The 56,718-nt window shown below is 64.3% G+C and carries 48 protein-coding genes, 1 tRNA gene and 1 pseudogene (2 of these 50 cut by a window edge); 20 read left to right on the forward strand and 30 right to left on the reverse strand.

The annotated features are described in order from the left end of the window. On the forward strand, positions 1-306 hold the final stretch of the coding sequence (locus tag AC07WS_RS20170; RefSeq protein WP_494730805.1) for a beta propeller repeat protein. The gene continues 585 nt to the left of window position 1, outside the view; 306 of the gene's 891 nt are visible here — the last part of the coding sequence; its start codon lies off the left edge, out of view; it ends in the stop codon at positions 304-306. 12 nt (positions 307-318) lie between these two features. Here AC07WS_RS20170 and AC07WS_RS20175 read toward each other — a convergent pair whose 3' ends face one another. Beyond that, positions 319-1,782, reverse strand: a complete 1,464-nt coding sequence (locus AC07WS_RS20175; RefSeq protein WP_494730806.1) for an aminotransferase-like domain-containing protein — start codon at positions 1,780-1,782, stop codon at positions 319-321. A gap of 9 nt (positions 1,783-1,791) precedes the next feature. Further along, positions 1,792-2,376 (reverse strand): LysE family translocator, encoded by a 585-nt coding sequence (locus AC07WS_RS20180; RefSeq protein ID WP_494730807.1) that lies wholly within the window; start codon positions 2,374-2,376, stop codon positions 1,792-1,794. Between the two features lie 175 nt (positions 2,377-2,551). On the opposite strand from AC07WS_RS20180, the gene AC07WS_RS20185 reads away from it, so the two are divergent. Further along, positions 2,552-3,688, forward strand: coding sequence for an HAF repeat-containing protein (locus AC07WS_RS20185; protein WP_494730808.1), 1,137 nt, complete (start codon positions 2,552-2,554; stop codon positions 3,686-3,688). Here AC07WS_RS20185 and AC07WS_RS20190 read toward each other — a convergent pair. Both AC07WS_RS20190 and AC07WS_RS20195 read right to left on the reverse strand, forming a co-directional pair. Next, positions 3,669-4,472 (reverse strand): alpha/beta fold hydrolase, encoded by an 804-nt coding sequence (locus tag AC07WS_RS20190; protein WP_494730809.1) that lies wholly within the window; start codon positions 4,470-4,472, stop codon positions 3,669-3,671. The two genes, AC07WS_RS20185 and AC07WS_RS20190, sit on opposite strands and share 20 nt — an antisense overlap. Position 4,473: 1 nt before the next feature. Next, positions 4,474-5,784, reverse strand: coding sequence for an O-acetylhomoserine aminocarboxypropyltransferase (locus AC07WS_RS20195; RefSeq protein ID WP_494730810.1), 1,311 nt, complete (start codon positions 5,782-5,784; stop codon positions 4,474-4,476). 196 nt (positions 5,785-5,980) lie between these two features. Between AC07WS_RS20195 and AC07WS_RS20200 the strand changes: the two genes are divergently transcribed. Next, the gene (locus AC07WS_RS20200; protein ID WP_494730811.1) at positions 5,981-6,436 is read left to right on the forward strand and encodes a CBS domain-containing protein; all 456 of its coding nucleotides are present in this window, start codon (positions 5,981-5,983) and stop codon (positions 6,434-6,436) included. A gap of 85 nt (positions 6,437-6,521) precedes the next feature. On the opposite strand, the gene AC07WS_RS20205 is transcribed toward AC07WS_RS20200, so the two are convergent. Then, entirely contained in the window at positions 6,522-8,783 is a 2,262-nt protein-coding gene (locus AC07WS_RS20205; RefSeq protein WP_494730812.1) for a putative bifunctional diguanylate cyclase/phosphodiesterase, read from the reverse strand. Between the two features lie 252 nt (positions 8,784-9,035). On the opposite strand from AC07WS_RS20205, the gene aroC reads away from it, so the two are divergent. After that, entirely contained in the window at positions 9,036-10,154 is a 1,119-nt protein-coding gene (aroC, locus tag AC07WS_RS20210; RefSeq protein WP_494730813.1) for a chorismate synthase, read from the forward strand. A gap of 3 nt (positions 10,155-10,157) precedes the next feature. Continuing rightward, positions 10,158-11,309, forward strand: coding sequence for an MFS transporter (locus AC07WS_RS20215; RefSeq protein ID WP_494730814.1), 1,152 nt, complete (start codon positions 10,158-10,160; stop codon positions 11,307-11,309). On the opposite strand, the gene AC07WS_RS20220 is transcribed toward AC07WS_RS20215, so the two are convergent. From AC07WS_RS20220 to AC07WS_RS20235, 4 genes are all read right to left on the reverse strand, one after another. Beyond that, a complete protein-coding gene (locus AC07WS_RS20220) occupies positions 11,306-12,802 on the reverse strand; it encodes an HDOD domain-containing protein (protein WP_494730815.1) in 1,497 nt (498 codons plus the stop codon). The two genes, AC07WS_RS20215 and AC07WS_RS20220, sit on opposite strands and share 4 nt — an antisense overlap. Continuing rightward, positions 12,799-14,472: a putative bifunctional diguanylate cyclase/phosphodiesterase gene (locus AC07WS_RS20225; RefSeq protein WP_494730816.1), complete on the reverse strand. Its 1,674-nt coding sequence runs from the start codon at positions 14,470-14,472 to the stop codon at positions 12,799-12,801. Before AC07WS_RS20225 ends, AC07WS_RS20220 begins: the two co-directional genes overlap by 4 nt. Positions 14,473-14,730: 258 nt before the next feature. Next, entirely contained in the window at positions 14,731-15,960 is a 1,230-nt protein-coding gene (locus AC07WS_RS20230; RefSeq protein ID WP_494730817.1) for an enoyl-CoA hydratase-related protein, read from the reverse strand. A gap of 11 nt (positions 15,961-15,971) precedes the next feature. After that, positions 15,972-17,174 carry an acetyl-CoA C-acetyltransferase gene (locus tag AC07WS_RS20235; RefSeq protein WP_494730818.1) on the reverse strand — a complete coding sequence of 401 codons (1,203 nt, stop codon included), beginning with the start codon at positions 17,172-17,174 and terminating at the stop codon, positions 15,972-15,974. Between the two features lie 111 nt (positions 17,175-17,285). Between AC07WS_RS20235 and AC07WS_RS20240 the strand changes: the two genes are divergently transcribed. The 6 genes from AC07WS_RS20240 to AC07WS_RS20265 all read left to right on the forward strand — a co-directional run bounded on the left by AC07WS_RS20240 (position 17,286) and on the right by AC07WS_RS20265 (position 22,257). Beyond that, positions 17,286-18,446, forward strand: coding sequence for an acyl-CoA dehydrogenase family protein (locus AC07WS_RS20240; RefSeq protein WP_494730819.1), 1,161 nt, complete (start codon positions 17,286-17,288; stop codon positions 18,444-18,446). Then, positions 18,443-20,119, forward strand: a complete 1,677-nt coding sequence (locus AC07WS_RS20245) for an isovaleryl-CoA dehydrogenase (RefSeq protein ID WP_494730820.1) — start codon at positions 18,443-18,445, stop codon at positions 20,117-20,119. Before AC07WS_RS20240 ends, AC07WS_RS20245 begins: the two co-directional genes overlap by 4 nt. A gap of 15 nt (positions 20,120-20,134) precedes the next feature. Then, complete coding sequence (locus AC07WS_RS20250; RefSeq protein WP_494730821.1) at positions 20,135-20,716, forward strand: TetR/AcrR family transcriptional regulator; 582 nt, start codon at positions 20,135-20,137, stop codon at positions 20,714-20,716. A 39-nt stretch (positions 20,717-20,755) separates the two neighbouring features. Beyond that, on the forward strand, positions 20,756-21,406 hold the full coding sequence (gene upp, locus AC07WS_RS20255; RefSeq protein ID WP_494730822.1) for a uracil phosphoribosyltransferase: 651 nt from the start codon (positions 20,756-20,758) through the stop codon (positions 21,404-21,406). A gap of 5 nt (positions 21,407-21,411) precedes the next feature. Further along, positions 21,412-21,768, forward strand: coding sequence for an Hpt domain-containing protein (locus AC07WS_RS20260; protein ID WP_494730823.1), 357 nt, complete (start codon positions 21,412-21,414; stop codon positions 21,766-21,768). Positions 21,769-22,053: 285 nt separating this feature from the next. Next, the gene (locus tag AC07WS_RS20265) at positions 22,054-22,257 is read left to right on the forward strand and encodes a cold-shock protein (protein ID WP_008448165.1); all 204 of its coding nucleotides are present in this window, start codon (positions 22,054-22,056) and stop codon (positions 22,255-22,257) included. A gap of 85 nt (positions 22,258-22,342) precedes the next feature. Here AC07WS_RS20265 and AC07WS_RS20270 read toward each other — a convergent pair whose 3' ends face one another. Beyond that, on the reverse strand, positions 22,343-23,254 hold the full coding sequence (locus tag AC07WS_RS20270; protein ID WP_494730824.1) for a LysR family transcriptional regulator: 912 nt from the start codon (positions 23,252-23,254) through the stop codon (positions 22,343-22,345). Positions 23,255-23,455: 201 nt separating this feature from the next. Here AC07WS_RS20270 and aceB point away from each other — a divergent pair, with 201 nt between their 5' ends. Beyond that, on the forward strand, positions 23,456-25,054 hold the full coding sequence (gene aceB, locus AC07WS_RS20275) for a malate synthase A (protein ID WP_494730825.1): 1,599 nt from the start codon (positions 23,456-23,458) through the stop codon (positions 25,052-25,054). 33 nt (positions 25,055-25,087) lie between these two features. Here the strand turns inward: aceB and gloB are convergent, their stop codons facing one another. Next, a complete protein-coding gene (gloB, locus tag AC07WS_RS20280; protein ID WP_494730826.1) occupies positions 25,088-25,894 on the reverse strand; it encodes a hydroxyacylglutathione hydrolase in 807 nt (268 codons plus the stop codon). A gap of 21 nt (positions 25,895-25,915) precedes the next feature. On the opposite strand from gloB, the gene AC07WS_RS20285 reads away from it, so the two are divergent. The 4 genes from AC07WS_RS20285 to AC07WS_RS20300 all read left to right on the forward strand — a co-directional run bounded on the left by AC07WS_RS20285 (position 25,916) and on the right by AC07WS_RS20300 (position 28,037). Then, entirely contained in the window at positions 25,916-26,695 is a 780-nt protein-coding gene (locus tag AC07WS_RS20285) for a class I SAM-dependent methyltransferase (RefSeq protein ID WP_494730827.1), read from the forward strand. Beyond that, positions 26,688-27,128 carry a ribonuclease HI gene (gene rnhA, locus AC07WS_RS20290; protein WP_494730828.1) on the forward strand — a complete coding sequence of 147 codons (441 nt, stop codon included), beginning with the start codon at positions 26,688-26,690 and terminating at the stop codon, positions 27,126-27,128. Before AC07WS_RS20285 ends, rnhA begins: the two co-directional genes overlap by 8 nt. 47 nt (positions 27,129-27,175) lie before the next feature. Then, on the forward strand, positions 27,176-27,892 hold the full coding sequence (gene dnaQ, locus AC07WS_RS20295; RefSeq protein WP_494730829.1) for a DNA polymerase III subunit epsilon: 717 nt from the start codon (positions 27,176-27,178) through the stop codon (positions 27,890-27,892). Positions 27,893-27,962: 70 nt separating this feature from the next. Then, positions 27,963-28,037 (forward strand) — tRNA-Val (locus AC07WS_RS20300). A gap of 16 nt (positions 28,038-28,053) precedes the next feature. On the opposite strand, the gene AC07WS_RS20305 is transcribed toward AC07WS_RS20300, so the two are convergent. Further along, entirely contained in the window at positions 28,054-28,422 is a 369-nt protein-coding gene (locus AC07WS_RS20305; RefSeq protein ID WP_494730830.1) for an ORF6N domain-containing protein, read from the reverse strand. A gap of 104 nt (positions 28,423-28,526) precedes the next feature. Here AC07WS_RS20305 and AC07WS_RS20310 point away from each other — a divergent pair. Then, positions 28,527-28,751, forward strand: a pseudogene (locus AC07WS_RS20310) (IS3 family transposase); the annotation flags it as partial. Between the two features lie 80 nt (positions 28,752-28,831). Here the strand turns inward: AC07WS_RS20310 and AC07WS_RS20315 are convergent. From AC07WS_RS20315 to AC07WS_RS20385, 15 genes are all read right to left on the reverse strand, one after another. Beyond that, positions 28,832-29,536: a DJ-1/PfpI family protein gene (locus AC07WS_RS20315; RefSeq protein WP_494730831.1), complete on the reverse strand. Its 705-nt coding sequence runs from the start codon at positions 29,534-29,536 to the stop codon at positions 28,832-28,834. 66 nt (positions 29,537-29,602) lie between these two features. After that, complete coding sequence (locus AC07WS_RS20320) at positions 29,603-29,992, reverse strand: TlpA family protein disulfide reductase (protein ID WP_494730832.1); 390 nt, start codon at positions 29,990-29,992, stop codon at positions 29,603-29,605. A 90-nt stretch (positions 29,993-30,082) separates the two neighbouring features. Continuing rightward, on the reverse strand, positions 30,083-31,291 hold the full coding sequence (locus AC07WS_RS20325) for a sialidase family protein (RefSeq protein ID WP_494730833.1): 1,209 nt from the start codon (positions 31,289-31,291) through the stop codon (positions 30,083-30,085). A gap of 22 nt (positions 31,292-31,313) precedes the next feature. Further along, positions 31,314-33,626 carry a TonB-dependent receptor gene (locus tag AC07WS_RS20330; RefSeq protein ID WP_494730834.1) on the reverse strand — a complete coding sequence of 771 codons (2,313 nt, stop codon included), beginning with the start codon at positions 33,624-33,626 and terminating at the stop codon, positions 31,314-31,316. 100 nt (positions 33,627-33,726) lie between these two features. Continuing rightward, positions 33,727-34,104 (reverse strand): DUF2946 family protein, encoded by a 378-nt coding sequence (locus AC07WS_RS20335; RefSeq protein WP_494730835.1) that lies wholly within the window; start codon positions 34,102-34,104, stop codon positions 33,727-33,729. 122 nt (positions 34,105-34,226) lie between these two features. Further along, a complete protein-coding gene (locus AC07WS_RS20340) occupies positions 34,227-42,533 on the reverse strand; it encodes a discoidin domain-containing protein (RefSeq protein WP_494730836.1) in 8,307 nt (2,768 codons plus the stop codon). A 15-nt stretch (positions 42,534-42,548) separates the two neighbouring features. Beyond that, positions 42,549-42,881, reverse strand: a complete 333-nt coding sequence (locus tag AC07WS_RS20345) for a DUF2818 family protein (RefSeq protein WP_494730837.1) — start codon at positions 42,879-42,881, stop codon at positions 42,549-42,551. Between the two features lie 10 nt (positions 42,882-42,891). Next, positions 42,892-44,040, reverse strand: a complete 1,149-nt coding sequence (gene ccsB / locus AC07WS_RS20350) for a c-type cytochrome biogenesis protein CcsB (RefSeq protein ID WP_494730838.1) — start codon at positions 44,038-44,040, stop codon at positions 42,892-42,894. Between the two features lie 5 nt (positions 44,041-44,045). After that, positions 44,046-45,974, reverse strand: a complete 1,929-nt coding sequence (locus AC07WS_RS20355; protein ID WP_494730839.1) for a cytochrome c biogenesis protein ResB — start codon at positions 45,972-45,974, stop codon at positions 44,046-44,048. Further along, positions 45,971-49,081 (reverse strand): efflux RND transporter permease subunit, encoded by a 3,111-nt coding sequence (locus AC07WS_RS20360; protein ID WP_494730840.1) that lies wholly within the window; start codon positions 49,079-49,081, stop codon positions 45,971-45,973. The genes AC07WS_RS20355 and AC07WS_RS20360 overlap by 4 nt, the downstream gene beginning before the upstream one ends. Then, the gene (locus AC07WS_RS20365; RefSeq protein ID WP_494730841.1) at positions 49,078-50,427 is read right to left on the reverse strand and encodes an efflux RND transporter periplasmic adaptor subunit; all 1,350 of its coding nucleotides are present in this window, start codon (positions 50,425-50,427) and stop codon (positions 49,078-49,080) included. Before AC07WS_RS20365 ends, AC07WS_RS20360 begins: the two co-directional genes overlap by 4 nt. A 61-nt stretch (positions 50,428-50,488) precedes the next feature. Then, complete coding sequence (locus tag AC07WS_RS20370; RefSeq protein WP_494730842.1) at positions 50,489-51,412, reverse strand: multicopper oxidase domain-containing protein; 924 nt, start codon at positions 51,410-51,412, stop codon at positions 50,489-50,491. A gap of 84 nt (positions 51,413-51,496) precedes the next feature. Further along, complete coding sequence (locus AC07WS_RS20375) at positions 51,497-51,874, reverse strand: c-type cytochrome (RefSeq protein WP_494692477.1); 378 nt, start codon at positions 51,872-51,874, stop codon at positions 51,497-51,499. Then, positions 51,874-52,566, reverse strand: coding sequence for a c-type cytochrome (locus AC07WS_RS20380; RefSeq protein ID WP_494730843.1), 693 nt, complete (start codon positions 52,564-52,566; stop codon positions 51,874-51,876). Before AC07WS_RS20380 ends, AC07WS_RS20375 begins: the two co-directional genes overlap by 1 nt. Before the next feature lie 15 nt (positions 52,567-52,581). Then, positions 52,582-53,631: a multicopper oxidase domain-containing protein gene (locus AC07WS_RS20385; RefSeq protein WP_494692475.1), complete on the reverse strand. Its 1,050-nt coding sequence runs from the start codon at positions 53,629-53,631 to the stop codon at positions 52,582-52,584. Positions 53,632-53,912: 281 nt separating this feature from the next. On the opposite strand from AC07WS_RS20385, the gene AC07WS_RS20390 reads away from it, so the two are divergent. Further along, positions 53,913-54,377, forward strand: a complete 465-nt coding sequence (locus AC07WS_RS20390) for an RrF2 family transcriptional regulator (RefSeq protein ID WP_494730844.1) — start codon at positions 53,913-53,915, stop codon at positions 54,375-54,377. Between the two features lies 1 nt (position 54,378). Here the strand turns inward: AC07WS_RS20390 and AC07WS_RS20395 are convergent, their stop codons facing one another. After that, positions 54,379-54,684: a TehB family protein gene (locus AC07WS_RS20395; protein ID WP_494730845.1), complete on the reverse strand. Its 306-nt coding sequence runs from the start codon at positions 54,682-54,684 to the stop codon at positions 54,379-54,381. 155 nt (positions 54,685-54,839) lie between these two features. On the opposite strand from AC07WS_RS20395, the gene AC07WS_RS20400 reads away from it, so the two are divergent. Both AC07WS_RS20400 and AC07WS_RS20405 read left to right on the forward strand, forming a co-directional pair. Further along, a complete protein-coding gene (locus tag AC07WS_RS20400; RefSeq protein ID WP_494730846.1) occupies positions 54,840-55,457 on the forward strand; it encodes an EAL domain-containing protein in 618 nt (205 codons plus the stop codon). Positions 55,458-55,484: 27 nt separating this feature from the next. After that, entirely contained in the window at positions 55,485-55,742 is a 258-nt protein-coding gene (locus AC07WS_RS20405; RefSeq protein WP_494730847.1) for a hypothetical protein, read from the forward strand. 78 nt (positions 55,743-55,820) lie between these two features. Here the strand turns inward: AC07WS_RS20405 and AC07WS_RS20410 are convergent, their stop codons facing one another. Beyond that, entirely contained in the window at positions 55,821-56,198 is a 378-nt protein-coding gene (locus AC07WS_RS20410) for a group III truncated hemoglobin (protein ID WP_494730848.1), read from the reverse strand. After that, positions 56,140-56,718 carry the 3' portion of a hypothetical protein gene (locus AC07WS_RS20415; RefSeq protein ID WP_494730849.1) on the reverse strand. The gene runs 69 nt beyond the window's last position, so the window shows 579 of its 648 coding nt (coding positions 70-648); the start codon falls outside the window, past its right edge; the stop codon is at positions 56,140-56,142. Before AC07WS_RS20415 ends, AC07WS_RS20410 begins: the two co-directional genes overlap by 59 nt.

Genomic DNA, 56,718 nt, shown 5'->3' on the forward strand with positions numbered 1-56,718 from the left:
TCCGGCCGGGGCGGCTGGTGGATCACCGGTTCGATCGAGCAGACGCTGATGCGTTCAAGCGATGGCCGCCGCTGGCGCAAGGTGCATCTGCCGGCTGGCTTGTCGTCGCTGGTCAGCAGTTACGTCGCCAATGACCGCGAGCTCTGGCTGGCGGCCGTGCTGCCGGAACGCGACGGGCCGAGTCCATACCTGCTCGTGTATTCGGGCGACGGCGGCAAGCGCTGGCGCAATCTGCTGGCCGATGACCCGCTGCTGGCCAAGCTGCCGGCCGCTTGGCTGGAAGGGCAGAAACGGCGTGCGCCCTGACCCGCTCTGGCGTCAGGAGCCCACTGGCTTCGCCGCGCCGCTGGCACGCGCCAGGCTTGAACGCGCCCCGGCCACTGCCTGCATGCGCTCCTGCAGGTAGCTGCTCAGGCGCGGATGCTGGCTGAAGGCGACGTTGAAGCGGATATGCTGGTCGGGTATGTCGTTGGCCGAGAAGGCCGCGCCGCGCATCAGCAGGATGTTGTTGCGGTAGGCGTCCTGCACCAGCAGGTCGACGTCCAGCCCTTCTGGCATCGTGCCCCACAAGAAAATGCCGGCGTCGCCGGGCTGCTCGAACAGCACGCCGGCCTCGCTCAACTGCCGCGTGCTGGCGTTGCGGGCCGCCATGATCTTGCGCTGCATGCGCTCCAGGTGCTTGCGCAGATTGCCGGCCCGGAGCACTTCCAGCAGCACGTATTCGTTCAAGGCCGGCAGCGTCATGATGGAATGGATCTTGGTCCGCATCAGCACCTTGAGCAGGGCGGGGGCGGCCGCCAGATAGCCCATCCGCAAGGCGGGACTGAGCGACTTGCAAAAGCTGGAGTAGTAGATCACCCCATCCAGGCCGGCCAGCGCGGCCAGGCGCGTGGCGTGGCCTTGCTGGAACTGGCCGTGCACGTCGTCCTCGGCGATCAGGAAGCCATGCTGCTGCGCCAGCATCAGGACCTTGTGCAGATTGGCGGCGCTGCTGCTCCAGCCGGTGGGGTTGTGCAGGGCAGTCTGCACGAACAGCAGGCGCGGACGGTGCTCGCGGCAGGCCGCTTCCAGTTCGTCCAGATCGAGGCCGTCGGGGCGGCGTTTGATCGGCACCAGGCGGATGCCGTCCTGGCGCAGCCTGCCGAACATCAGGAAATAGCCGGGATCTTCGACCAGCACGGTGTCGCCGGGTTGCAGAAAGCTGCGGCAAATCAGGTCGATCGCGTGGGTGGCGCCAAAGGTCGTCAGAATGTGGCCGGCGTCGAAAGCGGCGCCGATGCCGCGCAACTGCAGCGCGATGTGTTCGCGCAGTTCCGGCAGGCCTTGTGGCGGGCAGCGCGAAGCCATGCCTGCCGCGCTGCGCGCCAGGGCCCGTTGTACGGCGCTGGCGGGGACGGCGTCCTGCAGCCAGGTCGGCGGCAATGCGCCGCTGCTGGCCAGCAGAATGCCCGCGCGCTGATCGTTGGCTTGTTGCGCCAGCCAGACCGGCTCCTGCTCCTCGCCCGCTTCCAGCGCGACTTCGTCGGGCACCACGCTGGTGGCGTCTTTCGGCGAACTGACAAAGAAGCCTGCCGTGCCGTGCGAATCGATGACGCCCGCCGCGACCAGCCGGTCATACGCCACCACGACGGTATTCGTACTCACTTCCAACTGCGTGGCCAGCTGGCGTATCGACAGCAGCTTGGCGCCGCCGGGCAGGGCGCGGCTCTCGACCATGTGGCGCAGCTGCGCCTCTATCTGTTTGGACAGGGCGATGGGAGAGGAGCGGTCGATGGGGAACATGGCGAGAGTCTAGCGTAAAAACAGCGCGGCCAGTACGAGCAGGATGGCGGCCATGGTCCAATTGAACACCCGCTGCTTTTGCGGATCGAGCAGGAAGCGGCGTATCGCCATGCCAAACAAGGCCCACATGGCGTTGCAAGGCATGCCCACCAGCGTGCCGATCGCCGCCACCAGCAGCGCATTGCCGAGCGTATTCGACCCGCCAGGCATGAAGACCGAGGCCACGGTGACGGCCTTCACCCAGCTCTTGGGGTTAAGCGCTTGAAATATCGTCGCCTGGGTAAACGTCACGGCCTTGGGCGCCTGCGCGCCGCTCATCGAAGCGCCGCTGAGTTTCCAGGCCAGGAACACCAGATAGACCGAGCCGGCAATTCGCAGCACTTGCTGCGCCAGCGGGTAGGCCACGAAGACGCTGCCCAGCCCCAGGCACATCAGCATGGTTTGCACGAACATGCCCGTCTGTATTCCCAGGATGGCGGGCAGCGCGCCGCGGCCGCCGAAATTGGCGCCGGTGGTGGCGAGCATGACGTTGTTCGGTCCCGGCGTGGCCGACATCACAAGGCAGTAGGTCATCAGGGGCAGCAGTTCGGTCATGGCAGGCGGCTCATAGCGTGGAGGTGGCGCCAGTCTAGGAGCGCGGCGCGCAGCGGACAAGGCACAGGACCGTGGGGACTGACTCATGCTGTATCAGTCGGGCGATGGTTACAGTTGCCGTTGGTCGGAAGGTCGTTATAGAATCGGCATTCATAAAAAACAACCAGGGGACGTCATGCTGAGAATGCCGATTGCGGTGGTCTTGTTGGGATTTGCCGGTGTGGCGTCGTCTGCGCAGCAGCTGCACCCGCCCGGCCTGGGCGAACGCGGCAACGAGGCCAGCATCGCGGTCGACATCAACCCGGCGGGCCAGGTGGCCGGCATCATCGAGGAGGAGAGCGGCCGCCAGCGCGCCGTGCTCTGGAATAAGCGGCTGATCGAGCTCGGCACCCTGGGCGGCAGCGACAGCTTCACCAAGGGCATCAACATCGGCGGCGACGTGGTCGGCTCGGCCCAGGACAGCGACGGCCACTGGCGCGCCTTCGTCTACCGCGCTGGCCTGTCGATGCGCGATCTCGGCACGCTGGGCGGCGGCAGCAGCTACGGCATGGGCATCAGCCGCTCGGGCCAGGCGGTCGGCTTTGCCGATACCAGCGACGGCTACTTCCACGCCTTTACCACCGGCCCCACCGGCGACGGCCCGCTGGTCGACCTGGGCACGCTGGGCGGCAACATCAGCTACGCGGCCGGCGTCAACACCGACGGCGTGATTGTCGGCACGGCGGCGCTGCCGGACGGTTATCGGCGCGCCTTCATCTACCGGCCCGGCGTCGGCATGAAGGATCTGGGCACGCTGGGCGGACGCTCCAGCGGCGCCACCGCCGTCAACGATTCCGGCGTGGTGGTCGGTTCGTCGGAGATGCCGGATCGGCGCTGGCACGCCTTTGTCCACGATGGCAAGCAGATGGTCGACCTGGGCGCGATGATTGGCTACGGCAACAGCTTCGCCACCGCCGTCAACGCCGCCGGCCACGTGGTCGGCAGCATCCGCATCGGCGACGAGCGCCGTTCCTTCGTTTACCGCGACGGCAAGATGACGGTGCATCCGGGCGGGTTCGGACTGTACCTGGTCAACAGCATCAACGCCGAGGAGCTGGTGATCGGCGCCAAATACGTCGGCAAGAAGTTTGAGGCGTCGACCATGCATTCGGCCCAGCGCGCGGTGGTCACGCACGGCGACACCGATCTGGTGATGCTGATCGTGGCGGTGCTGGCCACCACCACGGGCATCGTGATCTACCGCCGCCGCTATCGCGGCATCGTGCTGCAAGGCGCGAACCGCATCATCCGCTTCAAGTTCCCGCAAAACTGAACAGGGCGTCCAGCACCGCGTCCGGCTGCTCGGCCATCAGCGAGTGGCCGCTGTCCACCGTCACCACCTTGCCGTGACTGATGGTGGAGGTCAGCAGCTTGGTCGATTTGGGCGGCGTCATCATGTCGCGCGCGCCGAACAGGAACAGGGTGGGGCAGCGCACCGCCTGCGCCGCCGCTTCGCCGTTGGCGTAGGCGTTACAGGCCGAGAAGTCGGTGTGGAACACGTGTTCGGGGTTGATCTGCGAGATGCGCTGCATCAGCCGGCGTGCGCCGCCCATCGTATTGAAGCCAGGTCCGGGGCAGGACGGCTTCTGCGCGATCGACGAGTGCGACCAGATGTTGACCATGTCGATGGCGCTTTGCTCGTCGCTGCGCGAGGTCTCCAGCAGCGCGTCCGACACCTTCATCGGGTAGGTCGAACCTATCATGCCCAGGTGCGTGACGCGTTCCGGCGCCTTGTGCGACGCTTCCAGCGCGATCAAGGAACCCATGCTGTGGCCGAACAGCGCGGCCTTCCGCACGCCGGCGGCGTCCAGCACTTGCAGCAGCCAGTCCGCCAGTTCCGGCACGCTGGCCTTGGCCGCGCCCTTGCTGCGGCCGTGGCCCGGCAGGTCCACCGCCAGCACGTTGTAGCCGTGGTGGGCGAAATAGCGGGTCTGCAGCACCCACACGGAATGGTCGTTCTGCGCGCCGTGGATGAAGACTACGGTCGGCAGGGCGGCGTCGAACGGCTTGCCGCCGGTGTAGCAGTAGGCGTCCACGCCTTGTACGGTCAGCAGCATCTCATGCTCCTTTCTGCGACAGCTTCAGGCCGCGCGCCAGGTCTTCGATCAAGTCGTCCACGTCCTCCAGGCCAACCGACAGCCGCATCGTTCCCTCGGTGATGCCGGACGCCGCCAGCTGATCGGCCGGCACGCGGAAGTGCGTGGTGGAGGCGGGATGGATCGCCAGCGATTTGGCGTCGCCGACGTTGGCCAGGTGCGAGAACACCTTCAGGCTGTCGACGAAGCGGCGGCCGGCGGCGCGGTCGCCCTTCAGGTTGAACGAGAACACGGCGCCGCAGCCCTTGGGCAGCAGGCGCTTGGCCAGTTCGTAGTCCGGGTGCGACGGCAGCTCCGGATAGGACACCGATTCCACCGCGGGATTCGACAGCAGGAACTCGACCACCTTGCGGGTGTTGGCCACGTGCCGGTCCATGCGCAGCGCCAGCGTTTCCACGCCTTGCAGCACGGCGAAGGCGTTGTGGGGACTCATGACGGCGCCGAAGTCGCGCAGGCCTTCGCGCCGCGCGCGCAGCGCGAACGCCGCCACCGTCGACTCCTCCGTGAACACCATGCCGTGGAAGCCGTCATACGGTTCGCACAGCTCGGCGAAGCGGCCGGTCTTGTCGTAGGCGGCTTGCCAGTCGAAGGTGCCGCCGTCCACCAGCAGGCCGCCGATGGCCGTGCCGTGCCCGCACAGGAACTTGGTCGCCGAGTGGAACACCAGGTCGGCGCCATGCTCGAAGGGCTTGAGCAGGTAGGGCGTAGTGAAGGTGGAGTCCATCATCAGCGGCAGGTGCTGCGCGTGCGCGATGGCGGCTACGGATTCGATATCGAGCACGTCCAGGCCCGGATTGCCCAGCGTCTCGGCGAACAGCACCTTGGTGTTCGGGCGGATCGCGGCGCGCCAGGCGTCGAGGTCGCGCGGGTCGACGAAGGTGGTCTCGATGCCGAAGCGCTTGAGCGTATAGGCCAGCATGTTGTGCGAGCCGCCGTACAGCGCGCGCGAGGCGACGATGTGCGAGCCGGCGCCGGCGATGGTGGCCAGGCCCAGATGCATCGCGGCCTGGCCGCTGGCGGTTGCGATGCCGGCCACGCCGCCTTCCAGCGCGGCGATGCGTTCCTCCAGCACCGCGTTGGTGGGGTTGGAGATGCGCGAGTACACATGGCCGGCGCGCTCCATGTTGAACAGCGAGGCGGCCTGGTCGGAGTCCTTGAACGCGAAGGATGAGGTGAAATAGACCGGCGTGGCGCGCGCGCCGGTGGCCGGGTCGGGGGCCGCGCCGGCGTGCAGCGCGAGGGTGTCAAAGCCGGGATATCTGGGTCCGCTCATAAGGTCTCGTTGGAGTTGTAGGAATGCTGGGCATCCTACCCTGAATCGCGGCTGGGCAACAGCACTGTAAAAATGTTGAGAATTGCTTATCCAGAGCGCTGGATTTTTTGCCGGGCATACGCTACATTCGCTATAAGGCTACAATAATCAGAACCCCCATTCACATAGCCTATATCAGCGGACAGGACGGCCCAAAATGAAAGTCTCCGAAATTCTTCAGGTTAAAGGCAGCATTCTTTACACGATCTCGCCTGATCAGCCTTTGGCGGACGCCGCCAACACCATGGCGGAAAAAGACATCGGTTCGCTGGTGGTCATGGAATTCGGCGAGTTGGCCGGCATGCTGACCTTCCGCGAGGTGCTGCGCGCCCTGCACGAAAACGCCGGCACGGTGGGCACGGGCACGGTGCGCAAGCATATGGACGACCATCCGATCACCGTCACGCCGGATACCGAGGTCAATGAGGTGCGCCGCATCATGCTGGAGAAGCACGCGCGCTACCTGCCGGTGATGAACGCCAAAACCATCCTGGGCGTGATTTCGTTCTACGACGTGGCGCGCGCGGTGCTGGAAGCGCAGAGCTTCGAGAACAAGATGCTGAAGGCTTACATCCGCGACTGGCCGGCGGAGACGGCGGACCAGTCCGATTAAGCCCGGCGCCCGGCGCCAAAAACAAAAACCGCCATGTGGCATTGCGACGATCTTGAGCGTCGCAACCGCACATGGCGGTTTTTGTTTATGCCGCGCCTTCCAGCGTGTCGTTGCTGAGCCAACCGTTGAGCGCTGTCGCCGTCATCGGCCGCGCGAACAGGAAGCCCTGCGCCAGCGGACAGCCCAGCGCCTGCAGGATCTGCGCCTGGCGCTCGTCCTCCACGCCTTCCGCGATCACGGCCAGGCCCAGGTTGCGGCCCAGCTGGATCACCATCTCGGCGATGCTGCTGCCGCGCGCGGAGCCGGTGATCTCGGTGACGAAGGCGCGGTCTATCTTCAGGCGGTCGATCTGCAGCCGCTGCAGGTAGGACAGCGACGAGAAGCCGGTGCCGAAGTCGTCGATCGCGATGCTCACGCCGGTCTGCTTGATCTGGCCCAGCATCTTGATCAGCATGTCCGGCTCTTCCATCGCCATCGACTCGGTGATTTCCAGCTCGACGAACTCCGGCGGCGCGCCCGTGTCCTCCAGCGCCTTGCGCAGCATCTCCAGGAAGTGCGGATGGCGGAACTGCACCTGCGAGACGTTAATCGACATCATGAAGTTGTCGTGGCCGGCCTTGCGCAGGTCCACCAGCTCGCGGCAGGCGGTGCGCATCACCCATTCGCCCAGGTCGATGATCAGGCCCGAATACTCGGCGATGGGGATGAAGCGATCCGGCGAGATGAACTTGCCGTCCGGCGTCTGCCAGCGCAGCAGCGCCTCGGCGCCCATCGGCCGGCGCGTGGCCAGGTCGATCTGCGGCTGGTACACCACGAACAGCTGGTTCTGGCCGAAGGCGGTGCGCAGCGCGTGCATCATGCGCACCCGCTCGCGGATCTCCACGCCCATCGAGCGCGAGAAGTAGAAATGGCCGGCGCGCTGCTGCGACTTGGCGCGCTTGAGGGCGATGTCGGCGTCCTTGAGGGCGTCGGCGCCGCTGCCTTCGTGCTCGCCCAGGCGCACCAGGCCCAGCGTGGCCGACAGCTGCACGTCCTGGCCGTCGATGCTGAACGGGTTGCTGAACAGCGCCAGGATGTTGGCCGGGTTGACCTGCGACGAATCGCCCAGCACGCAGAAGATGTCGCCGCCGATGCGCGCCACGGTCAGCTGGTCGCCCAGCTGGGTTTGCAGGCGGCCGGCGACCGCCACCAGCAGCATGTCGCCGAACTGGTGGCCCAGCGCGTCGTTGGTCTCGGCGAAGTGATCCAGGTCAACCAGCGACAGGGTGGCGTCGTCGCGCGCGGGGCCGGCCAGCGTGGCGTCGAGGATCTCGACCAGGCGGGTGCGGTTGGGCAGCTTGGACAGCTGGTCGTAGAAGGCCGCGTTGTGCAGGTGCGTGACCAGTTCGACGTTGTCGAGGCCGACCGCCACGTTGGAGCAGAACACTTCCAGCAGGCGCTCGTCGATCTCGGTCGGCGCGCTGCGCACGTCCAGGTAGGCGACGAAATCGCGGCTGGCCTTGCCGGCGAAGTACAGCGTGATGAAATCCGGGCCGTAGATGTTGCGGCGCTGGCCCAGCGTCAGCTCCATGGCGTCGTAGATGGGCTTGTGCTGCTGGTCGCACAGCGTGGCGTTGTCCAGGTGGCGGTAGCTGCCGATGGTGGCCATCACCATCAACTGGTGGCAGCCGTCTTCCGGGCACTCCTGCACGCACAGCAGGCCGTTGCCGTCCTGGCCGAGCAGGTCGGCGATCTGGGCCAGCACGCCGGAGGCGAAGTTCTGCACGCCGTGCAGCGACATCAGCTGGGTGCTGGCGTGGACGATCTGGTTCAGGCCGCGCCGGCTGTCGTTGATCTTGCGGATCTGCTCGTAGGAGCGGATCGCCGCCGTCACGGTGGTGAACAGCTTGATGCGGGTCAGCTCGGACTTGGTCTTGTAGTCGTTGATGTCGAAATCGCGGATGGCGTCGATCTCGGGCGCGTAGCCGGGCTGGCCGGTGCGCAGGATGATGCGCACGTCGGCCAGGTTCAGCGTCTCGCGGATGTAGCGCACCAGGTGCAGGCCGGCGTCGTCCTGCTCCATCACCACGTCCAGCAGGATGACGGCGATTTCCGATTCGTGTTTCAGCAGTTCGCGCGCCTGGCCGGCCGAATACGCATGCACGAATTCGAGCGGGCGCTGCTGCATGTCGAGGTTGCCCAGCGCGAAGGTGGTGGTCGAGTGGACATCTTCGTCGTCGTCGATGATCATGACCCGCCATACGTTGCGGGCGCCGGGTACTGCGAGCGTCGCCGGATGCTCTTCTAAGAATACCAGATCGTCGTGATCGTCCTTGGATTGCTCAAGGGGTGTGATCGGTGGGGGCATGTGTAACATCTCCAGGATTTCTCGGTGTTCTTGTGGTCAAGTATATAGCGAATTGTTAAAACGAACGCGGATTTCCCGCGGTTTACACAGAACGTTGCATACTGGTGTGCAAGATTGCCCAGCTTTCATCGAAAGAATGATATTTTACCAATAGAAACTTGCTATTGGGAAATTATTGCGCCGGCCGGGCGGCAATCGCCGCCGGCTGGTAGAATTGGGTACTTTCCACCTTTTTCCAAAGATTCTCTTCCTATGTCCGGCAATACATTTGGCAAATTGTTTTCAGTAACTACCTTTGGTGAGTCGCACGGTCCCGCGATTGGTTGTGTGATCGATGGCTGCCCACCAGGTTTGCCTTTGTCGGAAGCGGACATCCAGCCGGAGCTGGACCGCCGCAAGCCGGGCACGTCGCGCCATGTGACGCAGCGCAAGGAACCTGACACGGTGGAAATCCTGTCCGGGGTCTACCAGGGCGTGACCACCGGCACGCCGATCGCGCTGCTGATCCGCAACGAAGACCAGCGCAGCAAGGATTACGGCAATATTGCCGAGAGTTTCCGTCCAGGCCATGCAGATTACACCTATTGGCACAAATACGGCGTCCGCGATCCGCGCGGCGGCGGCCGCTCGTCGGCGCGCCTGACGGCGCCGGTGGTGGGCGCGGCCGCCATCGCCAAGAAATGGCTGAATCAGCAGTACGGCACCGAGTTCAAGGGCTGCATGAGCCAGCTCGGCGACATCGCCGTGCCGTTCCAGGACTGGTCGCACGTGCACGACAACCCGTTCTTCGCCGCCAGCGGCGACGCCGCCCTGATCGCCCGCATGGAGGAGGCGATGGACGAGCTGCGCAAGGCCGGCGATTCGATCGGCGCGCGCATCGACGTGATCGCCCGCAACATCCCGGTCGGCCTGGGCCAGCCCATCTACGACAAGCTCGACGCCGACATCGCCTACGCGATGATGGGCATCAACGCCGTCAAGGGCGTGGAGATCGGCGCCGGCTTCAAGTCGGTGGAGCAGAAGGGTTCGGTGCACGGCGATTCGCTCACGCCCGAAGGCTTCATCGGCAACAATGCCGGCGGCGTGCTGGGCGGCATCTCGACCGGCCAGGATATCACGGTGTCGATCGCCATCAAGCCGACCTCGTCGATCCGCACGCCGCGCCAGTCGATCGACAAGGACGGCAAGCCGGTGATGGTGGAAACCTTCGGCCGCCACGACCCGTGCGTCGGCATCCGCGCCACGCCGATCGCCGAGGCGATGCTGGCGCTGGTGCTGATGGACCACGCGCTGATGCACCGCGCGCAGTGCGGCGACGTCCGCGTCGACACGCCGAACATCGCGCCGCCAGTGTCGCCAGTCTCGCGCTAAGCGGTGCCGGTACAAGCCTTCAGCTTCGCCTTATTCCTGTTCTGCTACTACGCGCACGCGGGAACCTGGTCCACCTACGCCACGCTGTTCTTCGCCGACAAGGGCATGACGGTGGCGCAGATCGGCGTGCTGATGTCGATGATCCAAGTGCTGCGCATCGTCGGCCCCAACGTCTGGGGCTACGTGGCCGACCACTACGACCGCCGCGTGTTCGTGCTGCGCATGGCCGGCTTCGCCGCGCTGGCGGGCTTCAGCGGCTTCTTCTTCGGCAGCACCTTCGTCCACTTCATGCTGGCGATGATCGTGCTGAACCTGTTCACCAGCGGCCAGGCGCCGATCTGCGAGGCGCTGATGCTGTCCGAGATGCGCGGCGACCTGACCTACTACGGCCGCATCCGCATGTGGGGTTCGATCGGCTTCATCGCCTCGGTCACGCTGGCCGCGTACGCGCTGGAGCACTACGGCATCGCCGCGCTGCCGTGGGTGGCCGCGGTGCTGCTGGTGCTGACCATAGCCGCCGCCTTCCGCCTGCAGGACGTGCCGCGCCGCGTGCACAAGGTGGCGCCGCCGCCGTTGCTGTCGCTGCTGCGCCGGCGCGAGGTGATCGCCTTCTTCGCCTCGACCGCGCTGATGGTGGCGGCCCACACCTCGCTGTACACCTTTTATTCGCTTTACCTGGAGCGCAACGGCTACAGCAAGACCGTGATCGGCGCCATGTGGTCGCTGGGCGTGACGGCCGAGGTGCTGCTGTTCTACTTCCAGGCGCCGCTGTTCCAGCGCTGGGGCGCGCGCAACATGATGCTGGTGACGCTGGCTGTGGCGCTGGTGCGCTTCCTGATGATAGGCTTCGGCCCGCACGTGCTGTGGCTGCTGATCGTGGCGCAGGTGATGCACGCGGCCACCTTCGCGCTGCATCATTCGTCGTCCGTGATGACCTTGCAGCGCTGGTTCTCCGGGCCGCTGCAGGCGCGCGGGCAGGCGCTGTACATGAGCATCTCGTACGGCATCGGCGGCTCGCTGGGCGGGTTGTTCCTGGCGCAGTGGTGGGAGAGGGCGGGGCCGCAGTCGGTGTACTACGTGGCGGCGGCGCTGGTGTCGTGCTCGATGCTGGCGGCAGTGCTGTCCTACCGCTGGCAGCAGCGCGACACCTATTAGCTGCGGGAGCCGACCGCTTCCAGCTTGTGGCGGCGTTCGACCGCCCGCACCACCAGCGCCCGCATGTCGTTGAGCAGGCCGAACTCGGTCTGGCTCAGCTGGATGGGCGGGAAGGAATCGTCCCAGTCGCCGTACAGGAAGCCGGCCGGCTGGCCGTTGGCCGACAGCGGCAGGATCACGAAGCTGCGCGCCTCCGGCAGGGAACTCTTCCACCACAGCGGCAGCTTGGCGGCGAACTTGGCGTCGCGGGCGTTCTCGATGAAGATCACGCGGTCGCTGTTGAGCGCGGCGTGGAACACATTGGGCTCGTAGGCGTCGTCGAAGGTCAGCGCCGGCAGCAGTTCCTTGGTGCCTTCGCCAAAGCTGATCTTGGCCGCGTAGTGGTTTTCCTTGCGGTTGCGCACAAAGGCCACCGCGCGCGAGAAGTCCAGTCCCTTGTACACCGTTTCCAGCGCGATCTGCACCATCTGGCCGGGGTTGGCCGTCTCCAGCATGTCGCGCATGTCGGCCAGGCCGCTGAGCAGGATCTTGTTGCCGGCGGCGCGCTGGCGCGTCTTGGCCAGCGCCTTGGCGCGGCGCTCGGCGGGGCGCGACAGCGGCGCGATGGTCAGGTCGTTGGCCGCCACCACCTTGGCCTGCTCGATGGCGTGCATCAGGTTGTCCGGCTCCACCCCCAGCATGGCGGAATACGCCTGCGTCAATTCCTTGACCACGACGGCGCCGGCCGCGTCGTCATGCCACAGCGATTCCGCGCACAGCGCCGACATCGTCGACAGGCCGGCGATCCAGTCCGAGGAGCTCACTTCGGCGCCCGGCGCCGGCGGTTCCACCTTGCGCATGCCGTTGACCAGCGTGCCCGGCAGGCCCCAGTGCAGGGCGGCGGCATGGCCGATTTCCTCCATCGTCAGCCCCAGCATCTCGGGCGCCATATCATCGATGCCGCGGCCGGCGTGGTCGGCGGCGAGCTGCAGCTCGTGCCAGCGCTCCGGCATGTAGAAGGTCATCATCATGCGGCCCAGCGTGTGCAGCATCGAGCACACCACGGCCTCCTCGCCGTGGCGGCTTTCGGCCGTGTAGGCGATCTGCTGCGCCACGATTCCGGCCAGCACGGCTTTTTCCATTTCGATGTGGGCGACGGTGGCGTCGGGCGAGCCGGCCGCCAGTTCCTCGATCAGCTTCAGGCCCAGCGCCAGGTGGCCGATGGCCTCCGTGCCCAGCACCAGCACCGCCTTCGACACTGTGTTCACATGCTGGCCGAAGGCCGAGTACATGCCGCTGTTGGCCAGCCGCAGCACTTTTTGCGTGAGCACCGGATCGGACAGCACGGTGCGGGTCATATTGAATTCCTGCTCGTCCTCGCCGCGCATCGCGCCCAGGATGGCGGTGATGGCCTTGGCGAAGCCCGGCATGTCGCCGCGCCGGCGCGTGCAGTCCCACAGTGCGGCCAGCGTGGCGTCGCCCAGCGGGGTGCTGGCGGTGAAGCGCGCCGTCATTGCGCCACCTGGCGCAGTTCGGGCGGCACCACCTTGACGTGGATGCTTTCCTTGAGCGCGGCCAGCGCCACGTTGGCCGCCATCGGCTTGCCGGTCAGGTAGCCCTGGATGTACTGGCAGCCGCGCTGTTCCAGGTATTCCATCTGGCCTTCGGTCTCGACGCCCTCGGCCACCACGGACAGGTCCAGGTGCTTGGCCAGGTCGAGCACGGCGTTGCAGATGGCGCCGTCCTTCTGCGAACCGGGCAGGTCGCGGATGAAGGTGCGGTCGATCTTCAGCACGGAGATGGGGAAGCGCTTCAGGTAGGCCAGCGAGGAATACCCCGTGCCGAAATCGTCGATGGCGATGCGGGCCTTGCGCTCCGCCATTTTGGACAGGATGGACTCGGCATGCACCGGGTCTATCATCAATGTGCCTTCTGTGATTTCTAAAACCAATTGCTCACCAAGTAGGCCGGAGAAGGCGATCGCATCGTCCAGCACGTCCAGAAATTTATCATTGCGGAATTGCCGCGGGCTGATATTAACAGAGATGTACAGGCTGCGCTTTGCCACTTCCTCGAACTGTTTCAGCTGCACGCAGGCCGCCTTCAGGGCCCAGGCGCCCAGCAAGTTGATCAGTCCGTTGGTCTCGGCGATCGGGATGAAGCGGGCCGGCGGCACCATGCCCAGGGTCGGATGCTTCCAGCGCATCAGTGTCTCGAAGCCCTGGATCTCGCGCGTGCGGGCGTCGACGATGGGCTGGTAGTAGAGCAGGAACTCGCCCTCGCGCACCGCCTGGAACATCGCCGCTTCCAGCGAGATGTCGTGCTCCGGCGGGCCGGACTGGGACTGGCTGTAGACCACGCAGCGGGCCTTGCCGGTCTCCTTGGCGCGCGACATGGCGGCGTCGGCCAGCGCGACCAGCCGCACCTCGTCCTCGGCGTGCTGCGGATAGACCGCCACGCCGACCGAGGCGCCGACGTAGATCGTGTGGTTGTCGATTTCAAACGGCGACTGCAGGGTGGCGATCAGGCGGCCGGTGACCAGCTTGATCTGGGCCTCGGTGGCGGTGCCGGGCAGCACGGCGACAAACTCGTCGCCGCCGACGCGGGCCAGGGTGTCGCTGTCGCGCAGCGTCTTGCGCAGGCGGGCGGCGGCGGTGCGCAGCACGGCGTCGCCGATCGGATGGCCGAGGCCGTCGTTGACTTTCTTGAATCCATCCAGGCCGATGGTGGCGACCGAGAAGCCCTGGCCGGAGCGGCGCGCGTTGGCGATCACCATGCGCATGCGATCGGACAGCAGCAGGCGGTTCGGCAGTTCGGTCAGGGCGTCGTGGGTGGCCATGTGGCGCAGGCGCTCTTCGGTAGCGCGCTGCACCGTCATGTCGCGGCCGACCACCAGCATTTCGTTCAGGCCGTGCTGGTTGGCGTAGCAGGAAATCCTCAGTTCGTGCCAGATCTCGGCGTCCGGCGTCTTGATGCGCACTTCCAGCTGGCGCGACACGTTGCTGCCGCCCACTTCGGCCAGCACGGCGGTCAGCGGCGCCTGGTCGTCCAGCGACACCAGCCTGGGCAGCGTGTCGCCGGCCAGCGGCGCGTGGCTGGAGATCAGGGCTACCGCGCGCTTGCTGGCAAACAGTATCTGCCCCAGCTGATTGAGGCGGAAAACAACATCGCCCGCCTCTTCCATGAGGTTATCCAATTCATGACGCGGGGATGGGGCTGGGATACTGGAAAACATCGCGAGGATCTAATCTTTCATTTTATGCATGTAACGTGGCTGCGCGAAACTTGCAAAACCAGAACGCAATGTATCACTGATGAGAGTGGATTTACATGAAAAATGACAACATCGAAGCGACTTTTACAGTTTTCTCTTGAGTTGGACCAATAAATTGAAGTTTACATAGGGAAAGCACGGCTGTTTTGGACAGCCGTGCCGGCGGGTTCAGGCGTGTTGGGCAAAATACATGGCGCCGCCGGTGTGGGCGGGAAAACCGAACAGCTGCACGGAAATCAGATCGGCTTCGGCGCTGCCGACAGCGCCGCTTTCCACGTGCCGGCGCGCGGCGGCCGACAGCGCGTGCAGCAGGCGGTCGCGGATGTCGGCCAGCTGGAGCGCCGGCGCTTCGCTGTCGCTGGCGGCCTGACTGGCGGCGGTGTCGGGCAGCGGCGGCAGGCCGGCCGCGCGCGCGGCGTTGCGCAGCAGCGCTTCCGGCACGGAGCCGGCGCGCAGGGCGCGGATTTCTCCGGCGTAGCATAGACGCAGTGCGGCAGCCAGTTCCAGCGCCGCCAGCGACCCCAGGTCGGCGCGAATTTGATTTAAGTGCATTAAGTTGTGGGCCACGGAACTGATCGCCGTCTGGCAGAAATAGCGGCTTTCGATCAGCAGCGCGCTGTCGAAATCGACTTGCAGGCCCTCGACCATGGCGCACAGGATGGCCTCCGGCGCCGGCAGGTGGCCGCCGGTGCGTTCGCGCAGGATGGCCGGCGTCACCTGCAGCAGCGTCTGCACGGGCGCGGAGGTGAGCGCGCCGCCCGGCAGGCGATAGCCCTTGACGTCCCACGGCTGCACGGCCGGCGCGTCGGCGGCCATGGTGGTGCGCACCAGTTCTGCCATTTGTTCTTCGCTGTAGGCCACGGCGTGCAGCAGGCCGGCGTGCAGGGCCTGGTCGGCCGTCAGCGTCGCGCCGTCCAGCAGCAGCGGCATGGCGCCCTGCAGGCCTGCCAGGCGCACGGTGCGGACGATCTCGCCGCCGGCCGGCGCCACGCCCAGCTGCACCTGCGGCAGGCTGAAGGTCGCGTCGTCCAGGCTGACGCGCCGGTGGCAGGCCAGCGCCAGGCCCAGCGCGTGGCCGCCGACCGCGCCGGCCAAGGTGGCGATGACCGGAATGCCCAGGCATTCCAGGCGGCGCAGCAGGCGGTTGTAGGCGGCCAGCATGTGCATGCAGTCGCCGGCCTGGGCCGTTGTCAGCGCCATCAGGTGCTCCAGTTCGTGGTCCGAGTCGGCGGCCTCGGCGTCGAAGCCGATGATGACGCCGTGCAGGCCGGCGCGCCCCGTTTCCAGCTTGTCGAGCAGGGCGCCCAGCTCGCGCTGGAACAGCCGGCTCAGCGGGTTGATGGCGCGCGCGGCCACCATGACGGTGACGGCGCCGCCGGTTTGATGGGTAGTGATCATGCTCATTCCGTTCACACGCGTTCGATGATGGTGGCGATGCCCATGCCGCCGCCCACGCACAGGGTTATCAGGCCGCGCTTGAGGTCGCGGGCTTCCAGTTCGTCCAGCAGGGTGCCGAGCAGCATGCAGCCGGTCGCGCCCAGCGGGTGGCCGAGCGCGATGGCGCCGCCGTTGACGTTGACCTTTTCTTCCGGCACGCCCATCTCGGTCATGAAGCGCATCACCACGGAGGCGAAGGCTTCGTTCACTTCGAACAGGTCGATGTCGGCGATGTCCAGGCCGGCCTTCATCAGCGCCTTGCGGGCGGCGGGCGCCGGGCCGGTCAGCATGATGGTCGGATCGGTGCCGGTGACGGCGGTGGCCAGCACGCGGGCGCGCGGCTTCAGGCCCAGCCGGTTGCCGGCGGCCTTGCTGCCGATCAGCGCGAGCGCGGCGCCGTCGACGATGCCGGAGGAGTTGCCGGCCGTGTGGATGTGCTCGACCCGGTCCAGCTGCGGATATTTGCGCAGGGCCACGCTGTCGAAGCCCATCCGGCCGGCCGCCTCGAACGAGGGCTTCAGGCCGCCCAGGGTTTCGATCGTGGTGTTGGGCTTGATGAATTCGTCCTCGGCCAGGATCAGCACGCCGTTCTGGTCGAGCACCGGCACCACCGAGCGGAAACGGCCGGCGGCGCGCGCGGCGGCGGCCTTTTGCTGCGAGCGCATGGCGTAGGCGTCGACCTGTTCGCGGGTGTAGCCGTCCAGCATGGCGATCAGGTCGGCGCCTATGCCTTGCGGCAGGAAGTCGGTGTGCAGGCTGGTCTCCGGGTCCAGCGCCCAGGCGCCGCCGTCCGAGCCCATAGGCACGCGCGACATCGACTCGACGCCACCGGCCACCACCAGGTCTTCCCAGCCGGAGCGCACTTTTTGCGCCGCCAGGTTGACGGCCTCCAGCCCCGAGGCGCAGAAGCGGTTCAGCTGGACGCCGGCCACTTTCCAGTCCCAGCCGGCGGCCAGCGCGGCGATCTTGGCGATGTCCGCGCCCTGGTCGCCGACCGGCGTGACGCAGCCGAGCACGACATCGTCGATCAGCGCGGTGTCGAGCTTGTGGCGCGTCTGCAGTTCGCGCATCAGCCCGGACAGCAGCGAGATTGGTTTGACGGTGTGCAAACTGCCGTCCTTCTTGCCTTTGCCGCGCGGGGTGCGGATGGCCTCGTACACATAGGCTTCGGTCATGGAATCTCCTTGTCTGAACGGCCATCATAGAGCGCAAACGACAACAAAGCAACTGCTTGCTTCGTGAAGGTATTTGCGCTAGTCTGGCCGGACAACAACAGGGGACAGGCCATGTTTGACAGCCACGAACATCAGGAATTACAGCGCACACTGAGGCGCTTCATCGAGAGCGAAATCAATCCGCATGTCGATGAGTGGGAGGAGGCCGGCATATTTCCCGCGCACGCCCTGTTCCGGAAAATGGGTGAGCTCGGTTTGCTGGGGCTGACCAAGCCGGTGGAATACGGCGGCCTGGGCCTCGACTATTCGTATTCGATGGCGATGGCCGAGACGCTGGGCCACGTCGACTGCGGCGCGATTCCGATGGCGATCGGCGTGCAGACCGACATGTGCACGCCGGCCCTGGCGCGTTTCGGCTCGGACGCCCTGCGCCGCGAGTTCCTGGCGCCGGCCATCAGCGGCGAGATGGTGGGCTGCGTCGGCGTCTCGGAGGCGCACGCCGGCTCGGACGTGGCGGCCATCCGCACCAGCGCGCGCAAGGACGGCGGCGATTACGTCATCAACGGCAGCAAGATGTGGATCACCAACAGCCTGCAGGCTGACTGGATGTGCGTGCTGGTCAACACATCGGACGGCCCGGCCCACAAGAACAAGACGCTGGTGATGGTGCCGATGGATACGCCGGGCGTCTCGGTCGGCAGGAAGATCCGCAAGATCGGCATGAACGCCTCCGACACCGGCCTGATTTACTTCGACGAGGTGCGCGTGCCGCAGCGCCACGCCATCGGCGAGGAGGGGCAGGGCTTCGTGTACCAGATGCTGCAGTTTCAGGAGGAACGCTTGTGGGCTGCGGCAAACGCGGTGCAAACCCTGGCCAATTGTATAGACTTGACGGTGGACTGGGCGCGTGAGCGGGCGATGTTCGGCGGCCGGCTGCTGGATAATCAGCACGTCCACTTCAAGCTGGCGGAGTTGAAGACGGAAGTGGAGAGCCTGCGCGCGCTGACCTATCGCGCCGGCCAGCTGTATGTCGGCGGCCAGGATGTGACCGAGCTGGCGTCGATGTGCAAGCTCAAGGCGGGACGCCTGCTGCGGCTGGTGCCTGACGCCTGCATGCAGTTCTGGGGCGGCATGGGCTACAGCTGGGAGAACCGCGTGGCGCGCATGTTCCGCGACGGGCGCCTGACCTCCATCGCCGGCGGCGCCGACGAAGTCATGTTGGGCATCATCGCCAAGCAAATGGGCATCCTGCCGAAAAAGGAGAAGCAATGAATCCATTCGATACGCATGAAGTGCGCAACACGGTTGCGCCGTTTGAGAACATCAATCTGTACGCGGCCGATCCGGCCTTGCAGGAGGCGCTGCTGCGCGAAGGCGGCGCGGCGGCGGCGGAATCGCTGCACGCGCTTGGCGCGCAGCTGGGCCGGGCCGAGGTGCTCGATCTGGCGCGGCTGGCCAACCAGCACACGCCCAAGCTGCACAACTTCGACCGCGCCGGCAAGCGCGTGGACGAGGTGGAGTTCCATCCCGCCTGGCATGGCCTGATGGCGCTGCTGATCGGGAACGGCGCGCACGCGACGCCCTGGCTGGGCGGCCCCGGCGCGCAGGTCGCGCGGGCTGCGCGCTACATGCTGTTCGGCCAGGTGGAGAACGGCTCGCAGTGTCCGGTGACGATGACGTATGCGTCCGTGCCAGCGCTGAAGCAGGCGCCGAAGCTCGCCGCCAAGTGGCTGCCGAAGATCCTGTCGACCGAATACGATCCACGCTCGCTGCCGGTGGAGCAGAAGCGCGGCGCCATCATCGGCATGGGCATGACGGAGAAGCAGGGCGGCTCCGACGTGCGCTCCAATACCACCCGCGCCGAACCGGTGCCGCCGGCCGAAGCGCGCGCGATGTTCGGCGAGGAGGGCGAGGATGTCTATCGCATCGTCGGCCACAAATGGTTCTTCTCGGCGCCGCAAAGCGATGCGCACCTGATCCTGGCGCAGACCGACGATGCGGGCAGCGCCGGGCTGTCGTGCTTCTTCCTGCCGCGCTATCTGCCGGACGGTGCCCGCAACCAGATCCGCGTGCAGCGCCTCAAGGACAAATTGGGCAACCGCTCGAATGCTTCGTCGGAGGTTGAATTCACCGGCGCCTATGGCTGGTTGATCGGCAAGCCGGGGCGCGGCATCCCGACCATTTTGGAGATGGGCAGCCACACCCGCCTCGATTGCGTGTTGGGTAGCGCCGGCACCATGCGCGCCGCGCTCACGCATGCGCTGCACCACGCGCGCAGGCGCACGGCGTTCGGCCGACCGCTGTCCGAACAGCCGCTGATGCAGAACGTGCTGGCCGACCTGGCGCTGGAATCGGAAGCGGCTACGGCCTTCGGCATGCGGCTGGCGCGCTGCTTCGACCAGGGCGATGATCCGGCGCAGGCGCTGCTGGCGCGCATCCTGACGCCGGCCGGCAAGTACTGGATCTGCAAGCGCGGCCCGGCCTTCGGCGCGGAGGCGATGGAAGTGATCGGCGGCAGCGGCTACGTGGAGGACGGCCCGCTGGCGCGGCTGTACCGCGAACTGCCCGTCAACTCGATATGGGAAGGCTCCGGCAACGTGATGTGCCTTGACTTGTTGCGCGCCTTCGGCAAAACTCCAGCCGCGCGCGAGGCGCTGGCGTCCGAGCTGGCCCTGGCCGGCGAGTCCGATGCCGATTATGTCCGCTACACGCAGGCGCTGCTGGCTGACCTGAGCCAGCCGCAGTCCGACGAGTTCGGCGCCCGCGTGCTGGCCGAGCGGGTGGTGCTGGCGGTGCAGGCCGGCCTGCTGTTGCGGCATGCGCCGGCTTACGTGTCGTCGGCGTTCGTCGCGTCACGGCTGGCGCGCGAACCCGGTGGCGCGTTCGGACGCCTGCCTGCGGGCGTCGATTGCACGGCGATCCTGGCGCGCGCGTTAATTGAATAAACTGGATAAATAGTTATGACGAATACCGCCCCTGTCGACAACCGCCGCGCCGATCTGGTGCGCGTGGCCGCCCGCCTGTTCCGCGAGCGGGGCTTCGACGGCACCACCACGCGCGACATCGCCGACGCCGTCGGCATGCGCTCCGGCAGTCCCTTCTATCACTTCAAGAGCAAGCAGGAGATCCTCGCTGCGGTGATGGAGGAGGGCCTGGTGGCGGGGCTGCCGGCCGCCGAGGCCATCGCGGCGGGCGATCTGCCGCCGCGCGCCAAGTTCCAGGCGCTGGTGCGCGCGCACCTGGAAATCGTGCTGGGCGAAGGCCACGACTTCATCCCGGTGCTGCTGTACGACTGGCGCCGTCTGACGCCGGAACTGCGCGAGCGCGTGCAGGTGCTGCGCGACCGCTACGATCAATTGTGGCAGGACGTGGTGAATGAACTGTCGGCCGCCGGCCTGCTGCGCAGTGACAGCGCGGTGGCCCGCCTGCTGCTGATGGGCGCGATCAATTACAGTGTGCTGTGGTACAAACCGGGCCAGGGATCGGACCTGGACCAGATCGCGGCGGAGGCGGTTGCCATGTTTCTGGGCACGGAGGGCTAGTATAATAAAAAGCACACACCGACTAAAAAGAGCAAAACAATGAAACAAGATCCGCGCTTTCCCAACCTGTTCATCACCGACCACCCGCTGATACAACACAAGCTGAGCCACATGCGCGCCAAGGATACGTCGACCCGTACCTTCCGCGACCTGCTCAAGGAAATCACGCTGCTGATGGGCTATGAGATCACGCGCGACCTGCCGCTGACCACCCGCACCGTCGAAACCCCGCTGATGACCATCGAGGCGCCGGTCATCGCCGGCCGCAAGCTGGCCATCGTCCCCATCCTGCGCGCCGGCATCGGCATGAGCGACGGCCTGCTGGACCTGGTGCCGTCGGCCCGCGTCGGCCACATCGGCGTGTTCCGCGATCCGGAAACCCACCAGCCGGTGGAATACCTGGTGCGCCTGCCGGACACCGTCGAACGCACCTTCATCCTGTGCGACCCGATGGTGGCGACCGGCAATTCGGCCGTGCACGCGGTCGATGTGCTGAAAAAGCGCGGCGTGACCGACGACCAGATCATCTTCCTGGCCCTGGTGGCCGCGCCGGAAGGCATCGAAGTGTTCCAGAAATCGCATCCGGGCGTGAAGATCTACTGCGCGTCGCTCGATTCGCACCTGAACGACCACGCCTACATCGTGCCCGGCCTGGGCGATGCCGGCGACCGCATCTTCGGCACCAAGTAATCATCATGGCGACGCCTGCCGATCACGAATTCCGCGCCCGTCTGGCGGCGTTGAGCGAGCGGTTTGCCGTCACCGTGCCGGTGACGATGGCGCAGATCACCGAGGCGTTGGACGCTTGCCGTGCTGCCGGGGGCGACCCGCCGCCGGAAGCCGAGCTGCGGCGGCTGCACGAACTGCTGCATGGCGTGGCCGGGTCGGCCGGCACCTTCGGCTACGGCATGCTGGGGCAGCAGGCGCGGCGCATCGAGCACATGGTGCGCGGTGTCATGACCGAGCACACCGGCTGGCTTGCCGTCATCCCGGAAGTCGAACAGTTGCTGAAATGGGCAGCGCGGGATGCGCAATCAGCAACATACGAGTAAGCGTGCGCTTGATCCATATCAAATGACGTAGGATTAAGTTGTCTATAGTGACAAATACACCCTGAGGGACGGGTAGTTGAGCGATGGAAAGATGGCCTTTTTGCTGGGTTTCTACCAAAAAAAAGTGGCTTTGCATTTATTTTCGCGAAAACGTGCTTTTCTCTCGTAAATGGGTATAATGCGGGATCGTTTAGATTCAAGAGTAGTGCAGTTTGTCTGTCATTTCTTTCTTGCCTCAAACGATATCACGGGCGCAAGCCCAACTTAACTGAAATAGGAATTGTAATGGCAACTGGTATCGTAAAATGGTTCAATGATTCGAAGGGCTTCGGCTTTATCACCCCGGACGAAGGCGGCGAAGATCTGTTCGCTCACTTCTCGGCGATTCAGTCCGCAGGCTTCAAGTCGCTGCAAGAGAACCAACGCGTTTCTTTTGAAGTGACCGCTGGTCCTAAGGGCAAGCAAGCTTCGAACATTCAGCCACTGTAATACGCTGAATCAAACGAAATAAGAAATCCTCGGTATCCGAGGATTTTTTTTCGCCCGCGTTTTCATGCGGGCTGTTAAATCGGCATCATTTCCAGGATTTGCGCCAGTAGTCCGGCTGCGCGTACGTGTGCCGCAGGAAGTCCACGAAGGCGCGTATCCGCAGCGGCAGGTGGCGGCGCTGCGCGAACACCGCGTAGATATCGTTGCCCGGCGCGGCGTGTTCGTTAAGCACCGTCTGCAGCTTGCCCGCTTCGATTTCATTCCCCACTTCCCACATCGACCGCCAGGCCAGGCCTTTGCCGGCCAGCGCCCAGTCGTGCAGCACCTGGCCGTCGTTGCTGCCCATGTTGCCGCTCACTTTGACCACCACGTTCTTGCCGTTGTCGCGGAAGGTCCAGCCGCGCTGGCTGCCTTCGCTGCTGATCGCCAGGCAGTTGTGCTTGGCCAGGTCGGCCAGCGTCTTCGGCTCGCCATGGCGCTTGAGGTAGGAGGGCGCGGCCACCACCACGCGCTCGTTGTCGGCCAGCTTGACGCTGACCAGGCTGGAATCGGACAGGCTGGCGATGCGGATCGCCACGTCGATACCCTCGCCGACGATGTCGACCACGCGGTCGCTCATGTTCAGCGTGACGCTGACGTCGCGGTGCTCGGCCAGGAAGGACGGGATCAGCGGCGCCACGTGCTGGCGTCCGAAGCCGGCCGGGGCCGAGATCATCAGGTGGCCCGTGGCGTGCGCGCTGCGTTCGGCCACGGCGGTTTCGGCTTCCTCCAGCTCGGCCAGGATGCGCTGGCAATCCTCCAGGAAGGCCGCGCCCTCGTTGGTCAGCGCCAGTTTGCGCGTGGTGCGTTGCAAAAGTTTGACACCCAGGCGGCTCTCCAGCGCGTCCAGGCGGCGGCCTATCATGGCCGGCGCGATGCCCTCGGCGCGCGCGGCGGCCGACAGGCTGCCCTTGGAAACCACCTCGACGAAGGTGGAGATCTGTCTGAATTGACCCATGTATCGGCTATCCCGTCACTTGTGATAAAAACGCATAGATGATGTGATTTTTAGTCTCGTTTGCATAACTTATTAGTGAATATACTGTAAAACATATCAAGGCGTAACTGAGTCCGCACACTAAAACTTTGGGCGTGCAACAAGTAGGCCAGTGCTTATAATTAGTTTGGTTGCTTATATTTTTTCTATCGGAGAGACCTCATGACGCAGTCCACCATCAATCTGCCGGCAGGCATGGAAATCACGGGCGAGATCAAGCCTGGCTACGAAAACATCCTGACCACCGAGGCACTGTCGCTGGTGGTGAAGCTGACCCGCGAGTTCGAAGCGCGCCGTCAACAATTGCTGGCCGTGCGCGTCGAGCGCGCCAAGCGCCTGGACGCCGGCGAGCGTCCCGACTTCCTGCCCGAGACCGCGCACATCCGCGCCGGCGACTGGAAGATCGCGCCGATTCCGAAGGCGCTGGAATGCCGCCGCGTTGAAATCACCGGCCCGGTCGAGCGCAAGATGGTCATCAACGCCTTCAACTCGGGCGCCGACAGCTACATGACCGACTTCGAAGATTCGAACACGCCGAACTGGGACAACCAGATCACCGGCCAGATCAATATGTTCGACGCCGTGCGCCGCACCATCTCGCTGGAGCAGAACGGCAAGTCCTACAAGCTCAACGACAAGATCGCCACGCTGGTGGTGCGTCCGCGCGGCTGGCACCTGGACGAGAAGCACGTGCTGGTCGACGGCAAGCGCATCTCCGGCGGCATCTTCGACTTCGCGCTGTTCATGTTCCACAACGCCAAGGAGCAGCTGGCGCGCGGCGCCGGCCCGTACTTCTACCTGCCGAAGATGGAATCGCACCTGGAAGCGCGCCTGTGGAACGACATCTTCGTGATGACGCAAAACGAACTGGGCCTGCCACAAGGAACGATCAAGGCCACCGTGCTGATCGAGACCATCCTGGCCGCCTTCGAGATGGACGAGATCCTGTACGAACTGCGCGAACACAGCTCGGGCCTGAACGCCGGCCGTTGGGACTACATCTTCTCGTGCATTAAGAAGTTCAAGCTGGACAAGGATTTCTGCCTGGCCGACCGCGCCAAGGTGACCATGACCGCGCCGTTCATGCGCGCCTACGCCTTGCTGCTGTTGAAGACCTGCCACAAGCGCAACGCGCCGGCGATCGGCGGCATGGCCGCGCTGATTCCGATCAAGAACGATCCGGAGAAGAACGAAGTGGCCATGGGAGGCGTGCGCAACGACAAGGCGCGCGACGCCACCGACGGCTACGACGGCGGCTGGGTCGCTCACCCGGGCCTGGTGGAACTGGCGATGACCGAGTTCACCAAGGTCCTGGGCGACAAGCCCAACCAGATCGACAAGCAGCGTCCCGACATCGGCGTGACCGCCGCGCAGCTGCTGGACTTCAAGCCGGAAGCGCCGATCACCGAGGCCGGCCTGCGCTACAACATCAACGTCGGCATCCACTACCTGGGCAGCTGGCTGGCCGGCAACGGCTGCGTGCCTATCCACAACCTGATGGAAGACGCGGCCACGGCGGAGATCAGCCGTTCGCAAGTGTGGCAGTGGATCCGTTCGGACAAGGGCGTGCTGGAAGATGGCCGCAAGGTCACCGCCGACATGGTGCGCGCGATGATCAAGGAAGAATTGGTCAAAGTGCAGCGCGATGCGCCGGGCGGCGACGGCCCGACCTATGTGCGCGCCGGCCAGATATTCGAGGAGATGTCGACCTCGACCGAATTCGCGGAGTTCCTGACGCTGCCGCTGTACGAAGAGATCTAAGAAAAAACAACGGCCCGCAAGGGCCGTTTTTCATTAGAAGTCATTTTTCCACAAGCGCAGCGCGGTGAAGGTGGCCAGCGGCGTATCGATGCGGTCCAGCCGTCCGGCGCGCACCAGTTGTTCGGCGATGGCCGGCTCGCGGTAGCGCAGGAAGGGATTGGTTGCCTTTTCCGCGCCTATCGTGCTCGGCACCGTCGGCATGTTGTGCTCGCGCTTGTCGGTCTCCACCTTCACCCGTTCCTGCAGGGCCAGGTTGTCCGGCTCCACCACGCGCGCGAAGCGCAGGTTCGATAGCGTATATTCGTGGGCGCAGTAGACCTTGGTATCATCCGGGAGCGCCGCCAGTTTGCCGAGAGAGCTGATCATCTGCGCGGGCGTGCCTTCGAACAGGCGCCCGCAGCCGCCGGCAAACAGCGTGTCGCCGCAGAACAGCCAGGTCGGCTCGCCGTCGGCGGGCTCGCGCACATAGGCGATGTGGCCCATGGTGTGGCCGGGCACGTCCAGCACCGACAGCCGCAGCGCCAGGCCGGGCACGTCGATCACCTTGCCTTCGCCGACCGGCAAAGTGATCGCGGCGATGCTCTCGTTGCGCGGACCAAAAACGGGAACCTGATAATGCTGTAATAATTCAGGAACGCCCCCAATATGGTCAGCGTGGTGATGGGTGAGTAGAATGGCGGTGAGCTTGAGTCCGTTTGCATGGAGGGCCGCCAGTATCGGCTTGGCGTCGCCGGGGTCGACTGCGACAGCGTGGATGCCGTCATGGATCAGCCACAGATAGTTGTCGTGGAACGCAGGAACCGTCAGAACACTGAGTGCTTGAATAGATGAATTGGTCATTGGATCGCAAAAAGGCTAGGCATGGACAAGGCAGGATCTGAGAAATCCATTATAGCGCTGGAAGGCTGGCTGCAAACGCCCGCCGGTGTGTACTTGCGTGAGTGGGAACAAACCTGTCTCGATAATTTAACAGCTGATATCTTTGGATTCAACGCCGTGCAGATAGGCATGCCGCAAATCGATGCACTGGCCGCCAACCGCATGCCGTACAAGCTGCTGGCCGACCGCAAGGTGCGCGCCGTGGCCGCGCCGTCGCAGCGCCCGGTGTCGCTGACGCTGGACTACACCGAGCTACCGTTCGCTTCGCAGTCGATCGACCTGGTGGTGCTGCCGCACGTGCTGGAGTTCTCCACCGATCCGCACCAGGTGCTGCGCGAGGTCGAGCGGGTGCTGATACCGGAAGGGCAGGTCATCATCTGCGGCTTCAACCCGGCCAGCCTGTGGGGCGCGCGCCATGTGCTGCGGCGCGTGGGCGGCACCTCCTTCCTGCCGCGCACGGAGGAGCTGATCTCTATGCCGCGCATGAAAGACTGGTTAAAATTATTGAATATGGGCTCCAGCCAGAGCCACTTCGGCTGCTACGCGCCGGCCTGCCGCACAGAAAAGTGGCTGCATCGCTACGCATTCATGGATAATGCCGGGCCGCGCTGGTGGCCGTATTTTGGCGGCGTCTACATCGTGCAGGCGATCAAGCGCGTGAAAGGCATGCATTTGATCGGTCCAGCTTGGACCAAAAAAACGGCGTCGGCCCCCGCGGTCGTCCCGGCAACAAATAAAAGGCGGGAACAGCAGGATGGATAAGGTAGAGATTTTTACGGACGGCGCATGCAAGGGTAACCCAGGCCTCGGCGGCTGGGGCGCGTTCCTGGTGGCCGAAGGCGCCGAAAAGGAAATTTGCGGCGGCGCCCGCGACACCACCAACAACCGCATGGAACTGCAGGCGGTGATCGAGGCGCTCAACGCGCTCAAGCGGCCGTGCATGGTCACGCTGCACACCGACAGCCAGTATGTACAAAAAGGCATCAGCGAATGGATACACGGCTGGAAGGCGCGCGGCTGGAAGACCGCCGCCAGGGAGCCGGTCAAGAACGAGGATCTGTGGCGCGCGCTCGACGCCGCCCAGGCCATGCACACCGTCGAATGGCGCTGGGTGCGCGGCCACAACGGCCATCCGGGCAACGAGCGGGCCGACCTGCTGGCCAACCGCGGCGTGGAACTGGCACGCGGCCGATGAGCGGCCTGTTATACTCCTGCGTTCGGATGTAGCCACCACAGAACACTATGCGCCAAATCGTACTCGATACCGAAACCACCGGCATCAACCCCAAGCTGGGCAACCGCATCATCGAGATCGGTTGCGTGGAGCTGAACAACCGCATGCTGACGGGGAATAACTTCCACGTCTACATCAACCCGGAACGGGACTCGGAAGAGGGCGCGCTGAACGTCCACGGCCTGACCACCGAGTTCCTGAGCGATAAGCCGAAATTCCATCAGATCGTCGAAGAGCTGCGCGCCTACATCCAGGGCGCGGAAGTCATCATCCACAACGCCCCGTTCGACCTGGGTTTCCTGAATCACGAATTCAAGCTGCTGAACCTGCCCGATTTTTCCAGCCACATCGGCGGCGTGATCGACACGCTGGTGCATGCCAAGGAACTCCACCCGGGCAAGCGCAACTCGCTGGACGCGCTGTGCGACCGCTATGGCGTGTCGAACTCGCACCGCAAGCTGCACGGCGCGCTGCTCGATGCCGAGCTGCTGGCCGACGTCTACCTGTCGATGACGCGCGGACAGAACAGCCTGGGCATGGATGCGGAAGAGGAAGTGGTGGCCGGCGCCGAGCTGCTGGAGCCGGTGCCGCTGGCCGACATCATCTTCCTGCCGGCGTCGGAGGACGAACTGGCGGCCCACGCGGCCACGCTGGCGGGGCTGGACAAGGCCGTCAAAGGCCAGTGCATCTGGACCGCGATCAGCACGCCGCCGGCCGCCGGATAAAAGATCAATAGAATTTTCGTGTTTGGCCTTCCCCTTCTGGTAGGTTGTATGCGATAATTCGCCCCGCTTCGGGAGGTTAGCTCAGGGGTAGAGCACTGCATTCACACTGCAGGGGTCGCAAGTTCGAAACTTGCACTTCCCACCAGAATTTATCAAGAAAATCAAAGGCTTGCGTCAATCTGACGCGGGCCTTTTTTCTTGTTGGCATGAAAAGTGCGAGAAAGTACGGATAATTTTTCCTGTTTGTATTCTTCTGCAATGTATGCGTTATCCAGTAGATTGTTCGGTCGCATTTTCAATCGACTATCGTCTGCGCGTACTCGCCGGATTATTTTGGCGCCGTGCTCGGTGAAGGCATGCGGCAGCGTCTTCGAGAATTTTAGGTTGGCGAAGTGGCCGCGATTTGCAACTACCTCTTTTTTCGGCGGTGGTGAGCTGGAACACGAAGTTGGCGGAAATCGCTCCTGGTTGCGCTTGACCTGTTCGTTGAGTCGTTTGGTTGGCACGCCATACAGCTCGTCTTGACTCATGTAGCTTATCAAGGCCTTGCCAACGAAAATTTGGAGGCTGAGTACGGAGTTAGTACGGAGCCCGTTGGGGCTTTTCGGGAGCTGGCGGTAACCCTCTAACGAGGGAGGTCTTCAATGGCCTGCACAAGGCGGAGCTCATACATCCCAGCGGTCCCTGGAGGACGCGCGAGGCCGTTGAACTGGCGACGCAGGAATGGATGACCTGGTTCAATCATCATCGCTTACTCGAACCGTTCGGCTATATACCGCCGGACGAAGCTGAGGCAAACCGCTGCCGACAACTTTCCGAGCAGGCGAGGTCGCCGGACTCACACCAAACGGCCTCTTAAATTTCCGGGGCGATTCAGACATCGCACGAACGGATCAACTCAAACGGGCGATGAATCTCATCGCCCAATGGCTTGGCGCGCTAGCCCTTGTGCTGAGCCAGCGAGGTGATGGTCACACTGGCTTTTGCCACCTCTTCGGCATATAGCGAGGTCGCCAGTTGCAGCACTTCAGGCACGGCGGTATCAGGATGACCACCGGGGAAGGGCGGCTGTGGGTCATATTCCACCAACAGTTGCAGCGTTCTGGCGAATGGCTCGCCGCAGAGTAGTGCCGCCAGCGTTAGGCCAAAGTCCATCCCCGCCGTCACGCCGCCACCGGTGATGCGGTTGCGGTCCCGCACCACGCGCGCGTCCACCGGCGTTGCCCCCAATTGCGCCAGCAGAGGGCGCACGGCCCAATGCGACGTCGCCTGGTAGCCCTGCAACAGGCCCGCTGCGGCCAGCAATAGTGAGCCAGTACAGACACTTGTGATCCATGTGGCGCGCGTTCCGCGATCGGTCAGGAAGGTCGTGATCTCCCTGTCTTCCAGCAGGGGCCAGGTGGCGGCCTTGCTGCCGCCGACGAATAGGACATCCAGCTTGGCAGGGCACTGATCGAGCGTGCAGGTGGGCAGGATGGTCATGCCGCTGTCGGACAATACCGGCTCGAGCGTCTTCCAGACCAGATGTACCCGCGCGCCTGGCAAATTGGAAAAGACCAATTGGGGAGCGACCATGTCGAGTGCAGTCATGCCTGGGTAGATCAGCATACCGATTTCTAGTGTGGAGGGTGTCGTTTGATTCATGGTTGTCTTTCTATGATGGTGGGTTGATATCAATTTATTCAAGAAGCAGTGCGGCTTGGGCGCCGCTCAGGGCAGCGCTTCCGCAGCGGGAGCGGTGGCGGTGGAAATCAGGCCGGAGTGCACAGCGATGCGCTCGCCGTGACGGTTGTACCAGTAGCTGCGCGGCGTTTCACCGCGCCATTTCGGATCAATCACATAGCGCAGTTGCGCGGCCGGTGCGTCGCCATACGCCCAACTGCCGCCGCGAATACCTAGTTGTGCGAGTCGCGCGCGTATCGCTTCCGCATTGCCCGGCTGTGACAGGGCGTCGGTCGATAGTGTGACGACTTCCAGGCCATCGTCCTGTTGCTGTGCCGCGGCCAGATTGGCGATGCTGGCCTGGCAATAGCTGCAATCGAGCGACCAGATGATCAGCACAAAGGGCTTGCCCGCCTCGCTGTTCAGGATGTGCGTCATGCCGTCGCTCTCGAATGACAATGGCGGGGGACTGGCGCTGGCCGTGCCGGCAACCAGGATCGCTAACGTCAACAGTAAAGGCCTGATCATTTAGGTAGGCTCCAGCGTAAAGGTTTGTATGCGGCTTTCCTGGCTGCGCCATACCAGCACGATACCGCGCGGGCCACTGGCCAGATGCGGCTGGTCGGCGTCGCTCGTGGTGCTCGACAGCGTGCGCTCGGTCCAGGTCGCACCGCCGTCGTAGGAGTTCCGGCTCAGCAGCTCAGTGGCGCTACCGTTGAACTGGGTCCACGCGAGGGCGATGTGACGACCCGCCACCGCGACGTCCGCATGTGCGGCTTGCTCGCTGCCCAGCCTCTCTGGCGTGCCCAGTGCACCGTCGGAATTCTGGCTGGCGTAGAACAAGCCGCCGCCGTCGGCGTTGCCGCTGAACCAGGTCTGGTGGCGTCGGCCGTCCTCCCCGATTGCCAGCGCCGGCCCTTGGTGCGGGCAGGCGTCGAGCGTCCAATTGTCGAAGCTGGCGCGCTGCGGCGCAGCCGGTTTGCCGTCCGGTGTCAGCATGGTCAGTGCATGATCGCGGATGTTGGGCGCGAAGACGTGACGCCACAGCAGCAACGGCTGGCCGGCGCCGTCGGTGGCGATCGCGCTGCGGCAGCATTCGCAGGCATGGTCGGTGATCTTGTAGTCGCCCTTGAAGCTGCGCCCGCCGTCTTGCGAGACGGCGTAGTACAACGCCGCACCGGCGTAGGTGGTGCCGTTTGCCCGTGCCGCCTGCTGGTCGCGCTTATCGATCCAGGCGATGAAGACACGACCAGCGTGATCGACCGCCATCGACGCAAAGCCGTGGGTGATGACGTCGTGGTTCTGGTGCACCGTGATGGCGCCGCTGAAGTGGAGGCCGCCGTCGTCGGAGCGCAGGAAGCGCAATTCGGAGGTGTGCGGCGCGGCCAGCGGATGGCTGTAGCTCAAGTAGATCTGGCCTTGTGCACCAAAGGCGATACGGGGTCGTTCATCGCCGCTGGCGACCACGGTTTCGTGGCTGACCGTCTGCGGTGTTGTCCAGTGGCGCCCCTGGTCGTCCGAGGATTGCAGCACCAACTGTTCTCCGTCGGCGGTGGTCGCCTTGCTGGCCAGCCAAAGGCGGCCCTGGGCGTCCATCGCCACGGCGCTGCCGAGGTCCGATGCCTTGTGCTGCGTCGTGTGCGCTGTCGGATCGTGGGCCTCGGTCACTGCGCACAGCAGCAGCGTGGACAGGCCCAGGCCTTGCAGCCATTGGGTGAAGCTCTTGGTCGGTGTCATAAGGTACTCCCGTTTGGTTGGATCAACGCAGGTCGAATTGCAGTTCTGCGATCAGGGTGCGCTGGGTGTAGGGGTGGTAGGCCCAGTAGCGTTTGTTGCCCAGGTTATCGATGCCGACCGACGCGCTCCACTGCCGATCCAGCCGGTAGCGCAGCCGCACGTCGGTCACGCAATAGCTACTGACGCCGGTATAGCTGGAGCCGTTTGGATCGCTGTTGTCGAGCGTGCCGTATTGCTTGCCGCTGTAGCGCGCGCCCAACGTGGCGGACCAGTTGTCGTTAGGGTGATAGCTCGCCAGCAGGGTGGCGCGTTGGCTCGGCACGCGTGGCTGTTCCTTGCCGATGCTGGCAGGGAAGCGCGTGTTGTCGATGATGCGCGAATGGGTGGCGGTAATGCTGCCGCTCAGGTCGAAGCCACGCCACAGGAGGTCGGTGGCTTGCGTCGCCAGTTCCAGTCCGCTGGTGCGTATCAGGTCGATGTTCTGGATGTTGGTCACGTTCGGAATGACGGTCACGTCTTTCTGCGAATACAGGGCGTCGCGGGTGCGTTCATGGAACAAGGTGGCGCGCAGCGAACCGCTGTCGAGCCGGTGCTCGGCAGTCAATTCGCCGGTCCAGGACTTTTCCGCTTTCAGATTGGGATCGTTGTTGACCAGCGTGTCGTCGACGATGGCGCCCTGGTACAACTCGGCGACCGTCGGGAATCGCACTGCGCGGCCTAGCGAAGCCTGCACGTTCCAGTCCTGGGTCAGTGCATGGGCCAGCGCCAGCTTCGGCGAGAAGGCGGTGTCGCGGCGTTCGCCGAAGCGCTTGGCCGATTGTGCATTGGCGATGTCGCCGTCGAAGGCATGCCATTGCTCCAGTCGCCCACCCAGTGTGGTTTTCCACTGGTCTGCGAAGCGCCAGGTGTCCTGCGCATACACGCTCTCCAGGCGCGTATCGCCGTCGTAGCGCGACAGGAAACCAGCGGCGCCGCCACCGCTCCAGTCGGTGCTGGACGACACCAGCGTGCGCAGGCGGAAGGCGTCCCGTTGCACACCAAAATCGACCACGTGGCTGCCGTCGGGATTGGGGCGCCAGATGCCTTTGGCGGCCAGTGTGTTCCAGCCGCTGCCGCTCATGTCGGTCAGTGTGCCGGCCTTGGCGCCGGGGGCGCCGTCGGTCAGCACGGTCGGCGTACGCACCAGGTCGCGGTGGTAGTCGTAGGCGCTGGCGGCCAGTTCCCAGTCCCATTCCCCTTTACTGTGGCTCTTCAGCGACATCCCTTGCATCCAGTGATCCAGCGCTCCCTTCGACGGCGCGAAGTCCGACGGCGTGAGGGTGTACCGGCGGCCATCGATGTTGACCTGGCCGCTGCTGATGGTGTTGCCCGCGCCGTCGCGCAGATAGGACTCGGCGTGGCGATCCGCCTCGTTGTTCCACCAGCCCAAGGTGTAGTTGGCGCGCAGCGTCGGCGTCAGATCGTAGCTGAGTTTGACCTTGGCATGGTCTTGTACAGTGTGGATCTGGTTGGTCGCGCCCAGTACCAGCCAGTCGCGGTTGGATGGATTGCGGTCGGCGATGGCGCCGCTGACCGGCGTACCGCCCTTGCCGCCGGCCACGCCGTCGGTGAGCAGGCGGGTGGCGAAGGCGATCGGCTGGCCGTCGTTTTCGAGCCGGCTCAAGCTGAGCCACCAGGCCAGCTTGCCGCTGCGGTCGCCGACCGAGACACTGCCGTTGTGGCCGCGGAAGTCGCGGTCGGTGGCGTACTGGCGGAAGTCTTGGCCGAAGGCCGCAACACGGGCGTGGACCTCTAGTGCAGTTGGCATGCGGGTCAGATAATCGACCACCGCGCCCACCGAGTTGCCAGGATAGGCCGCCGAGAACGGACCATACAGCACGTCGACGCGTTCGATTTCATCCGGGGTCACCAGGCCCCAGCGTGGGGTATAGACAGCGCCGTTGCCGAGTAGGTTGGATAGCAAGATGCCGTCCGCATAGACCAAGGATCGGGCGCTGTTGCCGGTTCCCGAGGCGCGGCTGGCGAGCACCGCATGGTCGTAGTCGCCGATGTAACGTTTGCGGACGTTCAGGCTGGGAAAGTATTTGAGCGCATCCTCGGCATCGGTGGCATTGATGGTTTGTTCGAGTTGCGCGGCGGTGATGCCTTCGATGGTGGTCGGTATCTGGGTCGGCAGCGAAGTAGGGCGGCCGCCGTTGATCGTCACCATAGCCAGTTGTGCGGGCGCCGCCGGCGCGTCTTCAGCCCATGCCTGCTGCACCTGCAGGGCCATGGCGCTTAGCAGGAGAATGCCGCCGACGCGGCGGGACGATACGTTGTGTGTGGATGACGACATGGAAAATCCTTCAGCATTTTTTTTGCAATGTTTTTTTGGGGCGAGTTTTTCCCTGGCCCCGGTGGGGCCAACTGGACGCTCTGCGACATGGGACGGTGTATCAGGCCGCGATCGGCGGCCCGCGTGGGCTGGATTTGAGGCTAAGTGGACTGGAAACTATCGTGCGGCCCGGCAGCGGGCGTGTGCGTGACAGACCGGCGTGCACTGGCGTCGACAGCGCCCTCAGCGATGGCAGCGGCGGCAGCGGCGTCGGTCCGGGACATTGCTGGCAGTCGTCGATCTGCATGACGCCGCCCGGCGCCGAGGGTATGCGCTTGAGCGGAGCCACGCTGCCGGGAGCGCGGCAAATATCCTGCGCTGCGTCAGGCGTGGCTTGGGCATGCACCGCATGCAGCAGGGTGGGGGTGCCCAGGTTGAACAGGAGCGCAAGACTCGCGATCCAGAACATCAACCCCTGCTTATTCAGTAAATTACCCATGCATTAATTATAGTTTTCGAGCCGTATTTTAACAAGCATTTTATTTACTTCTTTAAGTGGGTTTTCGGAGGAGATGAAAAAAGCCCGACGCTGGGGTCGGGCTTGGACTGAAGGACGGAAACTTACCAACCGATGCCAAATATCAGGTGCTCCGGTTGCACCGCCATGATGGTCGAGCTTTGATTGGCCACATCGTCATATGGGAAGCCGTAGGCCAATCCGCGTACGCCGTGGTCATGCCAGAACTTCGCGTAGGCATTGGCCGGCGCGCCGCCGTACCAAGCTGGCGGCGTGTTCCACTGGCTCGCATCTTCCATGACGTGACGGTTGAACGCCGCGCAGACCTGTGCTTCGATGGCCAGTTCGGTGCCGTTGCCGTTGGCTAGCGCTCCCGCGCCGTTCAACACATCCTGCGTGCTGGGCTTGCTGACCAGGTAGTCGCCGCCCACGTAGGCGCCGTTGTTCAGGTTTAGCTCGGTCAGCACCAGCTGGTTGCCGCGCACCCCGCCCTGGAACCGGCGCGCACCGACGTCCATCGACAAGGTATGGCCGCCGTAATAACTCCACGCTTGATCGATATAGGCGTCGAAATAGTGGGCGTTGGCCTGGCCTGTGCCGAAACTGCCGTTGGTCGGCGCCGGGATGCGAATGGCGCCGGGCGGCGGATGGAAGGCGGCCGGCGTCTCGGCCAGGAAGGCGCTGAAGAGGGCTGCGCGGTCCTGGTTGATGCCGGTCTGCGCATGCACGCTGTTGCCGGAGCCGTAAAGGTCCAACAGCAGCGGGAAACTGAACTGGTCGACCTGGGTCGTGTTGATCCACAGGCCGGCATTGTTGTAGCTGAACTCATACCAGTCGAAATTGACGTCGATGTTAGGATCGGTAGGATTGAGCACATTCGGTCCCGCGAAGCCCACATTGCCGTTGGCGTCGTTGAGGATCTTGATATACATCGGCCCGCCCAGCGAGACGAACACGCGGCCGGAATCCATCTTCGGCAGCGTCAACTGCTTGCTCTGGGCAAGCGTGAAGAAGTAGTTGCTGTAGTTCTGGCCATTTTTGCTGAGGTGGCCGCCGGCCTCATTGTCGGCGGCCGAGGCGGCGACGATGGTGCCGTCGGGTTTCAGCCATGAGAACTGGCCGGTGGCCGGATCGCGCGCGATCACGGCCACATACACTTGGTCGTCGCGGAATGCGCCCTTGGTATTGTTCTGCAAATCGACGCCGATCACGCCGGGACGCGCGGTATACGCCGGAGCGGGGCGGACGATCAAGGCCGCCGCATTCGATGTCGCACTTGCACCGCTGGCGTCGCTCACCTTGACGTCGTACTGCGCGCCGTCGTCGCTTGTGGTAACTGGGGGCGTGTTGTAGCCGGCTAGGGTGGCGCCGCCGATGTCGACCCCATTCTTGCGCCACTGGTAGTGATATGGGCCCGCGCCAGCGGTACCGATGGTGAACGCCGCGCTTTGATCCAGCAGCACGGTTTGGGTGGACGGCTGCGTGAGGATAGCCACCGGCGGCGGAGTGGCAGCGCTGTCGCCGTCGTTGTAGACGCCGAACTCGTACAGCGAGTAGCCATACTGCGACGAGCGCCGGCTACCATACAGGCGGACGTAGCGCGCGGTCACCTGCGCGAAGGTACACGTCTCGAGTCCGCCGGTTCCCGCCACTTGCGAATATGCCGTTGCCCAGGTCTGATTGTCGTGCGAAGTCTGGATTTGGTACTCCGTGGCATACGCCCCCTCCCATTGCAGCGAGATGCGATTGAATGCCAGCTCGGAACCGAGGTCCACCGCCAGCCAGGAGGGATCCGTGAAGGTCGAAGCCCAACGCGTATCGGACCTGCCGTCGACCGCGTTGGCGGCGGTAGTGTCGCCGTTTTCCACACCGCTCGCGGTGGCCGGGCGGCCCAGAGCCAGGTTAGTGGTCGATGCGACCGGCGCGAATGTCGCTGCGATAGCATGCGCTGCGATTACGTTGTCGAAAGTGTAGCGGTCGCGCGGCGCGATGGCCTTGCCGTCGACAAGCAGCGAGGCGACCGCATAGCCGGTGGCCGGGGTGAAGGTGAATGTCTGGCCGGCGCCTTGCGCCACTTGGCTGCCGGTGGGGCTGACGGCGCCGTGGTCGCCGGTGCTGGCCGCAATGGTGTAGTGCGGCGTCGCGGTGCTGTTATATATTTCGAACTCCAACAGGGAGTAACCGTATTGTGACGAACGCCTGGTGCCGTACATGCGGACAAAGCGCGCCGTCGTCATCGGCAGCGCGATATCTTCGGTGCCGCCGGCGCCGTTGTCCTGGGAGTAGAGCGTGGCCCAGTTCTGGCCGTCGGTCGATGCCTGGATCTGGTATGCGGCGCCGTAGGCCGCCTCCCAACGCAGCACCACGCGGTCGAAGCTGAGCGAAGCGCCTAGGTCGACGGCGATCCATGACGGGTCGATGAAGGCTGACGACCAGCGCGTTCCGGTGTTGCCGTCCACCGCATCGGCGTCATGGAAGCCTTGGTCTTGCACGCCGCTGCTGGTTACGCGCTTGCCGAATGCGAGGTTGACGCTGGCACCTGCCCCCGCTGTGCCTGCGCCGGCCTGTCCGCCTGGCGCAACTGGCGCCGTGATGACGGTCAGCCTGGCCGCCTGGCTGCTGACACTGCCGGCACCGTTGCTAACGACCACCGAGATCACGACGCCGTCGTCGGCCGCTGTCGTGCTGGCGATAGTGTAGGCCGGAGCCTCCGTCACCGCCAGCGGCAAGCCGTTTTTCAGCCATTGGTAGTGCAGTGGTGCGGTGCCGCTGGCAGCGATCATGAATGTCGCGTCCTGGCCGGCATTGACGCGCTGGTCGACCGGCGGTGAGATCATCGCCGGCGGAACCGGCTTGTTGTATAGCTCGAACTCATACAGCGAGTAGCCATATTGGGATGAGCGCTGGGTGCCGTACAGCCGGATGTAGCGTGCCGTCGTTGGTGCAAAGCCGAAGTCCTCGATGCCGCCGACACCTGCGGTCTGGGTGTAGACCGTACTCCAGTTAAGCATATCGTCGGATACCTGGATCTGATAGGCGGCACCGTAGGCGTTTTCCCAACGCAGGACGACACGATTGAAAGTCTGGGGCGAGCCCAGATCGATCGACATCCAAGATGGGTCGGCATGCGCTGACGACCAACGCGTATCGGCCTTACCGTCTACGGCGGCGGAGGCGGGATGGCCATCATCTTCCAACGCGCTGGAGTCGGTGGGGCGGCCCAGCGCCAGGTTGATGCTGGCGGCTTGTGGCCCGAAGGTGGCGCTGATGCGGTGCGGCGCTTGCAGGTTGTCGAAGGTGTAAGTGCTTTGGATGCCCAGGCTCTTGCCATCGACCGTCAGTCCGGTGACGGCGAAGCCGGGTGCGGGGGCGACGGTGTAAACCTGGCTGCCACCTTGGTAAATCGCAGTATCGCCGCCTGGCGTCAGCGCTCCGTTTGCGCCGCTGCTGGCCGATATCACATACTGCGGCGTGGCGGTGGTGTTGTACACCTCGAACTCGAACAGCGAATAACCGTATTGGCTGGAACGGCGGGTGCCATACATGCGCACATAGCGGGCGTTGACGGCGGCGAATCGGATGTCCTCCACACCGCCGACACCACTGGTTTGGGTGTATACCGGAGTCCAGCTCTTTTGGTCGCCGGACACCTGGATCTGGTACGCCACGCCGTATGCCGCTTCCCAGCGCAGTACCACGCGGTCGATGGTCTGGACCGCGCCGAGATCGACGGCGATCCACGACGGGTCGGCGAATGCCGAAGACCAGCGCGATCCTGCGTTGCCATCCGTCGCCGCAGCCGCCGAATCGCTGTCGCCTTGCGAACCGCTGGCGCTGACGTGTCTGCCCAGGGCGAGGTTGGCGCTGGGGCCCGATGGCTGCGGAGGTGGCGTATTGGTGTCGCCTCCGCTGTTATTGACCGGTGCGGTCACGGTCAGCGTCGCGCCGGCGCTGGTGACGCTGCCGCCGCCGTTGCTGATCACCACGCTGTATCGGGCGCCGTTGTCGTCGGCGCCGAGTGGTGGGGTGATCAGCAGCGGGCTCGCGGTGACACCGGCCGGTGCGCCGTTTTTGTACCACTGGTAGCTGAACGGGCCGTTGCCGTCAACCATGACGCGCCACTGGGCTCTGTCGCCCTGCTGCGCGCTCTGGTCAGCAGGCTGGAGTGAGATCACCGGTGGTGCGATGGTGGCGCCGCGGACGCACAGGGCCCACCCCGGCGTGTTGACGATAATGCCGGCGACCGTGTTGCCGTTCGAGAAGGCGAAGTAGGCGCTGCTTGGGTCGTTCGGCACCGGCGTCGTGGTCCAGCTGCCCCAGGGTGTGGGAAAGCCGCAGGCTGCATAGTTGGCGCCGGCGATGGTCATGGCTTCGGCGCGGGTGGGCAGGCGCATGCCCACCGAGGCGCAGTATTGGGCGGCGACAGGTTGGGTGAATTGCGCGCCTTGTTGCTGGAAGGTGGTGACGTACTGCTGCCATTCCAGCTGGCTAAGATTATCCTTCACGGTCGGCACGAAGGGACCGGACGGAATGCCGGGTACCGTGGAGCTGTACTCTCCAGACAGCGCTCCTTGCAGCGCATAGCGCTCGCCGGCTCCGCATTGCGGCACATCGTGGACTTCAAATTCGAACAGCGAATAGCCATAGGCGGTGGCGCGAGCGGTACCCAGCATACGCACGTAGCGTGCGCTGACGCTAGGGAAATGCAGCGTCTCGGTGCCGCCGTGACCCACACCCTGCGTATATACCGTGCTCCAGCTGGCGTTGTCGTCGGACGTCTGGATCTGATAGGCGGAGCCATAGGCGTTCTCCCACACCAGCGTCACTTGATTAAAGGTGCGCACCGCGCCCAGGTCCAGCGCGATCCAGGACGGATCAACGCCCGGCGCCGAGGCCCAGCGGGTGGATGTGTCACCATCGATCGCATAGTTCGCGGCACTGGCGTCGTTCTGCCGGCTGCTCGATGTCGCGCTGGCGCCGACGGCGAAATTGACGCCGCTGCCGCCGCTGACGTCGAGCGTTGCAACCAGGCTGGACACGCTGCCTGCGGCATTGCTGACGATGACGGTGTAGTCGCCGGCATCCTTGGCCTGTGCGGCGGCGATGACATAGCTGGCGTCGTCGCTTCCGACCGCCACTGCGCCGCGCCGCCACTGGTAATGCAGCGGGGCGGAGCCACTGGCCAGCACACTGAAGCTCAGACCCTGGCCGGACGAGACCTTTTGGCTGCGCGGTGCGTTGATGATCGATGGCGCTATCGGCGCGCCCACCGTCAACACCGCACCGGTCGAGGTGACGCTGCCGACGCCGTTGCTCACCACGACGCTGTAGACGACACCGCTGTCGGCCGCCTGCATCGCTGGCGTCGCGGTGACGCTGTCGGTGGCGCCGGGGATGGTGACACCGTTGCGTAACCACTGATAGCTCAACACCGGGGAGCCCGCCGCCGTGACCGCGAACTGGGCGCTCTGGCCGCTGGCGATGCTTTGCGCGGCGGGTTGCGTGACAATGGAAGGAGCGCTGGGCGCCATCACCGTCAGCGTGGCGCCGTCGGAGGTCACGCCGGCGACCTGATTGCTGACCTGGACGCTGTAGCTCGCGCCATTGTCGCCCAATTGAGAGACGGGCGTGGTGTAGTCATAGCTGTTGGCGCCGGCGATAGGCTGCTGGTTTTTCAACCACTGGAAACGCAGCGGACCGGTGCCTGAGACCAGCACGGTGAAGTGGGCGGTCTGTCCGACCGCGACCAACTGGCCGATAGGCTGGGCCACCAGTTGCAGCTCGCTTGGCGCTGGCGCGGCGACCTGCAGTGTCGCACCGTCGTAGTACGCGGGGCTAGCTAATGGCTGCACGTCGAAGGTGACGCTGCCGTCGCCCAGGTGGTCCGCATGCGCACTGACCGTCACCGTGCCCGGCACAAACTGGGTCTTGACGGCGACCTTGGCGATGCCGCCTTCGGCCGACAAGTTGGGATCGCCGGGAGCGTGGAAGCCCGCAGGCTGGCCGGCGCTGACCGCATGGTCGGCGCCGCCGCGATAAGTGCCAGGACCGCTGACGCTGAAGGTCAGCACCGGCTTGGCATCGAACACGCGATTGTTGTTGGCGTCGACTACCGTGGCAGTGACGAAGGCGGCGTCGCTGCCGTTGGCGCTCAGGACAAAGGCATTACCGTCCGGCTTCACCAGTTCCGGCTCGACCGTCAGCAGCAGGTGGTCAGCGGGACCAGCGGTGACCAGCTGGTCGCTGGCGACCACGTGGCCAAAATTGTCGAGGCAATCGGCGGTCAGGGTGCCGGGCTGCCAGTTCACGTCCCAGTGCGCTTGTGCCGGCAGCAGAGTGGTGGCCTGACTGGTGTCGGCGCTGGGATCTGCGTCCTGCGCATTGGGTGCCACGTCGGCTCCCTGTTGTTGGCCGTTGATCAGCAGTCTGACCAGCGGGCAGTTGCTGAAGGCGTTGACGCGCACCATACCGGCGCGGTTCCAGTGGTGGCCCAGCTTGACCACCGGCTTGACGTCGAACGGCGTCCAAGCGGCCTGGTAGATGTAGTACAGCAGTCTGGGCTCCCGGTTGCCGTCCATCATGGAGGCGGCGTTACCGCGCACCATGGTCGCTGCCATGCCGTCGACCTGGGTTTCGATCTCGCCCGGGGTATCGGCCAGATACCAGTGTGCAATGCCGAAGGACTTGGCGCGCACGCTGTTGCTCCAGTCCTTCAGGTACGGCGCGGCGAAGGCCAGCTCAACGTCGTAAGCGGCGCGCGCGGCGCCCATGCCCCAGTATTCCGAACCCCAGGCCGGCACGTCGGGAAAGGCCCGTTTGGTCAGGATGTCGCAACCCTGCTGGCTGCATCCGAGGATGTCGCCGTTGGCTGGATTGGGTGTGCGGTCGGACTGGGCTCGCGGCTGGATGGGATCCCAGACGTGCGACAGGGCTTTCAGACTTTGGGCAAAAGCCGTGTCGGTGGCGCCGTTGTCGGCCTCCCAAGCCAGCACCGAGGGGTTGTTGCGGCCGTTGACGATCACGTCGCGGTGCAACTCCTGCTTGAGCAGCGCGTTGTCGGCGCTGGTGCAGTTGGTGGTGATGGCGGCGTCGCACAGGATGGCGAAGCTGTTCTCGCCATCGCCCGACGGTTGGATCACCATCACGCCGTAGGCGTCGGCGGCATTGAGGAATTCAGGCCCTTCGCTGGAGTGGCCGGGACGGTACAAGCTGCCGCCAGCGTTGGCCAGCAGGCGCAGGTCACGCCATTTCTGTTCGGCAGGCATGGCCGAGCCGAGCGCGGGATAGTCATAGCGGCCTGACGCCCCCCACAGATAATGAGGATGGCCGTTGATGATCGGGAAATTCTGGTCCCACGAGATGGTGCGTATGCCCAGCGGCGTGCTGACGGCATCGACCACGTTGCCGGCGATGCTCACGCTGTGCAGCACGTGGTACAAGTAGGGTTTGCCGTAGACGCTGTTGTTGGGATACCAGAGCGTAGGATAGGCGACCGTCAACGTCTGGTCAAAGGCGATCGGATGCAGGTCGGGCAGTACATTGGCCGGCGCAACGCGACTTTCCTGCGCGGTCGCCACGACATTGCCGGCGGCATCGACGATCTGCGTGGTCAGCGTGACCTGCTGGTCGCCCGCATACTCGTTGAGCACATTGGTGCGCACTTTAATGGTCGCCGATGCGGCGTCGGCGCTGAGTGTGGCCACATGGGTACCCCAGGTGTTGAGCACTGAGTAGACGTTTTGCGGAATGTGCACCCGGTCGGTGATGTGCATGCGCACCGGCCGGAACAAGCCGGCGTCGGATTGGCCGAAGCGGAAGGCGCCGGAAAAACCTGGCGACTTGAAGAATTTGTCGTTGCGCGCTACCTTCACCGCCAGCACGTTGTCGCTGCCGTCGAACTTAACGCTGTCGGTGATGTCGACCACGAAAGGTACAAAACCGATCACGTGGGTCGCGTTGGGGTTAACCGTGCTATTACCGGGAACGAATTTGCCGTTGATGTAGACTTGGGCGCCAACGTGGGCGCCCTCGAACTCGACGAAGATCTTGCGGTTCGCGTAGTCCGGCGCGAGCTTGAAATGCTTGCGGTACCAGTTCAGATTGCCCGTTAACTGGCCTTCGTTGCCACCCGCTTCCAGATTGAGGAAAGTATCCTGGTCGCTGGGCGATTGCGGCACGCCGACTGCAGCCCAGCGGCTGTCGTCGAAGGCCGGCGCCATCGCGTTTTGCGGATCGACGTCCTTGATATAGCGCCAAGGCGTTTCGCCCAGATTGATGTTGACGCGATTCGACACCGGTGCTGCCACGCCTTGCGCGCCGGCGCCGGCGAATCCGCCGAGTGCCAGCAGCGCCGCCATCAGTAGCCGGAGCGATCGCCGTCCTATCCAGCAGCTCTTGCCAAGTTGAGTCATGCTATCTCCATGTTGTTATTGTCCATGTGTGTTATTACGCGCCTGCGGTTTGTGCGGCAGCAGATAGCGCCAGGCCAGGCCGGGAAACGCCAGCACAGCGAACAGCGCCAGGGTGACGACCCGAATTTCCCATCCCATCGGCGGCGCACTGCCACTGCTGGTCTGCAACAGCGTGGCAATGCCCATCCACATGCCGTAGCACAGCAGCCATGCAAAGGTGTCGAGCCAATGCGCGGGAAGGGGCGCCGGCGGCGCATACAGACGGCGGCCAAGCGCGCGGGCAAACGGTAGGTTGGCCAGCGCGCCGGCCAGTATCAGGTTGATCCAGACTGCTAAACTGGTATTCACGATGGGCTCCTCACAGGCTGCCGTAGGAGTGCAGGCCGGACAAGAACATGTTCACGCCCAGGAAGGCGAACAGCGTCACGCCGAAGCCGACTAGTGACCACCAGGCCAGCAGCGTGCCACGGACGTTCTTGACCAGGCGGGTATGCAGCCACGCCGCATAATTGAGCCAGACGATCAGCGCCCAGGTTTCCTTGGGGTCCCAGGACCAGTAGCCGCCCCATGCCTCGGCGGCCCACAGCGCGCCGAGGATGGTGGCGATGGTGAAGAACACGAAGCCCAGCGCGATGGCCTTGTACGACAATTCGTCGAGCCAGGCGCGCGAGGGCAGGCGGCTGGCGAAGGTGGGATGGCCGGCCAACAGCCAGGCCGCGCCAAACACCGCCGCGATGGAAAAGGCACCGTAGCCGATGAAGTTGGCCGGGACGTGAAGTTTCATCCAGTAGGACCGCAGCGCCGGTATCAGCGGCTGGATTTCATGTGCGCCCATGCCGTATCTGAACATGAACAGCACGGCGGCGGCGACTGGCAACATGGCGAATACGCCCAGTTGGCGGCTGCCGAACTGGCGCTCAAGATGCAGGTAGAGCAGGGTCGTCATCAGGCTGAACAATACAAACACCTCGTAGAGATTGGAGACGGGGATGTGGCCGATGTCGCTGCCCAGCAAATAGGATTCGTACCAGCGCACCAGGAGTCCGGTCAGGCCGAACAGGCAGCCCAGCCATGCGGTGCGCGCACCCTGGTTCAGCCAGTAGGCGGAACGCCGCCACCAGCCCATCCCGTACATGACGGTCGCGCTCCAGAAGCCCAATCCCATCCACATGATTGCGCATTGGCTGGACAGGAAGTACTTGAGCGCGAAACTGCGGTCGGCATTGCTCAATTGGTGGCTGTAGAGCGCCAACGCGACCAGGGTCAGTGCCGCGCTGGCGAGCGTAAGCGCTTGCAGTGCGCGCCAGAGCAGGGCCATGCCGGCCAGGCCGGCGGCGCTGAAGAGCAGGATGCCGATGTCGAAGCTGTCGAGCGATGCGGCGTGCCGCAGCAAGACGTAGCAGCAGGCGCCGGCCAGTAGCGACAGGTACAGGCAGTCGCGGATCAGGCCGGTGCTGCGGGTTGGCGACGGCGGCAGCGTTGGTGGGCAGTGTGGGTAGGTGGACATGGGACTCACTTTGCGGTTGCGGTGGATGGGGCGGCGGCGGCCAGGATCAGGCGGCCGATGGCGTCGCGGTGACGTTCAAATTCATTCTGGAGGGCCGGACTGTGGCGGTTCGCGCTGAACGCCAGCAGCAGCTGGTGTGGATCGGCGTGCAGCCAGAGCCGACGCTCCTGCACGAAGTACATGGCCATCACGCCCAGCGCCAACAGGGCTGAACCCAGATAGACCATCATGGCGCCGGGGGCGTGGGTGACTTGCAAGCCGCTGGCATTGACCTGTTCGTAGCGCTCGAACTGGAACAGCGCGGGCAGCTGCAGCTCCAGTGCCTCATTGTGGGCCTGCAGGATGTCATGCACCAGGCGCGGATCGGCGGGGCGTATCAACTGTTGCGCGGCGCGCTCCAACAGTTCGAGGTACAGGCGGCCGACGCGCATCTGCTGGTTCTGGTCGCCGTCAGCGGGGACCAGTCCGGCCAGCGCGCGATAGCCCTGGACGGAGAAGCCTTGCAACAAGCGCTGGGCGGCCGTTTCCAGTGCCGCGGCCAGATGCCGATCCTGCACGCCGGCTGCCACCGCCTTGGCGGCGCTGGCGCGGCGGGCCGGATCGCCCATGGCCTGCAGCAGTTGGCGATAGCTGCCCAGGCTGGCGTTGGCGTCGGCCGGCAAGCGGAGGTAGCGCAGCGCGGCGTCTTGCTGGCCACGATGACCGAGCAGGAAGTAGCTGGCGCCGTCGATCATTGCGGGACGCTGGTAGACATGCCACTCGTCGGATTGGCCCAGCTTGTCGCGCAGGCGGAACGACAGCGACGGGCCGACGTCATGCACGCGTTCACCCGGCAAACCTTGCGAGCTCCAACGGCGCTCAGGTGCACGGTCGTTGCAAAAGACGTTGATGGCGCGCAGCTCGCTGAATTCGAGCGTGTACGGCTCGCCATTGAGCAGCAGGGGGCTGCCGCGGCCCACGGTGCCGCTCACGGGCTGTCCGGCGGCGCCGTCGAGCGGCAGCATGTTGAGCCGGACCTTGCTGCCGCCGTCGGCAAATCCCGACTGGAACAGCGTGACGCCGCGATAGGTGTAGGGATGATTCACTTGCAAGGTCACCGGTAGGCGGCGGGCGCCGTCGACGATGTCGATGTCGCTGGCGAAGTCCTTGGGCTGGCCGTTGGCATAGTGCTCGATGCGGAAGCGCTTCAGGTGGACCGCGAATGGCAGTTGCTGCTGCAAATAGCCGTCGCCCAGTTGCAGCAAGGCAGTATTGGAACTGTCGCCCTCGGTGACGTTCATGCTGGCGCGGAAGGAGCCGGCGTCCGCCGGCAGGCGGCTGGCAGCCGGCACCTGAGCCGGTTCCAGGTCGCGGGTTTCCAGTCGCAGCGCGCCGCTCCACAAGCGCAGGCGCAGGCCGACGTTGCCGTCCACCAGGCCCCCGGCGCAAATGAGTACCATCGCGCCGTGCACCAGCAGGTAGCCGAGCCGGCGTGCGCCGCCGCTGCGGGAAGCCAGCAGGTAGCCGTTGGTGCTTGCCGCTTGCTTGAAACGGAAGCCTTGCGCGCGCAGGTAGGCGGCCAGCGGCGCGGCCGGCATGCCACCCGCCGGCAAGTCCAGCTCCACGCTGTGCGGGAGCTGGCGCAGGCTGGCCAGGCTCTTTTGCTCGCGGAAGCTGCGCAGGTCGCGCAGCATCGCGGGGGTGTTCTGCCATAGGCAAAGTGTGGTTGAGCAGGCCATGAAGGCGAGCATCAGGAAGAACCACGGCGCGTGATAGACATCGGTCAGGCCACAGCGGTCGAAGAAGGCGGCCCAGAATTCGCCGTAGCGACTGACGTAGGTGACGGCCGGCTGGTTTTGTTCCAGCACAGAGCCGGTGGTGGCAGCCACCGCCACCACGGTCAGGATGGCGATCGCGAAGCGCATGGAGCGCAGTAGGTTGAGCAGCGCGCTCATGCTGCCATCCTTGCGTCCGGTGCGGCGACGCTGGGGCGGCGCATCAGCCAGTAGACGGCGGGAATTACGATCAGCGAAAAAATCGGCGCGCTGATCATGCCGCCGATCAGGGGCGCGGCGATGCGCTTCATGACGTCGGCGCCGGCATCGTCGGAGACCATCACCGGCAGCAGGCCGCCAAGGATCACGGCCACCGTCATCGCCTTGGGGCGCAGGCGCAGCAAGGCGCCGGCCAGGATGGCGCCCAGCGCGTCGGGGTGTTCCTCCATCGCCTGGTCGAGGTAAAGCAGCATGACGATGCCGAATTCGGTCGCCACGCCGGCCAGCGCGATCAAGCCGATGACGACCGCCACCGAAATCTGGTAACCCAGCAGATAGGTCAGCCACAGGCCGCCGATCAGCGAGAACGGCAGGCAGGCCAGCACCAGCGCCACCTTGGCGAGGTTGCGGAAGTGCAGGAATAGCAGACCGGACACCAGCATCAGCGTCATGCCGATGGCGCTCCACAGGCGCGCCTTGCCTTCCTTGAAGTTCATGTACTGGCCTTGCCAGCTCAGGGTGTAGCCCGGTTCGAGCACCAGCTCCCGGTCCAGCAGCCGCTGGGCCTGTTCGAGGTAGCCGCCGGCATCGGCGTCTTTCAGGTCGACATAGACGTAGGCCACCGGGCGCGCGTTTTCGCTCTTGATCTCGGTCGGACCGTCGGCCACGCTCAGGTGAGCCACTTCGCGCAGCGGCACGATGGCGCCGCCGCTGCCCTTCAGGCGAATCTCTTCCAGTCCGCCCAGGCCTTCGCGCTCGCCGCGTGGATAGCGCAGCGTGATCGGATACCGCTCGCGGCCGTCGATGACCGTGCCGATGCTTTCGCCGCCAAGGGCGTTTTGCACGGCGCGCTGGATGTCGGCGACCGACAGGCCGTAGCGTGCGGCGGCCTCGCGCTGGACATCGATATCGATGTAGCGGCCGGACTGGCTGCGTTCGGCGAACACCGAACGGGTGCCTGGCAGCCGGCGCAGCAGGGTTTCCACCTGGCGGGCCTGGCGTTCCAGCGTGGCCAGGTCGGGACCGCTCAACTTGACGCCGAGCGCGCTGCGTATGCCGGTCGACAGCATGTCGATGCGGGTCTTGATCGGAAATCCCCAGGAATTGGTCAGGCCGGCCAGATGCACGGTCTGGTCCAGTTTCTGTATCAGTTCGGCGTTGTTGCGGCTGGCGCCCGCCGGCCATTCGGCGCGTGGCTTGAGCATGATGCTGGTCTCCAGCATGGACAAGGGCGCCGGATCGGTCGCGCTGTCGGCCCGGCCGGCCTTACCGAATACCCGCGCCACTTCCGGCATCGCCGCGATCAGGCGGTCGGTGCGCTGCAACAGGTCGGCCGCCTCGGCCACCGAGATGGCGGGCAGGGTGGTCGGCATGTACAGCAGGTCGCCCTCGTCGAGCGGCGGCATGAATTCACTGCCGATGCGCTGCAGCGGAATGGCGGTGCTGGCCAGCAGCGCCAACGCCAGCAGCACCGTGGTTTTGGGCCGCGCCAGCGCGCCTTCCAGCAAAGGGCGGTACAGCCGCTTGAGCACGCGGTTAAGCGGGTTGGCCGATTCGGGCGGCAGGCGGCCGTTGATCGCGTACCCCATCAGCACCGGCGTGAGCGTGATGGCCAGCATTGCGGCGGCGGCCATCGCGTAGGTCTTGGTGTAGGCCAGCGGCGCGAACAGGCGCGCTTCCTGGCCGCTGAGTGTCAACACCGGCAGGAAGGAAACGGTGATGATCAGCAACGAGAAGAACAGCGCCGGTCCAACTTCGGTGGCGCTCTTCTGCACCAGTGGCCAGATGTCGGCGCCGCGCGGGCGCGCGGGCTGCTGCTCCAGATGGCGATGCATGTTCTCGATCATGACGATGGCGGCATCGACCATCGCGCCGACGGCGATGGCGATGCCCCCCAGCGACATGATATTGGCCGACACGCCCTGCAGGCGCATGATCCACAGCGCCGCCAGTATGCCCAGCGGCAGGGTGACGATGGCCACCAATGCCGAGCGCAGGCGGAACAGGAACAGGCCGCAGATGATGGCGACGGCGATCGACTCTTCCAGCAGCTTGTCGCGCAGCGTATGGACGGCGCGCTCGATCAGGCCGGAGCGGTCGTAGGTCGTGACGATGTCGACGCCGGGCGGCAGGCCTTTTTTCAGTTGTTCCAGGCGCTGCTTGACGGCGGAAATGGTGGCCATCGCGTTTTCGCCGTGGCGCATGACGACGATGCCGCCGGTGACTTCGCCCTTGCCATCCAGGTCGGCCAGGCCGCGGCGCGGCTGCGGGCCGGTAGCGACGCGCGCCAGCTGCTTGAGACGCAGCACGCCGGCCTCGCTGGCGATGGGGATGTCGTCGAAGTCGGACGGCTGCTTCAGGTAGCCATTCGAGCGCAGCAGGTACTCGGCGCGGGCCATTTCGATCGGCGCGCCGCCGCTGGACTGGTTGGCGTCCTTGATGGCTTGCGCCAGCTGCTCCATGCCCACGCCATGCGCGGCCAGGCGGGCCGGGTCGGCTTCGACCTGGAACTGGCGGGCCATGCCGCCCAGGGTGGCCACTTCGGCGACGCCCGGCACGCTTTGCAATTCCAGCTTGAGGTAAAAGTCTTGCAGCGCGCGCAAACGATCGGGCGGGGTCTTGCCGCTCTTGTCGACCAGCGCGTACTCGAACACCCAGCCGACGCCGGAGGCATCCGGGCCGAGCGTGGGCGCTGCGCCGGGCGGCAGGCGGCCGCTGGCCTGGCTCAGGCTTTCCAGGATGCGTGTACGGGCCCAATACAGATCCGTGCCGTCCTTGAAGATCACATAGACGTAGGATTCGCCGAACATGGAGAAGCCGCGCACGGCCTTGGTACCGGGAACCGCCAGCAGGGCGGCCGCCAGCGGATAGGTCAGCTGGTCCTCCACCACTTGCGGCGCCTGGCCTGGCAGGTCGGTCTTGACGATCACCTGGACGTCGGACAGGTCGGGCAGGGCGTCGAGCGACAAGCGCGTAAGCGATTCAACGCCGCCGAGCAGCAACAGCATGCATGCCGCCAGCACCGCCAGGCGGTGACGGATGGACCAGGCGATGATGCGGGCGATCATGGCGTCATCTCCCGGCCGTGTGGGTGCTGATGCTGGGCCTCCGCGGCCATGGGGGACGGCGCCATGTTGTCCAGCCGCGCTTGCATCGCCTGCATCGACGCCGCGCCGTCCAGCAGGAACTGGCCATTGATCGCAACCCGGTCGCCGGCCTGGATGCCGGACAAGATGGCCACCAACTCCTGATTCTCGACGCCGGTGCTGACGCGGGCGCGGCGGAAGTGTGCGTGTTCGGCCGCCAGCACGACGAAATCTCCGTGGCCGGTGCGGATCACGGCGTCGCGCGGCACGCTCAGGCGCGGTTGTCTTCCGGCCGCGATGTCGACGTCGGCGAAGGCGCCGGGACGGAAGGCGCCCTGCGGATTGGTGAGCGCCACGCGTAGTTTGGCGGTCCGGGTTTGCGGGTCGATCTGCAGCGTGGCGGTGTCGACGCGGGCCCGCTGCTGGACCGATTTGTCCAATGCTGAGCGGAACACGATGGCGTCGCCGTTGTGGATCCATTCCAGCTGGTCTGGAAACAGCGCGATCTCGGCCCAGACGCTGCGGTTGTCGGCGTAGGACAGGATCTGCTGCATGGGATTGACGTAGTTTCCTTCATGCATGGCGAGCGTGGTCACCACGCCGTCATGGGCGGCGCGCACCTGCACCACGTCCTGCACGCGGCGGCTGCGTTCCAGCTGATCGACCAGATCGGCGCCCATGTCGGCGGCGATCAAGCGTTCGCGCGCGCGGAATTTTTCCTTGGACAGGCTGCCGATCATCGCCGCATTGGAGCTGACGATCGCCATGCTATCGCCCAGCAGGCCATCCTTGCGGGTGAGCAGGTCGATGTACTCGCGTTGGCGCTGTTGCAGTTCAGGGGAGTAGATATCGTACAGCGGCTGGCCGCGCCGCACGGTCTGGCCCACGCCCTGCACGTACAGGCGGCGCAGCCAGCCTTCCACTTTCGGGTTGACCGAGACGGTGGTGCTGTCGTCGGCGGCGATGGTGGCGAAGGCGTGGATGGCGTGCGTCATATCGGTCACGCTGGCGGTGGCCAGCTGCAGGCCCATTTTCTGTTGCGTGGCCTGGTCGACCTGGATCATGTCCATCTGGCCGGTCATGTCGGCCCCGCCGCTGCGCTCCAGACGCATATTGCAGATGGGGCAGTTACCCGGATGGTCCAGCAGGATCTGCGGATGCATGGCGCAGGTGTAGTGGGCTTGCGTCGTGTCGGAAGGAGCTGCGGGGGTGGACCGGGCGTGGTCGCCGCGGCTGGCCAGGTAGCGGCTGCCGGCGTAGCCGGCCAGCGCGGCGGCTGCCACGGTCAGGCCCAGCCCGGCCAGGAATCGTCTGCTTTGCGTACCCATGAATTTCTCTTTTTCTGATGTGTGGGGGGATGGCGGACCGAAGCCCGCCATCGGTGCCTGCTTAGCGCACCAGGATGTTGTCGCCGCGGCCCATCTTAGGATCGGCGTCGTTGGTGTATTGCAGGATCGCGATCGCGCCCGTCAATGCCTGGCGCATCGAGTGGGTGACCAGCGCGTTGGCGCCTTCCACCGGCGAGATGATGTCGAACGACGAAGCGTCGCCAGGGCCGACCACATAGCTCTGCAGGCCGTGCAGCGCGTTCTTTGGATTGCCGCTCGGGTAGACGCGGTCCCAGATGCCGGCGATGGCGTGGAAGGAGGCGAATTCGTTCACGCCGGCGTTGATGAAGTAGATGCGCACGCGCTCACCAGGTTTTGCTTGCAGCATGCGGGTCGCCGCTGGATCGTGGACCGGGTCGTACTTGAAGATGCCGCCGTTGAACATCACGTTGGTCCATTTATTGGCCATCATGTCGGCCTGGTTGTCCGGGTTGGCGTACAGCTCCGACTGGATCAGCACATATTCCCGGTCGGCCTTCGGCATCGCAGTTTTATCCTTCGGATCGACGATGATGGCGCCGTACATGCCGCGCGCGATATGCTGGATCATCGGGTCGGCGCCGCAGTGGTAGTAGAAGATGCCCGGGTAGTCGGCGCGGAAGGTGTAGCTGCCTTTTTCGCCCGGTTTGACCTGTTCGAAGTCCTTGACGACGTCGACGCGCGCGGCGTGGAAGTCCATCGAGTGCGAATTTTTGCTGGACTTGTCGTTGGTGAGGGTGAACTCGACGATGTCGCCTTCCTCGACGTGCACCACCGGACCCGGCACCATGCCTTCATAGGTCCAGGAACGATACATGGTGCCCTTGTTGTCGATCGGGGTTTCGACTTCCTTGGCGGTCATGTTGATTTTGACGGTCTTGGCTTCCACGGCCGCGCCGCTCATCAGCGCCAGTGCCACGGCGATGCTTATGCTCAGTTGTTTCATAGCTTACTCTCTAGTTGATTGAACGTTGGTCGAATTGACTGCTTGGTGCTTGGTGCTTGGTGCTTGCTGTTGCGGTTCCAGTCTCTATTTCGCGCTGGTCTTGCTGACGACGCGAAGGTAGGTGACCAGTTCCTTGATGTCATCGTCGTTTAACACTCCTTCCCATTTAGGCATTAGTACGGATTTGCTGACGGCCAGGCCGCCCCCCTTGATCGCCTTGAACAGGGTTTCGTCGGGGGTGTCGCCCATGGCCTTGGTGTCGGTGTGGTCGCGCGGCTTGACCGCCATCGCCGCGCTGTTGATGCCATTGCCATCGCGGTTGATGCCGTGGCACTGCACGCAGTAGGTGTTGTAGAGCTTGACCGCGTGGGGCGCCTCGTCGGCCCGCGCCGCGTCGAACGCGCACAGGGCGATGCCGACGGCCACCAGCGCATACAGTCGGTTTCTAGTCAGCAGGCGCATTATTTTTTCTCCGTTGATTTCAAGGTGCTGATATAACCGGTCAGCTTCTGCACGTCGGCATCAGTCAGGCTGAGGCTAGGCATCCAGGTGTGGTCATCGAATTTCTGCGGGTTGTTGATGTAGGCCACCACGAAGTCCGGCTGCAGGCGTTCGCCAGCCGTGTGCAGCTCCGGTCCAGAGGTCGGCGCGCCGCCCGGCTTGGCCGTGTGGCAGGAGGTGCAGCCGCGTAGCTTGGAGAACAGCATCGCCGCCATCGAGCCGGCAGCTTCGTTCTTGTATGCACCCGGCGTGACCAGCCCGTCGCCTTTGAGCGTCATCAGCAGGTCGGCCGCGGTGGTCGCATCGGCGGCGGACAGCTTGAGGTGGGCCGGCACCAGCGCCGGGTCGATCACATCGGCCGATTTGTCAGCGGCCGCCTTGACCGACTTGGCGTACATCACGCCGCCTGCGCGCAGCGTGGTCGGGTTCTGCAGCCAGTTGACCAGCCAGGGACGGTTGAATTTTGAACCGGCGTAGTACAGGTCGGGCGCCTTGCGTTCCCACAGGCGGTCCAGCGTGGCGTGGTCGGGCTTGGCAATGGCGTGGCAGGCCACGCACTGCTGGCTGAGCAGATCGGCCGCGTGGACGCCGCCCGGCGCCAGTCCGAGAGTGGACAGGCTGGCCAGCGCGCCGATTAAAAGATTGAGTCGCATCTTCAGCTCCTTGGTTTATTGGACAGCCTGGCCTTTGAAGCCGTCGTTGGTGTAAATGCCGGGACCCTTCTTGAGCGATTCCTCGTAGTAGAAATTGGGTTCGAATTTTTTGTTTTTCCATTCGTAGAAGGAGTCGTCGCCCTTGATCTCGTTGTATTCGAGGACGCTCATGATCCCGCCCATCGGCCGTTCGCCGTTCATGGTGTGGGAGTCGACGTGGTCGTGCAGCATCCAGCGGCCGGGATTGTCGGCGGTGAAGATGACGTCGTAGCGTTCGCCCGGCGCGACGGCCAAGGTGTCGGCCTTGTAAGGCGCGGGCAGCGGGAAGCCATCCTTGAAGGCCACCGTCATGACGTGGCCGTGCAAGTGGATGCTGTGCACCAGATCGCCGGCGCCGATCAGGCGCATGCGCACTACATCGCCTTTGTTGACGCGCAATGGTTGGTTATCCGGGAATGATTTGCCGTTGATGGTGAAGTAGTCGTAGGTGTCGCCTGGAACGCCGCCGAAGCCAGGCTTGTTGGCCCACTTGGAATCCCAGTCCGATAACATCATGATGAATTCCTTGGTCACCGTTTTCTCCAGCGCGGTCGGCTTTTTGGGCCGCACAATGAAGGGACCCCACATGCCGCGCAGGACCACGTGCTCGTTGACGTTGACGTGGCAGTGGTACCACATGGTGCCGGATGGCTCGGCGGTGAATTTGTAGGTGAAGCTTTCGCCCGGTTTGATCGCCTCCTGGGTGGTGCCGGCGATACCGTCCATCTTCCAGGTACCCTTTTGCAGCATGCCGTGCCAATGGATGGAGTGGGGCAGGGCGGTGACGTTATTGACATTGACCTCGATCTGGTCGCCCTCGTCGACGTAGAACAAAGGGCCCGGGACCTGACCGGAGAATGCGAAGGTGTGATATTGCTGTTTTTCCACCAGCGTGATGCGGGTGTCCTCGATGTTCATGTCGTACTTGCGCAAGGCGGCGAACGCATCGCTGGTCGGCAAGGCCGCAATGGCCAGCAGGCCGGCCATTGCGGCCAGCTTGCGCAGGGTGGGAAGGTGTAGCTGCATGGAGGCTCCTTGGATGAGGTGACACTGAAACCCATTTAACAGGGATTTTAAATACATCTTTAATGGCGTAAAAAAAGGCGCGACGCCTGTTTGCCATTTCTGGATAATTTATGAGGTAGATCATATACATGTTTAGCAAACTGTGCAAGGCCGAAATGGTGGGAGATGAAAAAAAGGCGGTACCGATAGGGTAAGGTGCTGCCGTTTGAAATTTACTGTATGCTCAGTAAATAAGCACCATATAATCTACACCTTTAATCCCAGCGGCTACGGACAGCACCATGCGACTCACTTCTTTTACCGACTACACCTTGCGCACCCTGCTCTATCTGGGGAGTCACCGTGACCGGCTGGTGACGATCCAGGACATCGCCGACGCGCATGCGATATCCAAGAATCACCTGATGAAGGTGGTCTATCAACTTGGCCTGAGCGGTATGGTTGAAACAGTACGCGGCAGGAACGGTGGCTTGCGTCTGAAGCTGGCGCCGTCCGAAATTAATCTGGGCAGTGTGGTGCGCGCCTCGGAGACCGACTTCCATATGGCTGAATGCTTTGACCGCGTCAACAACCATTGCCCCCTGAGCGGCGATTGCCGGCTGCAGCATGCGCTGGCGGAGGCGACCTTCGCCTATCTGAAGGTGCTCGATGCACAAACGCTGGAATCGCTACTGGCGCCTGCGCCGCAACCCGCGCTGACGCCGGTTAAGTTTCACCGGACGCGCGCTGCGGTTCGGCGCTCTTAACTTACGTTCCGGTTGGCGCTGCCGGTATGCGGTGGAAATCGACCTGAAAACGTACGGGGCCCAGCAGCGCGACTTCGTGCTGGATCTTGGGTTCAACGACGCCATGGCAATGAACGTCGAGCAGCCATTCTTCTGGCTCGACCGCCGGATCGGTGATCCGGTACAGCAAGCTCCCCTCCAGAACGGTGATGCGGCCCCATACATGCTCGGCGGTGGTGTGGCTGCGCAGCAGGGCGGCAGGAATGGTGTCTTGTGTGAAGACCGCGGTGCTCTTGTAGCAGATGGCGTTGTCAGGGATGGTTTTCATGGAATCTCCAAACGGGTAGTGGGGTGACGGGAGCGCCGGCGGCGCTTGTTTACGTTAAAGCTGTATTCATAATACTTGATTTTGCGCGATGCCTCAATTAAGATGTATGTAATTTGAATCTTAAGCCGCGCGAGACACGTGCGGTACCACACACGATGCGCACCCACTCTTCCACGCTGTTGCCCTCCGAGGACGATCGCCACCGGCGAACGTTGTGCCGATCGACTGCCGTCTCGGCGGCTCAATTGCGGACGGGGCTGGCCGGACGCCAGTTCATCCCATTTTTTCAACCGGTCGTGACGGTGCAGACAGGCGCGTTGCATGGCTTGGAGACCACCGTGCGCTGGGCCCATCCACGACTTGGCCTGCTCGCACCCACTGATTTCTTATGCGAAGCCGATCAATATGGAATGCTGGATAGCTTGGTGGCGCAGTGGATGGCTGCCGCATGGGAAGCCGCGGCTGGCTGGCGCGTGAGCGGGCTGTCCGTAGGTGTTTCATTGCATCTGTCGGGGGCCGTGTTGCGCACGCAGGCGATGCACGGCAAGTTCGCCGAAGTACTGGAATGGGAGCCGCCCCGGACATGGCGGACCGGGGTCGATACCGTGCTCGATTGGTATCGCCTGCTGGAGTCTGGCGCCGAGCTGGCGCAGGGCGATTTTGTTTGTGCACCGCAGCCTGCAGCGGCCTTGCCGTCGGCATTGCATGTCTGGCGGGCGCATTTTCAGGCGGCCAACGCCACCAGGTTTTTGCCTTTTCCCTGTTTTCTTTAATTTCATCCCTCTTACATAGGAACCCTTATGCGACTTGCCTCTTTTAATTTGGAAGACCATAGCAAGGCTGGTTACGATGCCGATGCCGAAGCTGCCCTGAACGCGATGCCGGGCGTTAGCGATGTGCTGATTGGCGAGGTGAACGATACCTGTAGTGTCGTGTATGACGAACACGGCGTGACGACAGCGCAGCTGCTTGCCGCGCTGTCCAAGGCGGGCTATGCCAGCCGGTTGGTGATGATGCAGCCGCAAGCCAGGTCTTGCTGCGGCAGTTGCGGAGGCTAAGCGCCGACGTTGGCGCCAGCCCCCGGGCTGCCTATCAAAGAAGAGGCCGGTGATTGTTTTCGCCGGCCTTTATCGTTTTTACTGCACCAGAACTTTACCGAAGAAGCCGTATTGGAGGCTGCCGGCGATGCGCCGAGCCACCACCAGGAATTCGGCTGCGACATCGGGGGCGAACAGGCGTACGGCGTTGCGCTCGAACAGTTCCAGCCAGCGCTGGAAGTGCTCCACGGTTATTCCCTGCAACAGCATATGCTTACCAAACACGTTACCCTGAAAGCTGCGGCTGCCCAGCATGATGGTCGACCAGAAGTCGACCATGCGATCCAGATGGGGCGCCCAGTGTTCGCCGATGGCGGCATTAAAAACAGGCGAAAGGTCGGGATCGGAGCGAATGTCGTCATAGAAGGCGTGAACCAGGGTCGAGATCGAGGCGGGAGTCAGTTCCAGGTGGGACATGGATATGTGTTTTCTGTGAAGTGGAAAAAAGTGTGGGCGCCTGGCGCAGGCACCAAACGAGGGCGATCGCGATGGCCGCGGTGACCAGCGCAGCGCCGGTGATCGATTGATCGTCCAGCAGATAGGCATTGCACAGGCGCTGCGGCAGGTTTTGATATTGGATGCCGACGATGGCCATCATCCAGCAGAAATTCCCAAGGAAGAAAAGCTGGACGATGATGCCGGCGCGCCGGAACGAACCGGGAAGCAGCGCGCCTAGGAGCAATAGCGATGTGAATTTTGCCATCTGCACCGATGCGTCGCCGAGGCTCAACTCCAGTGCGCGCGGTATCATCCAGTAGGCGCTGACGAAGAGCAGCGCGGTCAGTCCGCAGATGCCATGCTCGTCGAACTTTGCTGCGTGTCGCATCCACGGCGTAGGTCCCGCCAGCAGGTAGCCGGCGGCGGTGATCAGCGGCAGTTGCAGCAGCATGTGGCGCAGCATCTGCGCCTCCAGCCAATGGCGCAGCAGGACGGCCAG

It is taken from the genome of Duganella sp. GW821-FHT01E12 (assembly GCF_059422325.1).

What these genes read in the sequence shown, in the direction of transcription:
- AC07WS_RS20175 (WP_494730806.1), bottom strand. Translation starts at nt 1,782, where the DNA reads ATGTTCCCCATCGACCGCTCCTCTCCCATCGCCCTGTCCAAACAGATA.
- AC07WS_RS20180 (WP_494730807.1), bottom strand. Translation starts at nt 2,376, where the DNA reads ATGACCGAACTGCTGCCCCTGATGACCTACTGCCTTGTGATGTCGGCC.
- AC07WS_RS20185 (WP_494730808.1), top strand. Translation starts at nt 2,552, where the DNA reads ATGCTGAGAATGCCGATTGCGGTGGTCTTGTTGGGATTTGCCGGTGTG.
- AC07WS_RS20190 (WP_494730809.1), bottom strand. Translation starts at nt 4,472, where the DNA reads ATGCTGCTGACCGTACAAGGCGTGGACGCCTACTGCTACACCGGCGGC.
- AC07WS_RS20195 (WP_494730810.1), bottom strand. Translation starts at nt 5,784, where the DNA reads ATGAGCGGACCCAGATATCCCGGCTTTGACACCCTCGCGCTGCACGCC.
- AC07WS_RS20200 (WP_494730811.1), top strand. Translation starts at nt 5,981, where the DNA reads ATGAAAGTCTCCGAAATTCTTCAGGTTAAAGGCAGCATTCTTTACACG.
- AC07WS_RS20205 (WP_494730812.1), bottom strand. Translation starts at nt 8,783, where the DNA reads ATGCCCCCACCGATCACACCCCTTGAGCAATCCAAGGACGATCACGAC.
- aroC (WP_494730813.1), top strand. Translation starts at nt 9,036, where the DNA reads ATGTCCGGCAATACATTTGGCAAATTGTTTTCAGTAACTACCTTTGGT.
- AC07WS_RS20220 (WP_494730815.1), bottom strand. Translation starts at nt 12,802, where the DNA reads ATGACGGCGCGCTTCACCGCCAGCACCCCGCTGGGCGACGCCACGCTG.
- AC07WS_RS20225 (WP_494730816.1), bottom strand. Translation starts at nt 14,472, where the DNA reads ATGGAAGAGGCGGGCGATGTTGTTTTCCGCCTCAATCAGCTGGGGCAG.
- AC07WS_RS20230 (WP_494730817.1), bottom strand. Translation starts at nt 15,960, where the DNA reads ATGATCACTACCCATCAAACCGGCGGCGCCGTCACCGTCATGGTGGCC.
- AC07WS_RS20235 (WP_494730818.1), bottom strand. Translation starts at nt 17,174, where the DNA reads ATGACCGAAGCCTATGTGTACGAGGCCATCCGCACCCCGCGCGGCAAA.
- AC07WS_RS20240 (WP_494730819.1), top strand. Translation starts at nt 17,286, where the DNA reads ATGTTTGACAGCCACGAACATCAGGAATTACAGCGCACACTGAGGCGC.
- AC07WS_RS20245 (WP_494730820.1), top strand. Translation starts at nt 18,443, where the DNA reads ATGAATCCATTCGATACGCATGAAGTGCGCAACACGGTTGCGCCGTTT.
- AC07WS_RS20250 (WP_494730821.1), top strand. Translation starts at nt 20,135, where the DNA reads ATGACGAATACCGCCCCTGTCGACAACCGCCGCGCCGATCTGGTGCGC.
- upp (WP_494730822.1), top strand. Translation starts at nt 20,756, where the DNA reads ATGAAACAAGATCCGCGCTTTCCCAACCTGTTCATCACCGACCACCCG.
- AC07WS_RS20260 (WP_494730823.1), top strand. Translation starts at nt 21,412, where the DNA reads ATGGCGACGCCTGCCGATCACGAATTCCGCGCCCGTCTGGCGGCGTTG.
- AC07WS_RS20265 (WP_008448165.1), top strand. Translation starts at nt 22,054, where the DNA reads ATGGCAACTGGTATCGTAAAATGGTTCAATGATTCGAAGGGCTTCGGC.
- AC07WS_RS20270 (WP_494730824.1), bottom strand. Translation starts at nt 23,254, where the DNA reads ATGGGTCAATTCAGACAGATCTCCACCTTCGTCGAGGTGGTTTCCAAG.
- aceB (WP_494730825.1), top strand. Translation starts at nt 23,456, where the DNA reads ATGACGCAGTCCACCATCAATCTGCCGGCAGGCATGGAAATCACGGGC.
- gloB (WP_494730826.1), bottom strand. Translation starts at nt 25,894, where the DNA reads ATGACCAATTCATCTATTCAAGCACTCAGTGTTCTGACGGTTCCTGCG.
- AC07WS_RS20285 (WP_494730827.1), top strand. Translation starts at nt 25,916, where the DNA reads ATGGACAAGGCAGGATCTGAGAAATCCATTATAGCGCTGGAAGGCTGG.
- rnhA (WP_494730828.1), top strand. Translation starts at nt 26,688, where the DNA reads ATGGATAAGGTAGAGATTTTTACGGACGGCGCATGCAAGGGTAACCCA.
- dnaQ (WP_494730829.1), top strand. Translation starts at nt 27,176, where the DNA reads ATGCGCCAAATCGTACTCGATACCGAAACCACCGGCATCAACCCCAAG.
- AC07WS_RS20305 (WP_494730830.1), bottom strand. Translation starts at nt 28,422, where the DNA reads ATGAGTCAAGACGAGCTGTATGGCGTGCCAACCAAACGACTCAACGAA.
- AC07WS_RS20315 (WP_494730831.1), bottom strand. Translation starts at nt 29,536, where the DNA reads ATGAATCAAACGACACCCTCCACACTAGAAATCGGTATGCTGATCTAC.
- AC07WS_RS20320 (WP_494730832.1), bottom strand. Translation starts at nt 29,992, where the DNA reads ATGACGCACATCCTGAACAGCGAGGCGGGCAAGCCCTTTGTGCTGATC.
- AC07WS_RS20325 (WP_494730833.1), bottom strand. Translation starts at nt 31,291, where the DNA reads ATGACACCGACCAAGAGCTTCACCCAATGGCTGCAAGGCCTGGGCCTG.
- AC07WS_RS20330 (WP_494730834.1), bottom strand. Translation starts at nt 33,626, where the DNA reads ATGTCGTCATCCACACACAACGTATCGTCCCGCCGCGTCGGCGGCATT.
- AC07WS_RS20335 (WP_494730835.1), bottom strand. Translation starts at nt 34,104, where the DNA reads ATGGGTAATTTACTGAATAAGCAGGGGTTGATGTTCTGGATCGCGAGT.
- AC07WS_RS20340 (WP_494730836.1), bottom strand. Translation starts at nt 42,533, where the DNA reads ATGACTCAACTTGGCAAGAGCTGCTGGATAGGACGGCGATCGCTCCGG.
- ccsB (WP_494730838.1), bottom strand. Translation starts at nt 44,040, where the DNA reads ATGTCCACCTACCCACACTGCCCACCAACGCTGCCGCCGTCGCCAACC.
- AC07WS_RS20355 (WP_494730839.1), bottom strand. Translation starts at nt 45,974, where the DNA reads ATGAGCGCGCTGCTCAACCTACTGCGCTCCATGCGCTTCGCGATCGCC.
- AC07WS_RS20360 (WP_494730840.1), bottom strand. Translation starts at nt 49,081, where the DNA reads ATGATCGCCCGCATCATCGCCTGGTCCATCCGTCACCGCCTGGCGGTG.
- AC07WS_RS20365 (WP_494730841.1), bottom strand. Translation starts at nt 50,427, where the DNA reads ATGGGTACGCAAAGCAGACGATTCCTGGCCGGGCTGGGCCTGACCGTG.
- AC07WS_RS20370 (WP_494730842.1), bottom strand. Translation starts at nt 51,412, where the DNA reads ATGAAACAACTGAGCATAAGCATCGCCGTGGCACTGGCGCTGATGAGC.
- AC07WS_RS20375 (WP_494692477.1), bottom strand. Translation starts at nt 51,874, where the DNA reads ATGCGCCTGCTGACTAGAAACCGACTGTATGCGCTGGTGGCCGTCGGC.
- AC07WS_RS20380 (WP_494730843.1), bottom strand. Translation starts at nt 52,566, where the DNA reads ATGCGACTCAATCTTTTAATCGGCGCGCTGGCCAGCCTGTCCACTCTC.
- AC07WS_RS20385 (WP_494692475.1), bottom strand. Translation starts at nt 53,631, where the DNA reads ATGCAGCTACACCTTCCCACCCTGCGCAAGCTGGCCGCAATGGCCGGC.
- AC07WS_RS20390 (WP_494730844.1), top strand. Translation starts at nt 53,913, where the DNA reads ATGCGACTCACTTCTTTTACCGACTACACCTTGCGCACCCTGCTCTAT.
- AC07WS_RS20395 (WP_494730845.1), bottom strand. Translation starts at nt 54,684, where the DNA reads ATGAAAACCATCCCTGACAACGCCATCTGCTACAAGAGCACCGCGGTC.
- AC07WS_RS20400 (WP_494730846.1), top strand. Translation starts at nt 54,840, where the DNA reads ATGCGCACCCACTCTTCCACGCTGTTGCCCTCCGAGGACGATCGCCAC.
- AC07WS_RS20405 (WP_494730847.1), top strand. Translation starts at nt 55,485, where the DNA reads ATGCGACTTGCCTCTTTTAATTTGGAAGACCATAGCAAGGCTGGTTAC.
- AC07WS_RS20410 (WP_494730848.1), bottom strand. Translation starts at nt 56,198, where the DNA reads ATGTCCCACCTGGAACTGACTCCCGCCTCGATCTCGACCCTGGTTCAC.